Annotated in this window: 52 protein-coding genes and 4 riboswitches (2 of these 56 cut by a window edge); of the genes, 15 read left to right on the plus strand and 37 right to left on the minus strand. The window is 58.7% G+C overall.

The window, feature by feature from the left end:
• The 12 genes from GTO89_RS09815 to GTO89_RS09870 form a co-directional block, all read right to left on the minus strand.
• A protein-coding gene (locus GTO89_RS09815) for a DHA2 family efflux MFS transporter permease subunit (protein ID WP_161261901.1) crosses the window boundary here: on the minus strand, window positions 1–1,448 show its 5' portion. It extends 103 nt beyond the left edge of the window; only the first 1,448 of its 1,551 coding nucleotides appear in the window; its start codon is at window positions 1,446–1,448; its stop codon lies off the left edge, out of view.
• A 6-nt stretch (window positions 1,449–1,454) separates the two neighbouring features.
• Window positions 1,455–2,102, minus strand: a complete 648-nt coding sequence (locus tag GTO89_RS17375; protein WP_161261902.1) for an efflux RND transporter periplasmic adaptor subunit — start codon at window positions 2,100–2,102, stop codon at window positions 1,455–1,457.
• A gap of 4 nt (window positions 2,103–2,106) precedes the next feature.
• Complete coding sequence (locus GTO89_RS09825) at window positions 2,107–2,760, minus strand: HlyD family secretion protein (protein ID WP_161261903.1); 654 nt, start codon at window positions 2,758–2,760, stop codon at window positions 2,107–2,109.
• A complete protein-coding gene (locus tag GTO89_RS09830) occupies window positions 2,757–4,028 on the minus strand; it encodes an efflux RND transporter periplasmic adaptor subunit (protein WP_161261904.1) in 1,272 nt (423 codons plus the stop codon). Before GTO89_RS09830 ends, GTO89_RS09825 begins: the two co-directional genes overlap by 4 nt.
• A 20-nt stretch (window positions 4,029–4,048) precedes the next feature.
• Window positions 4,049–4,642, minus strand: coding sequence for a TetR/AcrR family transcriptional regulator (locus GTO89_RS09835; RefSeq protein WP_161261905.1), 594 nt, complete (start codon window positions 4,640–4,642; stop codon window positions 4,049–4,051).
• A gap of 99 nt (window positions 4,643–4,741) precedes the next feature.
• On the minus strand, window positions 4,742–5,932 hold the full coding sequence (locus GTO89_RS09840) for a DUF362 domain-containing protein (RefSeq protein WP_161261906.1): 1,191 nt from the start codon (window positions 5,930–5,932) through the stop codon (window positions 4,742–4,744).
• Between the two features lie 50 nt (window positions 5,933–5,982).
• A complete protein-coding gene (locus tag GTO89_RS09845) occupies window positions 5,983–6,645 on the minus strand; it encodes a TMEM165/GDT1 family protein (protein WP_161261907.1) in 663 nt (220 codons plus the stop codon).
• Window positions 6,646–6,995: 350 nt separating this feature from the next.
• Entirely contained in the window at window positions 6,996–7,712 is a 717-nt protein-coding gene (gene trmB / locus GTO89_RS09850; RefSeq protein WP_161261908.1) for a tRNA (guanosine(46)-N7)-methyltransferase TrmB, read from the minus strand.
• 101 nt (window positions 7,713–7,813) lie between these two features.
• The gene (locus GTO89_RS09855) at window positions 7,814–8,830 is read right to left on the minus strand and encodes an RluA family pseudouridine synthase (protein ID WP_161261909.1); all 1,017 of its coding nucleotides are present in this window, start codon (window positions 8,828–8,830) and stop codon (window positions 7,814–7,816) included.
• Between the two features lie 329 nt (window positions 8,831–9,159).
• Window positions 9,160–9,348 carry a YjfB family protein gene (locus GTO89_RS09860; protein ID WP_161261910.1) on the minus strand — a complete coding sequence of 63 codons (189 nt, stop codon included), beginning with the start codon at window positions 9,346–9,348 and terminating at the stop codon, window positions 9,160–9,162.
• A gap of 126 nt (window positions 9,349–9,474) precedes the next feature.
• Window positions 9,475–11,145, minus strand: coding sequence for an alpha-glucan family phosphorylase (gene glgP, locus GTO89_RS09865; RefSeq protein WP_161261911.1), 1,671 nt, complete (start codon window positions 11,143–11,145; stop codon window positions 9,475–9,477).
• A 180-nt stretch (window positions 11,146–11,325) separates the two neighbouring features.
• Window positions 11,326–11,502, minus strand: coding sequence for a hypothetical protein (locus tag GTO89_RS09870; protein ID WP_161261912.1), 177 nt, complete (start codon window positions 11,500–11,502; stop codon window positions 11,326–11,328).
• A 120-nt stretch (window positions 11,503–11,622) separates the two neighbouring features.
• Between GTO89_RS09870 and GTO89_RS09875 the strand changes: the two genes are divergently transcribed.
• Complete coding sequence (locus GTO89_RS09875; protein WP_161261913.1) at window positions 11,623–12,849, plus strand: HD-GYP domain-containing protein; 1,227 nt, start codon at window positions 11,623–11,625, stop codon at window positions 12,847–12,849.
• A gap of 155 nt (window positions 12,850–13,004) precedes the next feature.
• Here GTO89_RS09875 and speD read toward each other — a convergent pair whose 3' ends face one another.
• Entirely contained in the window at window positions 13,005–13,376 is a 372-nt protein-coding gene (speD, locus tag GTO89_RS09880; protein WP_161261914.1) for an adenosylmethionine decarboxylase, read from the minus strand.
• Window positions 13,377–13,670: 294 nt separating this feature from the next.
• Window positions 13,671–13,853: riboswitch (cobalamin riboswitch) on the plus strand.
• A gap of 239 nt (window positions 13,854–14,092) precedes the next feature.
• Here speD and GTO89_RS09885 point away from each other — a divergent pair.
• The 5 genes from GTO89_RS09885 (at window position 14,093) to GTO89_RS09905 (ending at window position 16,817) form a co-directional block, all read left to right on the plus strand.
• On the plus strand, window positions 14,093–14,767 hold the full coding sequence (locus tag GTO89_RS09885; RefSeq protein ID WP_161261915.1) for an energy-coupling factor ABC transporter permease: 675 nt from the start codon (window positions 14,093–14,095) through the stop codon (window positions 14,765–14,767).
• Window positions 14,764–15,081 carry an energy-coupling factor ABC transporter substrate-binding protein gene (locus tag GTO89_RS09890; RefSeq protein WP_161261916.1) on the plus strand — a complete coding sequence of 106 codons (318 nt, stop codon included), beginning with the start codon at window positions 14,764–14,766 and terminating at the stop codon, window positions 15,079–15,081. Before GTO89_RS09885 ends, GTO89_RS09890 begins: the two co-directional genes overlap by 4 nt.
• 64 nt (window positions 15,082–15,145) lie before the next feature.
• Window positions 15,146–15,856, plus strand: coding sequence for a cobalt ECF transporter T component CbiQ (gene cbiQ, locus GTO89_RS09895; RefSeq protein WP_161261917.1), 711 nt, complete (start codon window positions 15,146–15,148; stop codon window positions 15,854–15,856).
• A gap of 88 nt (window positions 15,857–15,944) precedes the next feature.
• Window positions 15,945–16,562, plus strand: coding sequence for an energy-coupling factor ABC transporter ATP-binding protein (locus tag GTO89_RS09900; protein WP_161261918.1), 618 nt, complete (start codon window positions 15,945–15,947; stop codon window positions 16,560–16,562).
• An 18-nt stretch (window positions 16,563–16,580) separates the two neighbouring features.
• Window positions 16,581–16,817 (plus strand): hypothetical protein, encoded by a 237-nt coding sequence (locus tag GTO89_RS09905; RefSeq protein ID WP_161261919.1) that lies wholly within the window; start codon window positions 16,581–16,583, stop codon window positions 16,815–16,817.
• A gap of 66 nt (window positions 16,818–16,883) precedes the next feature.
• On the opposite strand, the gene thiD is transcribed toward GTO89_RS09905, so the two are convergent.
• The 5 genes from thiD to thiC form a co-directional block, all read right to left on the minus strand.
• Window positions 16,884–17,696, minus strand: coding sequence for a bifunctional hydroxymethylpyrimidine kinase/phosphomethylpyrimidine kinase (gene thiD, locus GTO89_RS09910; RefSeq protein ID WP_161261920.1), 813 nt, complete (start codon window positions 17,694–17,696; stop codon window positions 16,884–16,886).
• Window positions 17,697–17,731: 35 nt separating this feature from the next.
• Entirely contained in the window at window positions 17,732–18,853 is a 1,122-nt protein-coding gene (thiL, locus tag GTO89_RS09915; protein ID WP_161261921.1) for a thiamine-phosphate kinase, read from the minus strand.
• Window positions 18,850–19,524, minus strand: a complete 675-nt coding sequence (gene thiE, locus GTO89_RS09920; RefSeq protein ID WP_161261922.1) for a thiamine phosphate synthase — start codon at window positions 19,522–19,524, stop codon at window positions 18,850–18,852. The genes thiL and thiE overlap by 4 nt, the downstream gene beginning before the upstream one ends.
• Before the next feature lie 22 nt (window positions 19,525–19,546).
• Window positions 19,547–20,398, minus strand: a complete 852-nt coding sequence (gene thiM / locus GTO89_RS09925; protein ID WP_161261923.1) for a hydroxyethylthiazole kinase — start codon at window positions 20,396–20,398, stop codon at window positions 19,547–19,549.
• 105 nt (window positions 20,399–20,503) lie between these two features.
• Window positions 20,504–21,814: a phosphomethylpyrimidine synthase ThiC gene (thiC, locus tag GTO89_RS09930; RefSeq protein WP_161261924.1), complete on the minus strand. Its 1,311-nt coding sequence runs from the start codon at window positions 21,812–21,814 to the stop codon at window positions 20,504–20,506.
• An 84-nt stretch (window positions 21,815–21,898) separates the two neighbouring features.
• Window positions 21,899–22,017, minus strand: a riboswitch (TPP riboswitch).
• A gap of 251 nt (window positions 22,018–22,268) precedes the next feature.
• On the opposite strand from thiC, the gene GTO89_RS09935 reads away from it, so the two are divergent.
• A complete protein-coding gene (locus GTO89_RS09935; protein ID WP_161261925.1) occupies window positions 22,269–23,384 on the plus strand; it encodes an HD-GYP domain-containing protein in 1,116 nt (371 codons plus the stop codon).
• Window positions 23,385–23,511: 127 nt separating this feature from the next.
• Here the strand turns inward: GTO89_RS09935 and GTO89_RS09940 are convergent, their stop codons facing one another.
• Window positions 23,512–25,305: a KamA family radical SAM protein gene (locus tag GTO89_RS09940; protein ID WP_161261926.1), complete on the minus strand. Its 1,794-nt coding sequence runs from the start codon at window positions 25,303–25,305 to the stop codon at window positions 23,512–23,514.
• A gap of 115 nt (window positions 25,306–25,420) precedes the next feature.
• Window positions 25,421–25,558: riboswitch (cyclic di-AMP (ydaO/yuaA leader) on the minus strand.
• A gap of 190 nt (window positions 25,559–25,748) precedes the next feature.
• Window positions 25,749–27,032: a hydroxylamine reductase gene (gene hcp, locus GTO89_RS09945; RefSeq protein WP_161261927.1), complete on the minus strand. Its 1,284-nt coding sequence runs from the start codon at window positions 27,030–27,032 to the stop codon at window positions 25,749–25,751.
• Window positions 27,033–27,345: 313 nt separating this feature from the next.
• On the opposite strand from hcp, the gene GTO89_RS09950 reads away from it, so the two are divergent.
• The gene (locus GTO89_RS09950; protein ID WP_161261928.1) at window positions 27,346–28,806 is read left to right on the plus strand and encodes a long-chain-fatty-acid--CoA ligase; all 1,461 of its coding nucleotides are present in this window, start codon (window positions 27,346–27,348) and stop codon (window positions 28,804–28,806) included.
• A gap of 427 nt (window positions 28,807–29,233) precedes the next feature.
• Here the strand turns inward: GTO89_RS09950 and GTO89_RS09955 are convergent, their stop codons facing one another.
• The 4 genes from GTO89_RS09955 to GTO89_RS09970 form a co-directional block, all read right to left on the minus strand.
• A complete protein-coding gene (locus GTO89_RS09955) occupies window positions 29,234–33,004 on the minus strand; it encodes a chemotaxis protein CheB (protein WP_161261929.1) in 3,771 nt (1,256 codons plus the stop codon).
• Window positions 33,005–33,228: 224 nt separating this feature from the next.
• Window positions 33,229–34,269, minus strand: a complete 1,041-nt coding sequence (locus tag GTO89_RS09960) for an HD-GYP domain-containing protein (protein ID WP_161261930.1) — start codon at window positions 34,267–34,269, stop codon at window positions 33,229–33,231.
• Window positions 34,270–34,429: 160 nt separating this feature from the next.
• Window positions 34,430–35,581 (minus strand): glycerate kinase, encoded by a 1,152-nt coding sequence (locus GTO89_RS09965; RefSeq protein WP_161261931.1) that lies wholly within the window; start codon window positions 35,579–35,581, stop codon window positions 34,430–34,432.
• Between the two features lie 115 nt (window positions 35,582–35,696).
• Window positions 35,697–35,855, minus strand: a complete 159-nt coding sequence (locus tag GTO89_RS09970; protein ID WP_161261932.1) for a hypothetical protein — start codon at window positions 35,853–35,855, stop codon at window positions 35,697–35,699.
• 244 nt (window positions 35,856–36,099) lie between these two features.
• Here GTO89_RS09970 and GTO89_RS09975 point away from each other — a divergent pair, with 244 nt between their 5' ends.
• Together GTO89_RS09975 and GTO89_RS09980 are read left to right on the plus strand one after the other, a co-directional pair.
• The gene (locus tag GTO89_RS09975) at window positions 36,100–36,885 is read left to right on the plus strand and encodes a basic amino acid ABC transporter substrate-binding protein (protein ID WP_161261933.1); all 786 of its coding nucleotides are present in this window, start codon (window positions 36,100–36,102) and stop codon (window positions 36,883–36,885) included.
• Window positions 36,886–37,291: 406 nt separating this feature from the next.
• Window positions 37,292–37,966, plus strand: coding sequence for a hypothetical protein (locus tag GTO89_RS09980; RefSeq protein WP_161261934.1), 675 nt, complete (start codon window positions 37,292–37,294; stop codon window positions 37,964–37,966).
• Between the two features lie 77 nt (window positions 37,967–38,043).
• Here the strand turns inward: GTO89_RS09980 and GTO89_RS09985 are convergent, their stop codons facing one another.
• From GTO89_RS09985 to GTO89_RS10040, 12 genes are all read right to left on the minus strand, one after another.
• Complete coding sequence (locus GTO89_RS09985; RefSeq protein ID WP_161261935.1) at window positions 38,044–41,127, minus strand: S-layer homology domain-containing protein; 3,084 nt, start codon at window positions 41,125–41,127, stop codon at window positions 38,044–38,046.
• Between the two features lie 775 nt (window positions 41,128–41,902).
• Entirely contained in the window at window positions 41,903–43,456 is a 1,554-nt protein-coding gene (locus GTO89_RS09990; protein WP_328793895.1) for a SpoVR family protein, read from the minus strand.
• Between the two features lie 124 nt (window positions 43,457–43,580).
• The gene (locus GTO89_RS09995) at window positions 43,581–43,940 is read right to left on the minus strand and encodes a hypothetical protein (protein ID WP_161261936.1); all 360 of its coding nucleotides are present in this window, start codon (window positions 43,938–43,940) and stop codon (window positions 43,581–43,583) included.
• A gap of 111 nt (window positions 43,941–44,051) precedes the next feature.
• A complete protein-coding gene (locus tag GTO89_RS10000) occupies window positions 44,052–44,960 on the minus strand; it encodes a GGDEF domain-containing response regulator (protein WP_161261937.1) in 909 nt (302 codons plus the stop codon).
• A 308-nt stretch (window positions 44,961–45,268) separates the two neighbouring features.
• Window positions 45,269–46,093 (minus strand): P-loop NTPase, encoded by an 825-nt coding sequence (locus tag GTO89_RS10005; RefSeq protein ID WP_161261938.1) that lies wholly within the window; start codon window positions 46,091–46,093, stop codon window positions 45,269–45,271.
• Window positions 46,094–46,150: 57 nt separating this feature from the next.
• Window positions 46,151–47,173 carry a radical SAM protein gene (locus GTO89_RS10010; RefSeq protein WP_161261939.1) on the minus strand — a complete coding sequence of 341 codons (1,023 nt, stop codon included), beginning with the start codon at window positions 47,171–47,173 and terminating at the stop codon, window positions 46,151–46,153.
• 8 nt (window positions 47,174–47,181) lie between these two features.
• Window positions 47,182–48,123: a TIGR04222 domain-containing membrane protein gene (locus GTO89_RS10015; protein ID WP_161261940.1), complete on the minus strand. Its 942-nt coding sequence runs from the start codon at window positions 48,121–48,123 to the stop codon at window positions 47,182–47,184.
• Window positions 48,124–48,369: 246 nt separating this feature from the next.
• Entirely contained in the window at window positions 48,370–49,032 is a 663-nt protein-coding gene (locus GTO89_RS10020; protein ID WP_161261941.1) for an amino acid ABC transporter permease, read from the minus strand.
• Between the two features lie 15 nt (window positions 49,033–49,047).
• The gene (locus tag GTO89_RS10025) at window positions 49,048–49,701 is read right to left on the minus strand and encodes an amino acid ABC transporter permease (protein ID WP_161261942.1); all 654 of its coding nucleotides are present in this window, start codon (window positions 49,699–49,701) and stop codon (window positions 49,048–49,050) included.
• Window positions 49,702–49,769: 68 nt separating this feature from the next.
• Window positions 49,770–50,618: an ABC transporter substrate-binding protein gene (locus GTO89_RS10030; RefSeq protein ID WP_161261943.1), complete on the minus strand. Its 849-nt coding sequence runs from the start codon at window positions 50,616–50,618 to the stop codon at window positions 49,770–49,772.
• Between the two features lie 59 nt (window positions 50,619–50,677).
• Entirely contained in the window at window positions 50,678–51,412 is a 735-nt protein-coding gene (locus GTO89_RS10035) for an amino acid ABC transporter ATP-binding protein (protein ID WP_161261989.1), read from the minus strand.
• 60 nt (window positions 51,413–51,472) lie between these two features.
• Window positions 51,473–52,732: an HD-GYP domain-containing protein gene (locus GTO89_RS10040; RefSeq protein ID WP_161261944.1), complete on the minus strand. Its 1,260-nt coding sequence runs from the start codon at window positions 52,730–52,732 to the stop codon at window positions 51,473–51,475.
• Window positions 52,733–52,957: 225 nt separating this feature from the next.
• Window positions 52,958–53,117, plus strand: a riboswitch (cyclic di-AMP (ydaO/yuaA leader).
• Window positions 53,118–53,128: 11 nt separating this feature from the next.
• Between GTO89_RS10040 and GTO89_RS10045 the strand changes: the two genes are divergently transcribed.
• Complete coding sequence (locus GTO89_RS10045) at window positions 53,129–53,572, plus strand: CBS domain-containing protein (RefSeq protein WP_161261945.1); 444 nt, start codon at window positions 53,129–53,131, stop codon at window positions 53,570–53,572.
• Window positions 53,573–53,682: 110 nt separating this feature from the next.
• Here GTO89_RS10045 and GTO89_RS10050 read toward each other — a convergent pair whose 3' ends face one another.
• A complete protein-coding gene (locus tag GTO89_RS10050) occupies window positions 53,683–53,937 on the minus strand; it encodes a hypothetical protein (RefSeq protein ID WP_161261946.1) in 255 nt (84 codons plus the stop codon).
• Between the two features lie 283 nt (window positions 53,938–54,220).
• On the opposite strand from GTO89_RS10050, the gene GTO89_RS10055 reads away from it, so the two are divergent.
• The 4 genes in view from GTO89_RS10055 to GTO89_RS10070 are tightly spaced (at most 41 nt apart) and all read left to right on the plus strand, a layout consistent with a single transcriptional unit that may run on beyond the window.
• On the plus strand, window positions 54,221–54,844 hold the full coding sequence (locus GTO89_RS10055; RefSeq protein WP_235920376.1) for a sigma-70 family RNA polymerase sigma factor: 624 nt from the start codon (window positions 54,221–54,223) through the stop codon (window positions 54,842–54,844).
• A 4-nt stretch (window positions 54,845–54,848) separates the two neighbouring features.
• Window positions 54,849–55,979 (plus strand): DUF4367 domain-containing protein, encoded by a 1,131-nt coding sequence (locus GTO89_RS10060; protein ID WP_161261991.1) that lies wholly within the window; start codon window positions 54,849–54,851, stop codon window positions 55,977–55,979.
• A 41-nt stretch (window positions 55,980–56,020) separates the two neighbouring features.
• Entirely contained in the window at window positions 56,021–56,998 is a 978-nt protein-coding gene (locus tag GTO89_RS10065) for an ABC transporter ATP-binding protein (RefSeq protein WP_161261947.1), read from the plus strand.
• Between the two features lie 21 nt (window positions 56,999–57,019).
• A protein-coding gene (locus GTO89_RS10070) for an ABC transporter permease subunit (RefSeq protein WP_328793896.1) crosses the window boundary here: on the plus strand, window positions 57,020–57,671 show its 5' portion. Its footprint extends 203 nt past the window's final position; the window shows 652 of its 855 coding nt (coding positions 1–652); its start codon is at window positions 57,020–57,022; its stop codon lies beyond the right edge, outside the window.

Genomic DNA, 57,671 nt, shown 5'->3' on the forward strand with positions numbered 1-57,671 from the left:
ACATCGGCCATGGCCCAGGTGTTGCTGTGCATTTGAATCTGGCCATACATCTGAGTCAACATCGTCGCCTGGGCAGGCGACGTGTCGCCTGTCGCCGCCATCAGCCCGGTGGCTGACTGCTGCATCGCCGGCCAACTGGGCGAAAAGACGTCAAGCCCCTCCACCATGCGGTGCGTATGGAAGACCTGCCGATTCTCCAACAGAGACGTGGTGAGGGCGATGCCGAAAGAGCCGGCCACCGCCCGAACCAGGTTATTCAAGGTCGAGGCGGCGCCTGATTTCATCACCGGAACGGCGCTGACGCCGGCGGTGTTCACCGGCATAAAGGTCAGCCCAAGCCCAAGCCCCCGGATGATCAGCCAGACGTCAAAGACCGATTGAGGGGTGTCCACTGTCAGCGTATGCATCAGGTAGGTCGCGATCCCGATCAGCGGGATACCCACCATCGCCATGGGGCGGGCGCCGATCTTGTCGTACAGCTTCCCCGCCACCGGCATCATCAGCCCCATGGCCACCGCCTGCGGCATGAGGATGAGGCCCGTCTGCATGGCCGAATACCCGCGTATGTTCTGAAGGTAAATCGGCCAAAGCAGCACGCCGCCGATGAGGATGATGTAGAGGCAACTGGAGATGAGCACGCTGTAGGTGAACTGGGGCACCTTGAACAGGCGCAAATCCAGCATCGGGTTCGGATGATTCAGTTCCACCACGACGAGCAGCGCCCCCATCGCGGTAGCCGTGAGCAGGAGCATGACGATGGTGTAGCTCGACCATCCCCAGTCCTGCCCCTTATCGAGAGCCAACAGGTACAGGAAGGCGCTGCCGGAGGAGAGGAAGAGGCCCCAGAAATCAAAGTGAGTCGACGCTCGCTTTTCCGTCTCCGGCAGGAGCGTTTGGCAGAGGACGAAGCCGAGCACCCCGAGGGGAACGTTGATCATAAAGAGCCAGCGCCAACTGTAGTCCTCGACAATGAACCCGCCCAGGGACGGTCCGATCGAGGGCGCGACGGCGATGGACAGGCCGAACAGTCCCATGGCCATTCCCATCTTCTCTTTCGGCACAAAGCGGAACATGAGGGCCATGCTGGCCGGCTGGATCAGCCCGCCGCCCAGCGCCTGAATGACCCGGAAGACGATCAGGCTTTCGTTGTTCCAGGCGAGGCCACAGAGCAGCGAGCCGGCCGTAAAGGCGGCGAGACAGTAGGCGTAGAGGGCGCGATAGCCATAGTTATCGCCCAGATAGGACATGATCGGGATGACAGCCCCGGACACGAGCATATAGGCCGTCAAGATCCACTGGATCTCCTTCGTGTCGACGCTGAAGAGGACCATCAGTTTCGGCAGGGCTACGTTCAAAATCGATGTGTCGAGGACGGCCATGAAGGTGCCGATAACCACGACCATCGTCACCACCAGCACGCCGGGGTGTCCATTTTCACGGGAAGTCATGGTCCGTCACTCCTTCACCCGGATTTTTACGGAAGCGCCAGTGCCGGGAATCAGGGGCGCGCCGGGGACCTGGATTTTGACATTCAGCAATTGGTCTTCCTTCGGCTGCTGCCGGGCCGGCGTCAGCGAAATGATCGGCCAGGTGATCTGTTCCGTGTTCCGGTTGATGGTCGACACGATCCCGGGAAAGACCTGACCCGCCGCCCCGTCGAGGGTCACATCGACGGTCTGTCCAACCTGGACGCGGCTCGACTCCTCTTCCTTAAACCGCGCTAGCACATAGGCGTCGGCCCGATCGGCCACCGCCATGAGCGGCTGACCGGCGGTGACGGCTTCCCCCTCCCGCGCGTCGAGCCGCAGGACTTGCCCGCTGCTCGGCACGAAGACAGGCGTGCGCTGCACCGGCTGATTGGGCGCCGGACTTCCTTCGACAACTGCGAGGACCTCATCTTTCCCCACCGCGTCATTCTCACGGACTTTCAGGTCGGTGATCCGCCCGCCGATCGGGGCGCGGGCCACATTCAGATCGACGGCGACTTTGGCGTCGTCGGTCTGAACGAAATAGACATGCTCATACCCGTAATAGGCGGAGATCAGCACCGTTGTCACGAGATAGACGCCGATGATGAGGACAATCAGCTTTTTGGCCTTCACCTCATCATCCCCCTGTGGAGATCTTGGCGATGACGTTCATCCCAGGAAGAATGCGCAGTCCCTGGTCGTCAAGAATTTTGATTTTCACGGGAATCCGTTGCGTCACTTTGATGAAGTTGCCCGACACGTTGCTGCTCGGCAGCAGGGAGAAGACGCTATCGGCGGCATAGCCCACCTGTTCGACGACTCCCTTCAGTTCCTGACCGGGAAAGGCGTCCACCGTCAGGGTGACCGGTTCGCCCACTGCCAGCCGGTGGATCTTCGTCTCTTCAATCCGGGCCGAGACATAGAGATGCTGGAAGTCAGCCAGCAAAAAGAGACGCTGCCCCGGCGAGACCAGTTCGCCGTCATTGACGGTTTTTTTCATGACCAGGCCCGTCCCCGGCGACCGCACCAGGGCCGAGTCACGGTTTTGCAGGGTCGTGTTCTTCTCCTCCAGGCGGACCATCGTCTCGCCGGCCTGGACCAGATCGCCCTCTTTGACGCGGATCTCCATGACCCGGCCGGCGATTTCGGGACCTACCTTGATCATATCGGCGTCAATGCGGGCATCATCGGTCGTAACATAACGGATGGAATCAATGTAGCTGTAACCGGCGTAGCCAAGGGCGGAAAGCAGCAGGGCAGCGCCGGCGACTTTGGCGATTGTCTTCTTCATTTTGCCGCTCCCCTTTCGGCGACCACCTGGATGGCGTCGCCGTCTTTCAACTCGTTCTGGCCGACGGTGATGATCTTTTCGCCGCCTTTGAGGCCGCTCACAATCTCCATGCTGCTGCCGTCAGATCGACCGGTCGTGACAGGGCGGCTGGTGACGGTGGAACCGTCGGTCACCATGATGACACGCTCGCTGCCCCGCTTGACGACGGCGTCTTTCGGCACCACAATGGGCGCCTTGTTCTCAGCCGCCGGCAGAGTGATTTCGGCGTACATGCCCGATTTCCAGAGCCCCGACTGGGGGAGGCTCAACTTGACGGGATACTCTTTGCTGGCGCTGTTGGCCATGGGGCTGACCGCGATCACCTTGGCGTCAAAGGCCTCTGACGAGACCTGTTCGATGCGCACTTTCATCGTCTGATCGACAGCGATCTGCTTGATGAATTCCTCGGGAACACTCGCCTCCACGACAGGCTCGCTGCTGACAAGGGTCAGCAAGATGTTGGCCGCCGGCGCCGTGGCCGCCATCTCCCCTTCATGGATCGTCTTCGAGGCGACACGGCCGTTGACAGGCGACGTGATCACCGTCGCTTCCAGGTTCAGGCGAGCCTGGTCGACAAGAGCGCTCATCTGCGCCACCGTGGCGCGCAGGTTCTCCAGTGTCTGCACTGTAGCGCCTTCAAGCATCTGGCTCTGTTGCTGCAACAGCTGGTCATAACCGGTCTGGGCCTGTGTCAAGGACAGTTGCGCCGCCTCCAGTTGATTCTTCGATGCGGCGCCGGCGTCAAAGAGCGACTGGGTCCGCTCCATCGTCTTTTTGGCGATATCGAGGGAGGCGGCGCCAGCGGTGATCCGTTGCTCCATCTGCTGCCGTTCCTGCGGCCGCGCGCCGTTTTCCGTGTCGGCCAAGCGGGCTTTGGCGGCCCGCAGGTTCGCTTCCGCCTGGGCGAGGGCGACGCGGAGTTCACGGTCATCCAGTTGGATCAGCGGCTGGCCCACCTTGACCTCTTGTCCCACATCGACAAGAACCTGGACGACCTTGGCGTTTAACTTGCTCATGATGGCCGATTCGGTATCGCCCATCACCCGTCCGGCGACGACACGGGCTTTGTTCAACCCCTGATCCCCGACAGTCTCCACGACGACCTTATGTACCTTCCCATCGGGAGCTGCTCCGCCGCTGCAACCGGTCAGTGTAATCGCTGTGGCGACAATGCAACCGAAGGCGATTCCTTTCACCATGGTCCTTTTGCGTTGTTGTAGATTCGGCATGTCCGTCCTCCTGTCATTGACTAAGGCTGTTTCCAACTATGTAAAAGCAATCGAATGCTCTTGCGAACGAATTCATCGTCCACAGGCGGCAAATGCTCCATCATTAACCGCTCTTTGTGCAGATAAGCGTTGAAAAAGTGACCGAAAAACATCTGCACGGCGATGCCGGAATCGATCGGCGCCAGTTGCCCCGCCGCGATCTTTCCGTCAAAGTAGCCCCTCATCATGCCGGCGTTTCGCCGCGCGATCTCCGTAAAGAGACCGCTGCATTCCGGGTTGTGGGGGGCCTCGCTGACGAGAATCGAAAACAAACTCCGCCGTTCACGCAGGAAGTCGACAAAGCCCTTGGCCACCTGGAACAACCCTTCTTCGACAGGTTGTTCCGCGATCTCTTGCATCAGTTTTTCCAGCACCGGCGCGAATGTGCGCTCCCGCAAGGCCTCACGAAACAACTCTTCCTTGTTCTCAAAGTGATGATAAATGGAACCGACGGTGACACCGCACCTTTCGGCGATGCGCTTGATCGTGGCGCCGTCATAGCCACGCTGACAGGCGATCTCCATCGCCGCCGCCTTAAACATGCTCCGCCGGTCAGAACCGCAAGACTGTGTCAATCCTCTATCACCTCCTAAATGAACGTTCATTTAGCAAACTACATTTTTTCATGAAACCGGAAACCTGTCAATAAGAAAGAAAATCCGCTGACAATTCAATCAGCGGCGAGAACCGAAGAGCAACCGGCTGAGCCCGGTCTGGCGGACATCGACGGCCCGCTCGGGGCACATCTCCTGGCAGCAGAGGCAGCCGATGCACCTGTCCTTGTCCAGTTGGGGGATTCCCTCCATCTGCAGCGCGTCGGCGGGACAGCTCTGCAAACAGATGCGACAACCGATGCACTTCTCACGGTCGAAGGCCGGCAGCGGCCGCAATGACCGCGATAGGGCACGGGCCAAAAAAGGGGGAAGGTAGTTTTCCACAAAGTTGACCTGCCGGTGCGAAGCCGGGCGAAAAGGCGTCGGCTCGATCGATTCGCCGTCATCCAACAGGACCAAGGGACCGACAAGCCCTCGCGCTCGGGCGACACGGTCCATCTCAATCTCCTTGATGGCGATCAGCGAAAGGGCGTAGTGATCGAGGGTGAAGGGACAGCGGGAGGCGAGCAGATAGCCGAAGGGCTTCGGATCTCCCGCAGTCGGCCCGTCGCCCTCCATGCCGATGACACCGTCCATGATCGTCAACGCCGGTCGCAAGGCCAGGTTGAGTTCCACCAGCAATTCACCGAAGGGTTTTCGCTCCTGCACCCGGAAGTGGTATTCGGCCTTGCGCATCCCCGGGATGGCGCCGTAGAGATTTTTGACGGCTCCCGTGTAGCCCGTTTGGGCATGGGTCTTGATCTTGGGCAGGTTGATAATCGCATCGGCCTCCCGGAGCGCTTGCAGGATCGACACCCTGCGCAAGGGACTGCGATCGGTCAGGGCGACCTCCACTTCCCTCGTATCAACGCTGATCTCGATCCCCAACCGCTCCGCCACGGCGACCATGCCCGTCCTTTTGTAGACCATCGCCAGTCCGGCGGCGTTTCCCGAGGGGCCGCCGGGGCTGTCGATGATAAAGGGTGTCGCCCCCGCGGCGATGACCGCTTTCGCCACCGCTTCCACCAGCGCCGGGTGGGTCGTCACGGCGGCAGCCGGGTCTTTGCCCATGACCAGGTTCGGTTTCAGGGCCACCCGCATGCCGGCGCAGATTCGAGTTCCCCATGATTCTTGGCCGATCGAGTCGCCCGGGCCGTCTGTGCCGCCGAGACCGCCCAACCGGTCCAAGAGTCGCCCGACGGCAGCGTCTATCTTCTCTTGCTCATAGCTCCGACAGGCAGTGATCGCCACTGGTTTCGCTGTTTCCGTCAATTTCCGTCACCTCAAAACGCATCCAATCGTCTCATTCCGTATCCATCGATTTAGACAGAGGAGGATGGACGGTTCCTTCCCCCCCGAGTCAGCACATACAAGGCAATCGCCGTGATCGCCGTAACTCCTGCCAACACACCGTAGAGCATCATCCGATCCTGTACGGTGGCGATGATGCCGGCATAGCCGAAAAAGATGAAGATCGCCGCCGAGGCGTATTTGACGACCTGCTCGGGGATCTTCTTGCCCAGCACCACCCCGATGAGAATCCCGATCCCGTTGGAGATCATCATCCCCGTGGTCGTGCCCATCCAGACCGGGATGAGATTGTGGTATTTCGCCGCCAGAGCGACGCTGGCCAACTGGGTCTTGTCCCCCATCTCGGCCATAAAAAAGGCGATCATGACCGTCATAAAGGGGCCGAAGTAAACCTTCTTGTCCTCCCCTTCCAATTCATCGCCGCGAACCGTCCACAGGCCAAAAAAGACAAAAGAGATGGCCGCCGCCAGTTGAATGGTCTCCATGGGCACGAAGGCGGTCAGATAATCGCCCAGCGCCACCGCCAGGAAATGATTGAGCAGTGTGGCGACGAGGACGCCGGCCATCACCGTCGTCGCCTTGTAGCGAGTGGCAAAGGCCATGCCGAGCAGTTGTGTTTTGTCCCCCATCTCCGCCAATACCACCAAGATCGCCGATGCCCAAAATGCTTCCACGATGTTTCCTCCCTCAATAATTCGATGATGCCTCACCATTTCCTTGAACATACCTCGGTGATGCCTCGGTCAGAATCGCCTTCCCCCTGAAGCGAGCGCCCACACAAAAGAACGGCCGGAACAAAACAGAAAGACCTTGGACACGTCAAAAAAACGTGTCCAAGGTCTCGTTAAGCCGCAATCGTCAAGCCGGTAGGCTTGTCCGGGCCGGCAAGGCCAGGCGCTGACGCCAGTTTGTTGACCTTGCCCGTGAAACTACTCCCCTCAGGCAGCTATATGGTAATCCATAATCCTGTGCCTGTCAATCCTGAGCTCCCTCTTCTCCTGCCTCCTGTGCCTCAGCAGCGACGTCACTCATCCGAGCCTGGCATTACCCTGACCGGCTCAGGCAGCAACCGGGCCTCACAGCGATAGATCGGCATCCCCTGGCGGCTGAAGCGACACTCATACTCTGTCATCACTCGCGCCGATAACTCCATCGACGCCAGCGCCGGATCCTTGTGCAGGTCGAAAGTGACCTGTTCGAGGGCAAACCCCTTCGCCGCCATCTCCTCCAGGGAAAAGCGAAACAGTTCTTCATTGTCCGTTTTGAAGCGGATCAGTCCGCCCGTTTTCAGGTAGCGCCGGTACCGATCCAGGAAGCGCTGGTGGGTCAAGCGCCGCTTGGCATGGCGCTCCTTCGGCCAGGGATCGGAGAAATTGAGGTAAAGGCCGTCCACTTCCCCATCGCCAAAGATATCGACGGTCTGCTCCACATTGATCCACAAAAAAGCCAGATTGGGCGCTTCCCACGTTTTGGCCAGTTCCAGCGCGTCGAGGAGGACCTCCTCGCGCAGTTCTGCGCCGATCCAGAAACGGTCGGGACACTCGCGAGCCATCTCATTGATAAACCGTCCCCTGCCCGTCCCGAGTTCCAGATGGATCTCCACCGGCGACGGCGATTCACAACCGAGCCGACCGGCGATATAGCTCTGCCACCGGCCCTGCCACGCCGTCGGTTCCGTCACCAGCCAGGGGGTGTACTCCAAAATCTTCTCCCGTGTGCCCGGGATTCGTCGTAACCGCATAACAACCTCGTCACTTTTCGCCAACAGTATCTGTTTGGCTCATACTATTTTTATCTCGTTTATGCTTCGACTTAACTTGCCTCGATTCAGCTTTTCCGGCCTTACTCGGTCTCAGGCGCTTTGGCGATTGTTCCGTTGTTTCCGCCATGGGATTCCTCGTTTCCAACAATCAGGCAGGCCATGTCTTCCGGGAGATCGGAGGTGACCTTCACCGCCTCGCCGCTGCGGGGCTGCCGCAGGGTCACCCAGGCCGAGTGCAGGGCCTGGCGCCCGATGCGGGGGGAATCTCCGCCATACAGCCGGTCTCCCAGCAGCGGCGTGCCCCGGTGGCTGAAGTGCACCCGGATCTGGTGGGTCCGCCCAGTCTCCAAGACGACCTCCGCCAGCGCCAAAGGCGGCTCCAAAGACGGCTCCAACTCGGCTGTCCCACCGGCTCTCCCTTCCGTCTCCCGACAAGGCGGCTCAAAAACCTCGACCACACGGTAACGGGTGATTGCCCTTTCCCCATCATCGCGAACCATCCGCCGCATATGGTGTTCCGGGTCTCGGCCGATCGGCTCGTCAATGATTCCCACGGGATCAGCCGGCAACCCGCGCAAAAGGGCCAGGTAGCCCCGCTGCAACGTGCCGTCGCGGAGTTGCCGGTCCAGCGTCTGGTGGGCGTAGGCGTTTTTGGCAAAGACGCAGATGCCCGTCGTATCCTTATCCAGCCGGTGCAGTGGCCGGACCCTCGCCTTGATTCCCTTTTCGGCGAAGTAATGGGCCACACCGTGGGCGAGGGTCGGCCGGAAGCGAGCCCGTTGTTCCGGCGGGTGCACCTCGATCCCCGGCGGTTTATCCAGAATGAGCAGATCGGCGTCTTCGTAGAGCACCTTCAGGTCCATGGCAACCGGCGCGAGGTTGCCCTCCTCCTCCTGGTGAACACAGACCTCGAGCAGATCGCCCTCCTTGACCCGCCGGTCGAGATGGGCCCGCTTTCCATTGAGGCGAAACCCGTCGGTGCGGGTAAGGACCTGCAGGCGCCGGCGGGAAAAACCGAGGCAGAATTGCAAGACGCTGCCAATCCGCCGCCCCTCTTCTTCCGCCTTGATGCGATGAGCCAACCATTCCTTTGACACAGCCACGATCCTTTCCAAAAGCAGGGACTACTTGTGTCCCTACGATGACTCTTTGTGATGACTCTTCCTATTTGGCCCAATCGAGCTCATTTTACGCTTGCATCTTCTTGCTCTTTTGATGAGAGCGGTTAGGTTGCGTCAACGACGCCGACGCCAGCTGATTCTCAAAAAGTGTATCATAATCTCACCGGCAGGGAAACTCCGTCGCGGGCAGACCGGGAAAGACAAGGAGAGCGTGAAAAAGCGCCCTTCGTCCACACTGGGACAAAGGGCGCTCGAAAGAAAACGGTGAGAGGAATTGGTGAGAGGAATGGCGGACACAACGAGGCTTAGGCCCTCACGTCGATCCGTTGGCCGAGATGGGGGTTGACGCTCTGCTCCATCATCCGCGTTTGAGCGGAACCCTGTTGCTGGGCCACATCCATCGCTTTCTTTAGGACCAGCATGTTGACAATGTCCCCGTTCGATGCCGCATTGACCAGCGAAGGCGCAGGCGAAGTCAGTTGAGATATGTTCATACCGTTCACCTCCGGGGCATTTTCGGTAACGCTTCAAGCGATGTCTGCATCGAGCAATCTGTTCCATCCCAGTATGCCAGTTTGTCCTTGAAAACGCATGAGACCAAGGTCGGATTCAAAAAGGGATCACACCGACTGGTTCAGCATCTGCCGCTTGTTTGTCGTCACCGGCGTGTACATGAGGTCATAGTATTCGCGGCACATGCGGTGGGATGAGAACTGCCAGCGCGACATGTCGATGCTGAGCATCATCATCTCCACCCAGTGCTTGCGGTTGTTGTTGTACATGGGCAGCACTTCCTGCAGCAACACCCGGTAGAGGGAGTTCATATCCCACTCATCCTGCTCCTGCTGGGACAGGTTCTCACCGGGATGGAAGTCGAGGAGCCAGCCGTTGATGCCATGCTGCACCCCTTCACCGACCCATCCGTCTTCGACGCTCAGGTTTAACACGCCGTTCATGGCCGCCTTCATCCCCGATGTCCCCGAGGCCTCCTGAGGCCGGCGCGGGTTGTTCAACCAGATATCGCAACCTCGCACCAACAAAGTGGCAATGTCCATGTTGTAGTTGTCGATGAAGACCACGTTGTCAGGGTAGCGCTTCTGGAATTCCACCAGGCGGGCGATGATCTCCTTGCCCATCATATCGGCCGGGTGCGCCTTGGCCGAGAAGATGATCTGGATCTTGCCTGTCGCCAGATAGGGATCGATGATCTCCGGATTGCTGAAGATCAGATCGCCCCGCTTGTAGGAAGCGGCGCGGCGGGCAAAACCGATCAGGAGGGTATCCTCCCGCAGGTTGCCCAAACCCTTATCCTTGACATATTCGATCAACTTGCGCTTGTTATCCATGTGAATCGACCACAGGTCGCCCCGCGTCTCAAAGGCCTGTTTGATCCGCGGATCCTGCCAAGTGCCCGGATGCACGCCGTTGGTGATGGAGAAGATCAACGGAATCGACTCCAGGTGGCCCCACATGCGGTGGACCGTCCGGCCATGCAGCTTCGATACGCCGTTGGCCATATAGGAGAGGCGCAGCCCGGCCACCGTCATGCTGAAGGGGTCGCCGCCAAGGTCGCGCATCTGGTTGTAGTTGAGACCGTTGTAAGCGCCCATTCGCCCGAGCGTATCGTGGTCGTGAACCTCATTGCCAGCAGCCACAGGCGTATGAGTGGTAAAGACGATCTCCTGGCGCGTCGTGTGCCAGGCGCGCTCAAAGGATTGACCCTGATTCATCTTCTCCCGGATCAGTTCCAGACCGGCGAAAACGGCATGGCCTTCATTAAAGTGATACACATCGATCAGCAGACCGAGGGCGCGTAAGGCCCGGACCCCGCCGATGCCGAGGATCATCTCGGCGGCGATGCGCTCCTGCCGCCCCCCGCCGTAGAGGCGCTGGGTCATCCAACCGTGGGGGCTGCCGGGAAAACCGGCGTCCAGCAGGTAGAGGGGCACATTCCCTTGATTGTCCAACAGCCAGACCTTGCAGACCACATCATGTTCCCAGATCCGCACCGATACGGTCACACCCGTATCCTTCAGTTCAGGAAACTCGTAGTCGCGATACACATCATAGGGCTGGCCGTTGCCGTCGATGTGTTGCTCCGTATACCCCTGGCGCCAGAGGATACCGACGGCCACCATCGGACGTCCCAGTTCGCGGGCCGCCTTGATGTAATCGCCTGCCAGAATGCCCAGACCGCCCGAATAGATCGGTATGGAAGCGTTCAGTCCGTATTCCATGCAAAAATAGGCGACATGAGGGAGTTCCGTACCGGCGGAATAGAAGACGTTCAATTCCATTCACCTCTTCTCGCGCATTAGCCCACAATTCTATGATAACGGAACGGGCGTCCAGTGGCTAGATTTTTCTGGATGGTTTTTCAATATGTTAAAAAAAGAGAGCCGACCATGCTGCCGACCCCGTTTGTTGTCTCTATGGGTTTTCCTGTGTGACGATGGGATCACCTCTGTGGATTAGGCCACATTATCCTGCAGTTCGCGAACGCCGTCATGTTCGCAGTAGGGACAGGTGCGGGTTCGTTCCACTTCGCCGAGCATATCGACAGACAGTTCCGCCTGAACATGGGCGGGAACGATCACGTTGCGCACAGTGCCACATTCGGTGCATTCCGCCGTAAACCGTTTGATCACAATATCACCTCCTTTGCCGTCACGAAAAATAAGGGGCAATACGACTTTATCTTATGGTAAGATAAATAAGAGATTCATGAAGATCCCATAAAAAATCGGTAAACAATTGGAGGCATCCGGATGGCATCCTATACCCCCGTCGATCTTTCCCGGCTGCTCGGCGCCCTTTCCATGGCCCTGGATTTCACCACCAACGGCCTCTCGCGCCACCACCGCCGGGTCGCTTACATAGCAGTCACACTGGGACGGGCGATGGCGCTTCCGGTCAAACTACTGAAAACCCTCTACTGTGCCGCCAGCATTCACGATATCGGCGCCGTCACCTTCGCTCAAAAGAGCGACCTCACCCGCTTTGAGATCCATTCGCCCAAAAGCCATTGCCAGATCGGAAAGCGGATGCTGGCGAGTTCGCCCCAATTACAAGACATCGCCATCATCATTGAACACCACCATGACCGGTGGGATGAGCCTGGCCGGGACGATTCAACGGTCGATCCCGAACTTCTGCTGCTCGGCGACCTGATCCACCTGGCTGATCGCATCGAAATCCTGCTGACGCCGGCCCATATCCTCTCCCAGCGGCGCGTCATCATGGACGCCATCGGCCCCCTGTTCGGAAGCGTCTTTCGTCCCGAACTCGCCGACGCGATCACCGCATTGGCCGGACGGGAAAGCTTCTGGCTCGACCTGGACTCCCCCTTCATCGATGAACTGACCCGGCAGGCCGTAGGCGCCGACGAGCACATCATCCAACTCCCCTATTGCGAGTTGAAAGGACTTGCCTCCATCTTCGCCCGCATCATCGACAGCAAGAGCCGCTTCACCCTGCGCCACTCCCGCCTCGTATCGGCCTCAGCCACACACCTGAGTGAACTGGCCGGATTTTCCTCGGCCGATGCGGCCCGCATGGAGGTGGCCGCTCTCCTCCACGATATCGGCAAACTGAGCATCCCCGAGGAAATCCTCGAAAAGCCGACCCAACTGACGCCGGAGGAGTACCTGGTCATCAAACAACACACCTATTACAGCTATCACATCCTGAACCAGGTTCCCGGCTTTTCTGAGATCGCCCAGTGGGGCGCCTACCACCATGAACGCCTCGACGGCCGGGGCTACCCCTTTCACATCCCCGGCGACCAGCTCAGCACCGGCAGCCGGATCGTGGCCGTCGCCGATATCTTCTCGGCGCTCGTGGAAGACCGCCCGTACCGGGAGGGACTTCGTCGTGAAAAAGTCGAGTCCATCCTGAGACAGATGGTTAAAGAAAACGCCATCGACGGCGATCTGGCTGACTTGCTCTGCCAGCAGTATGAAGCATTTGAAGAGTTAAAGCACTCGATCGGGTAGGGTCAGGTAGCCTGTGCATCGCCCGAAACACCTCTTCAGCGCGCTCACAGGATACATCCTCCGCGATTTATCATTTGAAAAAGGTTGTTATTTCCAGATCATCGGAAGGACATTAGAAAAAGCCTGGTGGAAACCAGGCTTTTTTTGATGCGCCGTTATCTCAGGACCTCAATGGGTCCGTCGCCGCGTTTGAGCAGCTTTACCGACGTCTTCTTGGGAACCAACACCTTGATCATGTGGTTGATCGCCACTTCCGGATCCACCGTCTCCCCGCAGGTGTAGCAGTCAAGGGCGGCAAACCCCTTTTCGGGATAGGTGTGAATGGAGATGTGGCTCTCAGACAAAAGGACCAGGACCGTCGCGCCTTGCGGATCAAACTGTTGTTTCTGCGACGACAAAACCGTCGCCCCAGCCGCCTTGGCGGCTTCAATCATCTGTTCCTCCAGGAACCGGGCGTCGTTCAATTTTTCAAAATCAACGCCCCAGGTGTCAATGGCGACATGTCGTCCGAAAGTGGAGTAATCCATCATTTCGGCCCCCTTCCCAGCAAATTGGATGCCGGGACCTACGTGATTCATCCGGGGGTGGGTCTAGACCCGCCCGAACAAGGGCGTCGGTCTGATGCTGCAATCCAAACCCGATTTGGATGAATCCTGGTTCCCACAATGAGTATACTTATAGCATAGACGGCAGGGCAGATCAATACTTTTTTTCAGAAGGATTTTATTGTCTAAAACCGGCAACACCCTTGCCCCGTAAGCCCTGACGTGATAGGATTGCATATAGATAGTGCCTTCCATAGCTATCTGAAAAATCGAACACAGGTTGACCTTGTTGCAGGCGCCGCCAAGCGGCTGAAAAGGGAATGAGGTGCGATGCCTCAGCAGCCCCCGCTACTGTAAGGGAAGACGACCCGCCACATCATCCACTGGACGTCAGTCTGGGAAGGAGGCGGGTACGGATGACGCCCGAGCCAGGAGACCTGCCCGCAGCAAACAAAAGACCCACTTCGGGAGGAAGGGAGGGCTTTATTTTGTTGCCCATGGGGACATCCCCACCCGCGCAGATACTCGTTCATCGCGATTCCGGCGATGACTAGACACGAAGGACTTCGCAAGCATAGGATTGTGGTTTTTATCACAACTCCCGTCCGCCAGGTTGAAAAAACAAGGCCTGAAAAAAGTCTGGCCTTACTTAGATAGGAAACGTAAAAAGACCCCTACGCAAAAAGGAGTGTCTGCGAATGCATATCATGGAGGGCTACCTGCCCCTGAGCCACGCCGCCGCCTGGACAGCCGCCTCGGCCCCCTTTGTCGTCCATGGCCTGCGCGCCATCCAAAAGACCGTTCGAACCAATCCGGAAGCAAAAATGCTCCTCGGCGTCGCCGGGGCCTTCTCTTTTGTCTTGTCGGCGCTGAAGTTGCCCTCTGTCACCGGCAGCTCTTCCCACCCGACGGGAACCGGTCTGGGCGCCGTCCTCTTCGGACCCACCGTCATGACTGTCCTCGGCGCCATCGTGTTGCTCTTTCAGGCTCTCCTGCTCGCCCACGGCGGGATCACCACCCTCGGCGCCAACGTGTTTTCCATGGGCATCGTGGGACCTTTCGCCGCCTACGGCGTCTACCGCTTAGGGCAGCGGATGAACCTTTCCTCTAATATCTCCATCTTTGCCGCCGCGGCCATCGGCGACCTGGCCACCTATGTGACGACGACGGTGCAACTCGCCCTAGCTTTCCCGGACACCGCCACCGGCGTTGTTGGTTCCATCGTCAAATTCGGCTCCGTCTTCCTGGTCACCCAGATCCCTCTGGCGCTCGCCGAAGGGCTGCTGACGGTCGTCATCTTTAACGCCCTCTCGAAATACTCCGCCGCCGAACTGTCGGCGCTGAACATCTTCTCGAAAGAGGTGAAAGCATGAACGGGCTCCGGAACAAACTTGTCTTGACGACAGCGCTCCTGTTTCTGACAGGCGTTCCCCTGATCATGCACTTCACCGGCGGTTTCTCCGGCGCCGATGACCAGGCCGGTGAAATGGTTCAATCTATCGCCCCCGATTACAAACCCTGGTTCGAATCCATCTGGGAGCCTGGCGAAGAGGCGGAACCGCTGCTCTTCGGTCTCCAGGCCGCCGCAGGCGCCAGCTTCATCGCCTACTACTTCTCCCGCCGCCGCAACAGTGAGCGGGTCAGCATGAACAGCAACGTGGGCCGCAAACCTCTTGGCGATGCCTAGTTGCCGGCGATCTAACGACGCGCTGACAAACGATGTAGAAAGATGATAAAACGGGGTCAAACGTATGCTCTTCACGATCGATCAGTGGGCCTGGGCCAACCGGCTGCGGGACAAATCGCCGACCTGGAAAGGAATCGCCGCGCTCCTGGGGCTGCTGGCTAGCCTGCTCTCGCCCACCCCCTGGCTGTCCGGCTCGATCACGCTTCTCTCTGGCGCGCTGATCGTCTTCGGCGCCCGCATCCCCCTGTCCGTCTTCCTCAGACTGATGTCGGTGCCCGGCCTCTTCCTGCTCACCGGCTGCGTTACCGTGGCCCTGTCGCCTTCCCCCCTTGACCCCGTGGCGCAGGTGACCATCGGCCCCTACTCCCCTGGCATATCAGCTGCTGGTCTGCAACAGGCCGGCATCCTCTTCTTTCGTTCCCTCGGCGCCACCGCCAGCCTCTATTTTCTCGTGCTCACCACGCCCATGGTCGATGTGATTGAACTGGTGTCGCGCCTGCGGGCGCCCAAGATCGTGACAGAACTGATGCTGCTCATCTATCGCTTTATTTTCGTGCTCATGGAGACGACGCAAGCCATCCTGCTGGCCCAGGAATCGCGTCTCGGCTACGCCACCCAAGCCAACAGCCTTCGCTCCCTCGGCATCTTGGCCGCAAACCTTTTCGTCCGTTCCCTTATCCGCTCCCGGGAGCTCTACATCGCCCTGTCAGCCCGGGGGTATGAAGAGGAACTGCGCGTGTTGCCGCGGACCAGGGAGAACTCTTTTTTACGCTAGCCTGTTCAAGGCAGACCTTATCCGCTCCCTATCGGTGGAATGCCCCGTACGAAATCAGAACTCCCTAAAAAAGAGGATGGTTTACATCGTGACAGCCCTGTTGGAAACGGAACACGTGGAATACAGCTACCCCGACGGCAACAGCGGCCTTCGGGGTATTGACCTTTCCCTCACGGCGGGACGCAAGATCGCCATCGTCGGCGCCAACGGCGCCGGAAAATCGACCCTCTTTCTCCATCTCAACGGGGCCTTGAAACCGCGCCGTGGCGTCGTCCGTTTCCAGGGCCGGCCCATCGACTACTCCCGCCCAGGCTTACGCGAATTGCGCAGCCAAGTCGGCCTCGTCTTCCAGGATCCCGACGCCCAGCTCTTCTCCGCTTCCGTCGAACAGGACATCTCCTTCGGCCCCCTCAATATGGGACTTCCCGAAGCAGAAGTGCGCCGTCGCGTCGATGAGGCCATGGCGGCCACCGGTATCACCGAACTGCGCCACCGGCCCGTTCACGCCCTCAGCTACGGCCAGAAAAAACGGGTCTGTATCGCCGGCGTGGCGGCCATGCGCCCCCGCGTCATCATCCTCGACGAACCGTTGGCCTGGCTCGATCCCGCCGGAGCGAAAAGCATCCTGGACCTGCTGGAGCGTTTGAACCAGGAAGGCACGACCATCGTCATGTCCCTGCACCAAATGGACATTGTGGCCCGCTAGTCTGACGAGGTGGTCCTGTTGGATCAGGGGCAGCGGCTCTTCCAGGGAGCGCCCCGGGAACTCTTCGCCCGACGCGATCTGTTGACCCAAGCCGGTCTGGAACTGCCTTGGCCCATGGAGATGCATCAGGCCTTGATCGATCGCGGGATACTCCCCGTTTCGAATGATTCCTCCGGGATAGGCGTGCCGCTGGATCGAGACAGCCTGCTCCGGTCGCTCGAACAGGCCTGGCAAACACGCGACTGTCCAAAATAGCCCGGACAACCTGTCACGAAAATGACCCGGAACAAGGGATCTCCCATTGTTCCGGGTCATGCTTTTTTAGTCTCTTTGCGCGTTCTTTTGGCACACGACGCCCCGGCCTTGCCCGACGAAAAGGGGAGCGCCGATCCGTTGGCGCAGCCATTCGACGGCCTTCGTAGCCGCTTCCGGCACAGAAAAACCGTGGGCGAGGCCGGCAGCCAGCGCCGATGCCAGGGTGCAGCCGGTGCCATGCAGATCGGCGCCCGGCGTCCGTTTTCCCCAGATCCAGTGTCGCTCCTCCCGGCTGATCAACAGATCGACGATCCGGTCATCCGCCAGTTCAGGCAGGTGACCGCCCTTAAGCAACACCCATGTCGGCCCATACTGAAGCAGCCCTTCCGCCGCCGCCGCCATGTCCTCTATGCCGCGAATGGGCATGCCCGAAAGTGCCTCCGCTTCCGGCACGTTCGGGGTCAGCACGGTGGTGATGGGCAGCAGATCGTCCCGGAAAGCCTCCAGCCCGCCACCGACCAACAGATTGACACCGGTGCCGGAACTGAGAACCGGATCGACGACCAGGGCGGGCGCGGCGCCTTCCCGGACATAGTCGCCCCACAGGCGCCCGAGCCCGCTGATCACGGCGGGCTGCTGCAGCATGCCTGTCTTGACCACGGCCGGTCGGAGATCCCACAGGACATCGCGGATCTGTTCGAGCACCCATTGGGCAGGCAACGGGAAAAGACCCAGCACGCCGGCGCTCGTCTGGCGCGTCAGCGCCGTGACGGCAGCGCCGCCGTAGACGCCAAACTGCGCCAAGACCTTGAGATCCGCCTGAATACCGGCGCCACCGCTCGGATCGGAGCCGGCGATCGTCAACACCTTGGGCAACATGATGCTCGCTCCTGTTCACTAGCCCGGTATACAGGCTATCGAAAATGATTGTACCCTTTCGCCGCCAACGGAACGACGTTCCTGTCCGTTTCGGGAGGATAGACGGCCATGATCCCCTCGGCCTGTTCGGTCAGTCGACCGATCACCGTCACATCGGTTCCCGCGTCTTGGCGCACTTGCGCGATCAGTCCGGGAACCTGCTCCGGCGGCGCAGTAAAGATCAACTCGTAATCCTCGCCGCCGGTGAGCGCCCATGCCAACAGGTCTTGCCCGGTCGCTTCGGCCAGTCGCCGCGTCGCCGGGTGGATCGGCAACGCCGCCACATCGATTCGCGCGCCACAGACCGAGTTCCGGCAAAGGTGGTGGACCTCGCTGCTCACGCCGTCGCTCACATCCATCATCGCCGTCACCCCGCCATGCTCGACGAGGGCCATCGCTTCTGCCACCCGAGGCGTCGGATCAAGGTGCCTCGACAGCAGGAGCTTCCGGTCGGCTTCACTGACCGCCGCCATACCGGTTCCCGCTTTCTCCCTTCCCGCAGAAAGCAGCAGATGCAGCCCCGCCGCCGAGTCGCCGACAGAACCGGTCACGAGTATCAAGTCCCCCGGCGCTCCTCCCCCTCGACCGATGGGCCCTTTAACCGCCAATCCGAGCAGGGTGACGTTGAGCACCCACTTGTCGGAGCGAACCGTATCGCCACCAGCCAAGACGACGCCGTAACGAGCAGCCACCTCTCCCATGCCGGCGTAGACCTCTTCCACGTCCTCCACAGCCGCGCCGGCGGGAACGCCGATGGAGAGAAAGGCCCACGCCGGAATCCCCCCCATGGCGGCGATATCGCTGATGTTGACGGTCAGGGCCTTACGGCCGAGCAGACGCCGCCGCTCCGGCGACCAGAGGAAGTGGACGCCCTCGACAAGCATGTCTGTCGTGACCAAAAGGGACTTCCCCGCGAGCCCGTCGATCACGGCCGCGTCGTCGCCGATCCCCCAGCGCAATCGGGGGGATGCTATTGCCGACGTGAGACACCCAAGCCCCCCGCCCCGGCTGTCATCCGGCGAACCGGCAGCGGCAGACTGCCAGGCCCGGGCCAACCGTTCGATCAAGCCAAACTCGCCAACCGACGCCAGAGGGGTGCCCTCTTTTTGCCTGTTCACTGGCTCGCCTCCGTGCTCCCCGTCCGGGCCACTTCCGCGGCAATCCCTCGTGCCGCCTGTTCCGGATCGCCGGCGCTCATGATCGCCGAAACAACAGCCACACCGCGACCGCCTGCCGCCACCACCGCAGCGGCGTTGCCAGCATGAAGGCCGCCAATGCCGACAACAGGGATGGAGATTGCCCGGCAAATCGCAGCCAATCCCTCCAGGCCGATCCCCGGCGCCTCTGCTTTCGTCGGCGTCGTAAACACGGCGCTGGCGCCGACGTAGTCCGCTCCGGCCTGTTCGGCGGCGATGGCTTCTTCCACCGATGACGCTGAAATGCCGATGCAGACATCAGCCCCGAGGATTCGCCGGGCCATCGCCAAGGGCATGTCCTCCTGCCCGAGGTGGACCGCCGGGGCGTTGACCGCCATCGCCACATCGATCCGATCATTGACGACGAAAAGAGCGCCGTAACGGCGGCACAGATCATGGATCGCCTGCGCCTCTTCGACCATTTGCCCCGTTCCGGCCGCCTTTTCCCGGTACTGAACGATGTTCACCCCGCCACGCAGCGCCGCCTCGACCGTATGGAAAAAGGACCGGCCGCCACAGGCGCGCCGGTCTGTCACCAGATAAATCCACGGGACATCCCTATGAAAAACCGACCCTCCGGCTTGTTCCGGCACGGGCTCGTCCCTCCATCTCTTTCTATTCAACCATGCCAATGGCTTCAACCCGAGCCAGTTGCGCCGCCCGCTCCCCAGCGAGCCGGTATACAGCGTCAAAAAAGGCCGTTTTGAAGGTCATCGGCCCCCGTGGCGCCGGCCAGGTCGGCCCGGCCTCCTCGAGAGACGACCGTCCGGCAGCGATCTCTCCGGCTGCGCCGTAGAAGGCCAGTGCGGCCGTCGCCGCTACAAGGGGATCTTTTTCGACGGCGCAGAAGCAACCTGTCACCGATGAAGCCATGCAGCCGGTTCCCGTCAGGCGGGCCATCCAGGCGTCGCCGTTTTCGATCTTCATCGTCTGTCGTCCATCCGAAACGTAATCGACGACACCGGTCACCGCGGCCACGACGCCGAAGCGCCGAGCTAACGCCCGAGCGGCGGCGCAGGCATCGCCGCTCACCGCATCGACGCCCTTCACTTCCCCATCCAATCCGGCCAATACCGCCGCTTCCGCCGCATTGGCTCGGATGACGGATACCTTAACCGCTTCCAGGATGCGCCGGCACGATTCGGTGCGCAGCCCTGTCGCGCCGGCCCCCACCGGGTCGAGGATGACCGGCACACTGGCCTGATTGGCTGCCTTGCCGGCGATCATCATCGATTCAATCCAGGGGAGGGTCAATGTGCCCACGTTGAGGACGAGCGCGCCGGCAATGGCGGCCATCTCGGCCACCTCTTCCGGCGCATGGGCCATCACCGGCGAAGCCCCCGTCGCCAACACCATATTCGCGCAGTCATTCATCGTCACGTAGTTCGTCAAGTGGTGGATGAGCGGGCGTCTCTCCCGCATGATCGCCAGTTTTTCGGCGAGGCAACTCCCAACCCAGTCCCTCATCGCGATTCCTCCTCTGGAACGATTCCCCCATGGCGACAGGACACCCTGAAGAAGCGCTCTCCCCCCTGCAGTGTGACCCTTTTTCACTGACCCCTGCAGGAACGGTTAGCAGGAGCCTGCCGGTCTGCCCAGATAATCGCTGACGATGCGCATGGCGCAGTAGGGACCACACATGGAACAGCCGGTCTTATCACGCGTATGGGGATGTTTGTCAAAGGCCGTCGGATCCATCGACAAGCGGCGCTGTTCGCCCCAGTCAAGATCCTTGCGGGCCTTGCCCATGGCTTTGTCCCAATCCATGGCGCCCTTGATCCCCTTCGCCAGGTCAGCGGCATGACCGGCGATGCGGGAGGCGATGACGCCCTGGCGGACATCCTGCTCAGTCGGGAGACTCAGGTGTTCCGCCGGGGTCACATAGCAGAGGAAGTCGGCGCCGGCCGCCGCAGCGATGGCCCCGCCGATGGCCGAGGTGATGTGATCATACCCCGGCGCCACGTCGGTGACCAGGGGGCCGAGCACATAGAAGGGCGCCTCTTCACAGAGCCGTTTCTGCAGTTTAATGTTCATCTCCACCTGATCCATGGGCACGTGACCGGGGCCCTCGACGATCACCTGCACACCGGCGGCGCGGCAGCGCTGGACCAGTTCGCCGAGAACCATCAGTTCCTGCACCTGGCCCCGGTCCGTGGCGTCGGCGATGCAGCCGGGCCGCAGCGCGTCGCCAAGGCTCAGGGTGATGTCATACTCCTTGGCGATCTCCAGGATGCGATCAAACTGGGAGTAGAAGGGGTTTTGACGCTGGTGATGAATCATCCAGCCCGTCAAGAAGGAGCCCCCGCGGGAGACGATATCAGTGATGCGCGGGTGCTTGCGCAGCCGTTCCAACGCCTCCATCGTCAGCCCGCAATGAATGGTCATGAAATCGACGCCATCTTCAGCCTGCTTTTGAACAGCCCGCAGGATATCCTCTTCTGTCATGTTGATGATGGCGCCCTTCAATTCCTGGGCCTCCACTGTCGCCTGGTAGATGGGCACCGTGCCGAAGGCGATGGGGCAATCAGCGATCAGCGCACGGCGCACGCCATCGATATCGGGGCCGGTGCTCAGGTCCATGACGGCGTCGGCGCCGCACTCGATGCTGATGTCGAGCTTGCGTTTTTCAAATTCGATGCCCGACGTTCCCTTTGACGTGCCGATATTGGCGTTAACCTTCGTTCGCAGGCCCCGGCCCACGCCGCAATAGGAAGCGCGAGGACGGCGATTGTTGGCCGGAATGACGATCCGCCCGGCGGCGATCTCCGCCATCAAGGCTTCCGGCTGCCACCCTTCCGACTCGGCCACCTGGACCATCTCCGGTGTAACTTCCCCTCGCAGAGCCTTTTCCATCTGAGTCCCATAGATTCTGCCTAACTGCATGACGATACTCCTCCTCATTTGATTCTGCCCTGCACGGATAAAGAAATCCCTTCCCGAATGCAGGAAGGGAATACGCGCGCCAAAAACTCGCGTTATCCGCTTTCCTCCGCTGGCATTCCTCCAGATCAGGTGCAAAGGGTCGACACCGCTGTCGCCGGCGCCCTCTCAGCCCGGGCATCGTCCGGGCTCCCCTAGCGGTAAACCTTATGAAGTTACCGATTGCCTGCTGCTGGTTCTATTCGACAAGAATAGAAATATCCCTTCTCCAATAAACGGGCAGGATTTTTGTCTCTTGAAGGCGAATTATTTATAACTGATTTATGGCCCAATCGCTTCAATTTTCTTGCCTCTTTTTCTCGGCTTTTTCAGGTCTTTATCCGAGCCTTTCTCTAGGCTTGCATGGAGGCCTGTCGTCCGTTGCGCACCAATGCCACTAGCAAAGGGGGCGGCCCGGTTGAGAAAAGTATCCATCGAATCCGTTGAGCCGGGCATGATCCTGGCGCGCAGCATCTACAGCGCTGACGGAAGGACCCTGCTTGGCGCCGGCATCACTCTTTCCACCCCCTTCATCCGGCGGCTGAAAGAGTTGGGTGTACCGGCAGTCCTGATCAAGGATCAGGTGATCGGTGATCTAACCGTCCCCGACGTGCTCAGCGAGCAGGTGCGGCTCGCCGCCGTGCAGACGATCCGTCACTCCTTCGCTCGCGTCCAATTGCACGCCGATAAAGGCTTAGAGCCGATGGCTGTCAAGACAGCCACCTCTGACATCATTGACGAGGTGCTGCGCAACCGTCATGTCATGTACCACGTGGCTGACATTCGCACCTTTGACGATTACACCTTCGGCCATTCTGTCAACGTCTGTGTGCTGTCCGTATTGACGGGCATCGCCATGGGATATAACGAACTCGAACTGTACGACCTGGCTTGCGGCGCTATCCTCCATGACATCGGCAAAATGCTGATCCCCTTGGAGGTCCTGAACAAACCCGGACGGCTGACGCCGGAGGAATACGCTGAAATCCGCCGCCACTGCGACTACGGCTTTGAGATCATCCGTCACCAATGCGAGTTCTCCCTGGCGGCCGCCCATGTGGCCTACCAACATCAGGAACGCTTCGATGGCTCGGGATACCCCCGCCAGCTCAAAGGGGAAGAGATCCACGAATACGCCCGCATCGTCGCCATCGCCGATATGTACGACGCCCTAGTGGCCGATCGAGTCTACCGCAAGGGCTACCTCCCCTACCAGGCCCACGAGATCATCCTGGCGGCCAGTTGCCGTGAACTGGACCCGAACATATCTCAGATCTTTTTGCAGAATATCGCCATCTACCCGATCGGAAGCACAGTGCAACTGAACACGGGAGACATCGGCGTCGTCGTCGACGTGAACAAGGCCTTTCAGAGTCGGCCTGTCGTGCGCCTCCTCTACGACGCTGACGGCGCCCCCCTGAAGCGGCCCTACGAGTTGGACCTGACCCGGCATCTGACCGTTTTTGTCGACAAGGTGCTCTTCGAGGAGCATGTGAAGGAATTGACCACCCCTCACTACCAGGAAGCAAAATAGGAAAAATCCTTTTAAGCAAAGAAAGATGGCGTGCAAACGGGCTCCCCCGTTTGCACGCCATTTCCTGTGTCCAAGTGACTTTCAACGCCACCCCTGAACATCCCCGATCAGATGGTTCCAATTCGGATCAATAATAATGCCAAATGCTCCGGTATGCCTGCGGATCCTCGCCCCGCTGTTCCATCTCCTGCAAAAAATCCAGGATAGCCACGTCGGTAAACAAAAACGGTTGGGGATCCGACGGCATATCCCAGGGGTAGAATTCGTAGATCCGCCGGCCCTGGCGGTCGACCATGATCACCTCGTGATCCTGACCGGCGCGCAGGTAGTTTTTCCCGAGGCGAGGGATGTTGAAGACAGCTTCATCAGATCGCGCAAGGCCGGGCAGCAGCCGCGCTTCCTCGGCCTGCTCCTGGAGCAGGCGGGCGATGGGCGCCCGGTAGGCGCGCGTCTCCTCTTTGCCCTTGGTGTTGAAGGTGTAGTAGGGATCGACGCCGACCAGGCGCAACAAACGGCGCAGCGCCGCCATCTCGAAGCGCCGGGCGTTTTCCAGTGTAAAGACAGCCTGATTGTAAAGGGGCAACCCCCGCTGGCGCAAGCGCTGGAAGGCCTCAGCCGCCTCAGGCGTCACCTCATAGGGGTGTTCAACATGGGTCATGACGACCACTTCCCGCCGCCCGGGCAGCCGGTACGATGCCAGCAGGTCGGCAAAGGCGTCGGTGATGCGCATCGGCAGGACGACAGGCGTCCGGGTGCCGATGCGGATGCGCCGGATATGGCGGAAGGCGCTGACGGCGTCGAGCAGCCTCTTGAGCGCGCCATCGGACATGATGCCGGGATCGCCGCCGGTGATCAGCACCTCTTCCACTTCGGGATGCTGGCGGAACCAGGCCAGGGCTTTGTTCATCTTGTCTTCACTGGCCGCCGCCTTCGGCGAGAGGACGTCATCGATCTCCCAGTTGCGCTGGCAATAGACACAGATCTGGGCGCAAGTGTTGAAAGGCTTCAAGATGGCGATCATGGGGTAGCGACGGGTCACCAGCCGTTCCGGCGATGTGTCCCGCTCGCCCATATAATCAAATCTCTTGGCGGCATCCCCTCTCCCCGCCGCCATCGCTTCCACATAGTCCGCCGGCGGAATCACCTGGGCGCGAACGGCATGGTCAAAGCGCCGGTGGGGCTCGCGATCCATCAGCATGACATAATAGGGTGTCACCCCGAAGGCGATCCCTTCGGCGCACGCCTTGTCAATGGCCGCCCGCTCCTCGCCAGAGAGTTCGACCAGTTCCTGCATCTGACCGGCGTCACGGATCACATGGCGGCATTGCCAGCGCCAGTCGTTCCATTCTTCCCGCGTAGCCCCAAAATGGTCCAAAATCCGCTGGCGGTTGGCTTTCCGCTGTTGGATCACCCCATCGATCAGACCGTGAGCAAACCCTTCGACCTGCTCCTGCACGGCTTGGCCCAATTGGCTCAGGCGCATATCCCGTCCCGGCGCTGCAGACGGGTGTGACTCATACAGCCCTGTCTTTTCTTTCATCGCCAGGAAGAGATGGCGCATCTCCTCCACAAAGGCCGCAGAGGTGGAGACCGGTTCCCCATGGGCCAATTGGTACAACACCTTGAGGGCGCTCTCCTGGGTCAGCTCCTCGTTCCGGCGAGCGAAGATGTTTTTCAGCACCTGAATCGCCTTCCGGCTGAGCGCCCGCTCCGATGGCGCAGTCAGCGCCCGTGAATGCAGGCTTTTTCGTTCAAAGTCGATCAGGTAGTTGAAAGCGCGTTCCCTGGCTTCTTCGAGGGTGCGGCTGTGGCAGAGCAGTTCAAAGAGGATCGGGTTCTCCTCCCAAAATCGCTCCAGCGCCCGCTGCACATCCGCTCCGTCAACGACTTGAGCAGGCCGCAAAACAGCCGAACCATCCATAAGTCATCCTCCTCTTTGTTGTCATTGACAGGGAAGCAAAAAGCCCGCGGCCTGGAAAGCCGGGGGCTTGAACGCGCATTCAACTAAAGCCTGACAAATGGCAGACTTTTGCGCCCCAACGCACCATCGACGCTGACGAAGTTAGCTGACGGATTCGGGTGGAATGATTCACCCTACCGGCGCAACAGCCGGATTCACCCCAATAATTGGTTCCCCCGCTTCCTGAAGGACAGGAATTAAGCGTTCCCGTGGGCATATGTGCTTGTAACGTATACAGTATATCAGCGTTCCCAACAAAAGTACACCATAATTCCCCAAAAAAACGAAAAACGGCCCTCTTTAGCGAGAGCCGTTTTATCAACGTTATCGGAAATTCGAACCCATGATCAAACCGCTTTTTATTGCTTTTCTGGTAATTCTACTCACCGTGTCAGCAAGCCGGCTTACTCGCCGAGCATTTTCTTCAGGTCTTCTTCCACATTGCCGATCAGGTTCAGGCCGAAGTTTTTCACCAGCACATCGACCACATTGGCCGTCAGGAATTCCGGCGCCCGGCCGCCCAGGTAGATGTTCTTCACGCCGAGGCTGAAGAGGCCGAGGAGGATGGCGCAAGCTTTTTGCTCAAACCAGCTGAGCACGATCGACAGGGGCAGGTCGTTGACGCCGCATCCAAAAGCCTCTGCCAGCGCCAGGGCGATCTTGACAGCCGAACCGGAGTTGTTGCACTGGCCCAGGTCAATGTAGCGGGGGATGCCGTCGATGTCGCCGAAGTCGATGTCATTGAAGCGGAACTTGCCGCAGGAGGTGGTGAGAATGACGCAGTCCTTCGGCACAGCCAGAGCGAGTTCACGGTAGTACTCCTGCTCCTTGATCGGCGCGTCACAGCCGGCGATGACAAAGAAACGGCGAATCTTGCCGGCCTTGACGGCTTCGATGATCTGCGGGGCCAGGGCCAGCACGTTCACATGGTGGAAGCCGGTGGTCATCGTCTTGTCCGATTCCCAGTTGGCATCAGGCAGAGAGAGCGCTTTTTCGATCAGCGCCGAGAAGTCATCGTTGACGATCTTGGGGACGCCTTCGAGGCCGGCGCAGCCGTAGGTCCACATGCGGTCGCTGTAGGAGCCGCGAATCGGCATGACACAGTTGGTCGTTCCTAAGATGGCGCCGGGGAAGGATTCAAAGAGCTTGCGCTGGTCGTGCCAGGCCTTGCCCACATTGCCCTTCAGGTGCGCGTATTTTTTCAGTTCCGGATAGCCGTGAGCCGGCAGCATCTCCGAGTGGGTGTAGATGTTGACGCCCTTGCCCTCAGTTTGCTTGAGCAGTTCCAACAGGGCGTGCAGGTTGTGGCCAGTGACGAGGATGCACTTGCCCTCCACCTTGTCCGAGGAGACGGCGACGGGAACGGGGATGCCGAACTTGTCTGTATGGGCGCGGTCGAGCAGGTCCATCACCTTGACGGTGGCGGTGCCCACCTTCATCGCCATGGCCACATGCTCGCCGAGATTGAAGTTAGAATTGGTCAGCGTCGAATAAAGGGCTTCCTGGGTGATGGCGTCCACCTCAGGGTCGCTGTAGCCCAGTTCCCGGGCGTGGGTCGCGTAGGCGGCGACACCTTTCAAGCCAAAGATGATCGTATCTTGGAGGCTGGCGATATCCTCGTTTTTTCCGCAGACGCCGACTTTCGTGCAACCGCCTTTTACGGTTTGCGAGCACTGGTAACAGAACATGAAGCAAATCCCCTTTCGTTTTTATAACTTACTAACTTACTTATATAATAACGGTCCTTAGACGCAGAATCTGTGATATTTGTCACAGTCGAGCAGAAAAATATCTTGCCGGACATTGCGGCCCCTCTGGCCCAATGCTACAGTTATGATTACATACTTGGCGCTGGACAGGCTCATCGGCTTCACCCGCACGGCAACGGCGGAGGAGGGCGACAGGGGGCAGCGCATCAACACCAATGAACCCCGAAGCAAACAATTGCACCCGCAAGCGCCTTTACGGGAAAGATAGGATGTAACAAAGGAGGATTTCACGTTGCTCGTTCATGAACTGATCCGGAAGGGCCGTCCCGAAAAAGGAGCGCTCTTTGCAAAAAGCGGCAGTTACAGCTATGCTGCCCTTCAGGAGACGGTCGATCGTTACCGCCGCTGTCTCCACGCCCGTGGCATCGGTCCCGGCGATCGAGTCGGCCTCTTTTGTCACAATTCGGCAGAGTTCATCTTCGCCTACATGGCCATCGCCAGCCTCGGCGCGGTCATCATCCCCCTCAACATCATGTTCCGCCCCCGGGAGATCGCCTACATCCTCAGCGACGCCGACTCTCGCCATGTCGTCACCGACCGCCCCCTGGAACTGGCAAGCGCCGAGTTGAATGACAGCGACTTGCCCCTTCAGCACCTCCTGCCGGAGATAGGCGAGGCGGCTTCCGCTTATCGCGACCACCCCCTTCCCGACGTCCACCTCACCCCGGAAGACCCCTGTGTCATCCTCTACACCTCTGGGACGACGGGACGACCCAAGGGCGCCGTCCTCTCCCACCGCAACCTGGTCAGCAACGCTCGTTCCTACACGGAGACGATCAAGGCCGTCGAGTCGGACAACTACCTCTGCGTGTTGCCCCTGTTTCACAGCTTTGCCTGGACCTGCTGCGTCACCACGGCGCTGCTCAATGGCGCTTCGATTACCATCATGGAATCGTTCCAGCCCAAGGAAGCCCTTGCCTTGATCCGTGATTGCGGCGTCAACGTCGTCACCGGCGTGCCCGCCATGTTTGGAATCTACAACTCCCTCGCCGACCCCCGGGACCTGGCCAATGTTCGCCTCTTCGTTTCCGGCGGCGCTTCCCTGCCCGTCGAAACGCTCACCCGTTTCAACGAAAAAACGGGCCAGTCCATCGTCGAAGGATACGGTCTTTCCGAAGCGTCGCCGGTCGTCACCTTCAACCCCATCGGCGCGACAAAGCCCGGTTCCATCGGCCTCCCCCTCCCTGCCGTCTCGGTCATGATCGTCGACGCCACAGGCCAGGATCTGCCTCCCGGCGAGGTGGGCGAACTGATCTGTCAGGGGCCAAACGTCATGTCGGGCTACCTCGGACTGCCCCAGGAGACGGCGGCAGTCCTCCGCGACGGTTGGCTCTACACAGGTGATCTGGCCTACCGGGATGACGAGGGATACATCTTCATCGTCGATCGAAAAAAAGACCTGATCATCGTCGGCGGCCTCAACGTCTATCCCCGGGAGGTGGAAGAGGTCCTCTATGCTCACCCGTCCGTGAAAGAGGCCGCCGTGATCGGCATGCCCGACAAGACGCGTGGTGAAGCGGTCCGCGCCTTTGTCGTCATCCGGGACGGCGCAGAACTGAACCGGAAGGAACTGATGACCTACCTGCGCGCCAACCTGGCCTCATATAAACTGCCCCGGGAGATCGTCGAGTTGGAGGCTTTGCCGAGGAACGCCACCGGCAAGGTGCTGAAGAAGGAACTGAAAACGCGGTAAGACCCCTCTGCCGCCGATGGAACGTAACAGCCCCGATGGAAGCGCTTATCGAGCGCCGCCGTCGGGGCTGCCTGTTTACGATGGTCGGCGCAAAAAACACAAGCAAAAACAGCCAGCCTTGCCAATATCGTATCGAGCCTGCAGGTAAAAACAGCAATATGCCGACGATCCCAATAAACCCAACCAGGTTATAGTAAACTCGTTTTTTCAGCCCTTCCAGGTCTTTCTGAAAAGCGCTTTTTTCCACATCATGCCTCCGAAAACCATTCTGGTGAATTTATGATTCCTTTTTCATTTGATTTCATTCAAGGTCCGCCCCAGCAAAGGGGGTGGTTGTATAAAAATAATTCACCCCTTACGGTATTGTTGAATGCTACCATAAGGGGTCGCAACTGTCCGTTTATTCAGGCTCCGGTTAAAATACCCTTCACGCCGTCCGGTTCCCCGAAGGTTTCTCCAGCACCCGCCACAGGCAGGCGTACAGTTCGTTTAAGGCCACCGGTTTCGCCGCCAGTTCATCGGCATAGGTTCGCCACTCTCCGGTGAGGTTCACTTGAAAGATATCGCTGGTCACGAGCACCACCGGCGGACAGTTGGCCATCGTCTTGGCGACGCCGCCGATCATATCGGCGGCATGGCCGTCGTGAAACTCCGCCTCTGTCAAAACCAGGTCTGGCGGTTCAGCGCCTGCCAGAGCGATGGCCTCCTCCATCCCCCGCGCCACCACCGGAGCGCCGCCCAAGACGGTGACGACACGGCTCAAGAGCAGGATCGAGGTGGGATCCTCGTCAACGATCAACACCCGGCGATGGGCCATATGGGTTTTCAACCGCTCCATGTTGACAGGCCCTTGGCCGTTGGCTTCAGCCGGCATCTCCAGGTAACGGACCGGCGCATCCACCGTCACTGTCGTGCCCACGCCTTCTCGCGATTCCACGTCGATCTCACCTTGCAACGTATGGACCAACTGCTGGGTGATGGCCATCCCAAGGCCGGAACCAGTGATCTTGGTGACGCCCTTGGCCCGGTAGAAGGGGTCGAAGATGTGGGCCACCGTCTCCATGTTCATCCCGATGCCTCTATCGGCGATCCACAGGCGCAAGCGCTCCCCTTCCCGACTGATGCGAAAGACCACTTGGCCCCCCGCCTGAGAGTACTTGACGGCGTTGTCGAGCAGGTTGAGCAGGATCTGGCAGAGCTTGCCGAAGTCGCTTTCCACCAGCAGCCGCGGAGAGACCTGGTTGTCGACGATATAGTCGACCCGGGCGCGGCGCGCTTTATAGGCGATGACGGCGCTCACCTGGTCGGCCAATTGGGGGATGGAGAACACCTTATTCTCGACGGCCTTTTTCCCCAACTCGATGGAGGAGAGCTCGAGCACCTGAGTCAGCAAGTTGTTCAGGTTGTCGGCCGCTTTGCGAGTCATATCGAAGTAGGTGGCGATCTCCTCCTGGAGCGCCTCCCGCTCCGGGAGCCTTTCCCCCTCCGGAAGCTCTTTCCCCACCTGACGCGCTTTCCCTTCCTGGGCCGGTTGGCTCGTTGTCTCCACGCCCAGTTGGGTCACGCCGAGGATGACGTTCAAGGAACCGCGCAGGTCATGGGAAAGCTCGGCGATGAAGCGCGTCTTCATGTGGTTGGCCCGTTCGGCGTCTGATTTGGCCAGGGCCAGTTCCTCCGCCATGTTGCGCTCCGTATCCAGGGCCGCCTGCAACTGCCGGTGCAGTTCATGCTGCTCGGTGATGTCATAGGCGACGATCAAGAGGCCAACGATCTGCTGCTCCTCGTTGTGGAGGGGCACATAATCAACGTTGAAGGACTTGTTCCGCCAGGCGATGACAGCCCGGCTGACCGTCTCATTTTCACCCTCGACGAGCCGCTCCAGGTGGGTTTTCAGTTCCCCGAAAAAGGGCGGCACCTGCAAGCCGAAGAGGTTCCGGTTGACGGCCTTGTAACTGGGGATGTCGAAGAGCTTCGTCGCCGCCGGGTTCCACTCCAGCACCCGGCCTTCCAGGTCGATGGCGATGACGGCCACATTGATGCTCGTCAGCACGCTGTTTTTCAGGGCCGACACGGCCAGCAACTCCAGCGTGCGAACCTCCAGTTCCTCATTGATCGTCTCCAGTTCCTCGTTGGCCGCCTCCAGTTCCTCGTTCGTCGTCTCCAGTTCCTCATTGGCCGATTCCAATTCTTCGTTAGTCGTCTCCAACTCCTCGTTGGCCGCCTGCAGCTCCTCGTTGGTCGTCTCCAACTCTTCGTTGGTCGACTGCAGTTCTTCCGCAATCGAGAGCGCGTCGGAGAGTTCCTTTTCCATGCTGTCCATCTCCCGTTCCGTCGGGAGCACTGGACCGCTGGTCCGCCGGATCACGGGCGTGAAGATCAGGATCAGGATCGGCTTGCGATCCTCGTCAGCGTCGAGGAGAAAGGACAGCGCATAGAGGCGGGGCAACTCCCGCCAGGTGACGCTGATATCCCGGGAAGGCGGAACCAGGCCGCTTTGAAAACACTCCTGCATCTCCGCCTGCATCTTGTCGTCAATCAGTTCGAAGAGCAGCGCTTCCCGCTCCGGCTCTGCCTTTTCCGCTTCGGCCAGGCAACCGGTGAGCAGCTCATCGGCCCGGCGGTTCCACAGAACGATCTTCAGTTGTTCATTGAGCGCCAGGACCGGCGCCGACAGGTTTTCCAGGACGCTGTCGGCCACATAGCGGCGGTTGAGCCGGTTGTCGCCATCCGTCAGCTGCATCCAACCGTTGCGCGGGCGCACATAAGGAACGCGACGCGTGGGAACGGAGCGGGCCCGGTAGATCTTCCAGCGCCGATCGACAAAATCGAAGAGTTCTGGCACCACCGAGGTGGTCTCTGATTTGCCCAAGAAGAGAAAGCCCCCAGGGTTTAAGGCGTACTGAAACATGGTCAGGACTTTTTTCTGCAATTCTTTCTCAAAGTAGATCAGCAGGTTGCGGCAGATCAGCAGATCCACCTTGGCGATGGGCGCCGAGTGGACGATGTCCTGCACGCCGAAGATGACGCAGGAACGAATATGTTTTTTTACCTTATAAAAATCGCCGCAGGCGATCATGTATTTTTCGCGGTAACTTTCCGGCAGGCTCCGCACCTTGGATTCATTATAAAGACCGCGACGCGCCTCCAGGATGGCCGCTTCATCGAGGTCGGTGGCGTAAATCTTCAGTTCGGCTTTTTTCTGGGCCTCTTCCAGCATGTCAATGACCATGAAGGCCACCGAGTACGCCTCTTCCCCTGTCGAACAGCCGACTGACCAGACGCGCAGGGTGTCGCCGTCCTTCAATCGGGCGATCAGGGGTTCCAGGCAATTGACCCGCAGCGATTCATAGGCGGCCTCATCACGCAAAAACTGGGTCACATTGATCAGCAGATCGTCGTGCAATTCGTCCAGCTCTTCCGGATATCGCTTCAGGTGTTCGATGTACTCCTGCACGGACGTGTAATGGAGCTGGGTCATGCGCTTGCGCACGCGCCGCTTGAAGGTGGAGCGCCGGTAATGGACGACATCGATATTCAGCCGGTGGCGCAGCATGTCGGCGATTTCCATGTGTTCGTCCAGGGTGAGCTCCCGGCGCACCGTCTCCGGTTCCTTGAGGATCTGGGAGACGATCTTCGGGATTTCGTTGAGCGGAAGCACAAAGTCGATGGCCCCGGTGTTGATGGCGTTCTGGGGCATGGCGTTGTAGTGGCTGTTGGACGAGTCCTGGGCGATGGTGAAGCCGCCGTGCTCCTTGATGCTGATGATCCCATTGCTGCCGTCTGAACCGGTGCCAGACAGGACAACGCCGATCACCCGCGACCCAAAAGCTTCGGCGGCCGACTCAAAGAGCACATCGATCGAGGGGCGCGCGAACTTCACCTTTTCCGATTCAGCGTCGAGATGAATCCGGTTTCCGTGCAGGACCAGGTGGTGGTTGGGCGTAGCCACGTAGATCGTCCCGCCGCAGATGACCTCGTCCTGGACGGCCTCCTTCACATCCATGAGGGAGGTGCGCTTCAAGATGGCCGTCAGGTGGGAGGGGTAGCGCGGCGACAGGTGTTGAACGATGAACACGGCGAGGTTCTGATCGGGGCTCAGCCGGTTGAGGACCTCTTGAATGGCCCGCAACCCGCCGGCTGAAGCGCCGATCGCGAGCACCCACAAGGCCTGTTCTGGTTCCCGGTTTTTCTCTTCCATCCGGAGTCGGCCTCCTCATTCCCGGGGGTTGGCATCCGGTGAAATATCCACATCCTGCTATGACATGCGCGTTGTCGGCGCAGAAATCCACTTTGAGACTTATCAATCGTTATAGTAATTTCAATCGCTTTGATCATTCCATTCTTTTCCCTCAGGGCCGTTTCCTGCTCTTTCACAAAAAAAGCGCCGCTTTTTACGGCGGCGCTGTACTGGATGGCGATTTTTCAGGCGACGATGACCAGATTGGTTTGCGCCTCATCCATCAGATCGATGATCTCGACGACGCGATTGTCTTCCATCACACAGACGACGGGTCGCAGGGGCCAACCGGCGTTTTGCTTGACCACGAGACCTTTCTTTCCATTGCATAACTCTATCAGGCTGCCATTGGGGTAGATGGCGACGGTGCCGCAAAAGTGACGCACCATGGCAGGGTCAAAATAAGCGCCCGACTGGGACCAGATGTATTCATAGGCTTTGTGCCCCGGGAGGGGCTGCCGATAGGGACGGCGCGATGTCAAGGCGTCATAGACATCGGCCACGGCTGCGATGCGGCCGAACAAATGGATGTCCCCGCCCTTGACGCCTCGGGGATAACCGGTGCCATCGTATTTCTCCTGATGCTGAAAGGCCACATGGGCCGACAACAGGCTGGAATTCTTGCGCAGGAGATCGTAACCGAAGCGGGTGTGCTGCTGCATGATGGCGTATTCCTCTGCCGTCAGTTTCCCTGGTTTTTTTGTGATCTCCGCGGGGATTCTTGTCTTCCCGATGTCATGCAAGAGCGCGCCCATCCCCAAAAGAGCCAGTTCTTCGCGTCTTAATCCGGCATGCATGCCGATGATGATCGAGAGCACGCAAACGGACACACAGTGGGAGTAGGTATATTCATCGTAGTCATGAAGGGCGCTCAGATCGAGGAGGGTTCCCCGATTGCGGACCAATTCTTCGACGATCATCTCGACACTTTTTTTGGCGCTGGACAGATCCCTGTCAACCCGCGGCGACGCCAACATCTTCACCAGGTGTCGCGTGTTCTTCATGACTTCTACGAAGACCGGCTCGGAAAGGGCGTTCTCGTAGTCGATCAGATCGCCAAAGGGACTCTCGATATAGATGGATTGAATGGCCAGATCCTTCAGCCGTTGAAGATACCCGCTGGTCAGTTGTACCCCCCTGGCCAACAGGATGCTGCCCCGGCCGTCATAGACCGGTTTGGCCAACACGGCGCCCGGTTCGACCAGGCTGACGGATATTCGCATCATGCCCTTGGTGCCTCCCTGATGCTGTCGTTTTGCCCCGGGGGTTCGGGCCGAACGGCGGCCTCACCCGTTTCTCGTCAACGCGAATATGAACATCCCATATTATTATAAGCCAGTTGACGGCGGTTGGGAATATGGGGGAAAGAAATTTTTGTATAGATAATTAGGAGGTTTTGTATAACCCGGCGCCAAGAGCGACAAGTCGGAAAACAGCTTTGGCCGTGGCAAAGAGAAAGGGTTCGGCCAGTTGCATCGCTTTCGGCACATCGACGGGGAGGCGGGTGCAGGCGACGAGGGCGGAAAAGTTGGCCTCCAACTCTTCATGGTCCTCGATGCCGCCGGAGATGACGATCACCGGTTTGCCATAGACTTCGGCGATCTTCGCCACCCCGGCGGGAACCTTGCCGTAGGCCGTCTGCCGGTCTGTCTTGCCTTCTCCTGTCACGACCAGATCGGCGGCGGCCACCTTCGCCTCCAGTCCGGTAATCTCGCTGACCAGGGTAAAACCGCGCTCCAGCCGGGCGTCGAGAAAGGCCATGAGCCCCGCTCCCAGGCCGCCGGCGGCGCCGGCGCCCGCCCGTTCGGCCACTTGCCGGCCCAGGTCTCTTTCGACCACCGCCGCCAGATGGCGCAAATTGGCGTCCAACTGAGCGACCATCTCCGGCGTCGCCCCTTTCTGGGGGCCAAAGACAGCTGAGGCGCCCGTGGGGCCGCAAAGGGGGTTGGTGACATCACAGGCGGCGACCAGGGTTACCGCTCCGCTTGCGATGGCGGGATCCAGCCCGCTGCAATCGACCCGGCGCAACTGGGCCAACCCAGCGCCGCCGCGGGGGATGACCTTCCCTTCCCCATCGAGCAGCCCCACGCCCAGCGCCTCCGCCATGCCGGCGCCGCCGTCGTTGGTGGCCGAACCGCCGATGCCGATGAAGACGGTCCGGCAACCGGCGTCGATGGCGGCGGCGATCAGCTCGCCTGTGCCGTAGGTCGTCGTAATCCGGGGATCGCGCTTGTCCCGGGGAACGAGATGGAGTCCCGAGGCGGCCGCCATCTCGATGACGGCGCTTTTCCCATCTTGGAGAATGCCGTAATGGGCCTTCACGGCATCTCCCAGCGGTCCTGTCACCTCGCGCTCGACAAATCGTCCGCCAGCGCCTTTGACCATGGCTTCCACAAACCCCTCGCCGCCATCGGCCTGGGGAACGAGATCGAGCACCGGCGAGGTCCAGACCTGGCGGGCCGCTCGCCCGATGATCTCGGCCACCTCCAGCGCCGACAAGGATTCCTTATAAGAGTCCGGTGCGACAACAATCCGCATGGGCCAACCCCTCACTTCATCGTTTGCTGCATGGTAGAGCCGTCCGGTGATCTGACCGGACGGCTCCGCGCGGGTGTTTTTCTTTCGTTGAGTCCATTGGGGCGTCTCTACGTCTTTAGTGTGCCTTCCGTTGATCTTTCTGGATGGCCTCCACCAGCAGTTGGGAAAAATCCTTCGTTTTTTCCTTCGGATGGAGAACCTCCTTGGCCCGTTCCCTCTCTCGTTGAGGAAAGTACTGTGGAGGGAAAACGGGGACGATACGAATGCCATCCATGGCCATCTCTCCCTTCGGGTGTCCTTACCCAAGTCCCTCACCGTTACTATCGTCTTCCGGCAGAGGCGAGTTTAGCCTTTCTGACGTAAAAACTGTCAATATTTTTTCGTGCTTTTCGTGGTCGGCGACAGGGTCTATCCAATCCCTGCATGGCGTTGGCGACAATTTGATCTTGTGCTTTTATGCTCCAGTTTGTATAATATGCCCGTATGTCAAACCCAACTCGAAACGGAGGACCAATCAAATGACCAAATGGATGCGCATCAGCTGCGCCGCATTGCTCACCGCCGGTTTGCTCGTCAGCCTCACCGGTTGCGGTGGCAGCACCCCCGCCACGACGACACCGGCCAAGAAAAAAATCGTCGTCGGCACAGAAGCCACCTACCGCCCCTTTGAGTGGAAGGATGAGAAAGGCGAAATCACCGGCTTTGACGTCGACCTGGCCCGGGAGATCGGCAAGGAACTGGGCGTTGAGGTGGAGATCAAAAATACGCCCTTTGACAACCTGATCGCCGAGTTGCAAAACCAGAGCATCGACATGGTCGCCTCGGCCATGACGATCACGGAAAAACGCAAAGAGAACATCGATTTCTCCCAGCCCTACTACGATTCCGTCCAAGCGATTATCGTCAAAGAAGGTTCGCCCATCAAGACCCTGGCTGACCTGAAGGACAAGAACGTGGGCGTGCAAAACGGCACCACCGGGATGGGGGTCGCTGAAAAACTGATGGGCGACCGCAGCACCAAGATCAAGCGTTTTGAGACCTGCCCGGATGCGCTCAACACCCTGCGCATCGACGGTCTTGACGCCGTCATCGCCGACAAGCCGGTGGCGCAGAACTACCTCGTCAACAACACCGACGCAAAACTTCTCGTCCTTGAAGACCCCACCCTGGAAAAAGAACAGTTCGGCCTGGCCATCCGCAAGGGCGACGGCGAACTGTTGAAGAAGATCAACGACGCCCTGGACAAGCTCGAGAAGAGCGGCAAGATCAAAGAATTGAACATCAAATACTTCGGGTCGAAGTAGGCCGACCATTCCCCGGAACCGGCGCAGCGAGTTTTCGCTGCGCTGTTTTCGTTTATCAGGAATATTGCTACATGATCATGTAGAGCGTCGTTCCCTTCCATGTATGTTTTTTTATAACACCGTCCCTTGGTGGCTCTCTCTTTTACTTTTTACTGCTCCAAAGGGATAGGCAAAGAACAGATCGCCATCATATCGACAATTATTTTCATCCGCTTCCGTCGAGAAACCGGTCGATTCCTTTGTTCCCTGCGGAATTAGTCGGTTTTACTGAGATCGTGCTTCCATTCATTTTTATCTTCACGATAAAATTTCATAAAAAGCATCGAAATTAATGTTTTAAAATAGTTAAAATTGATATATAATATACGTAAACTAGAGAGAACAACTGTAAAGGATGGGAACGTACATGCGTCAAATTAATGAGTTTTCTCCCCATGATAAGGCGTTGTTGCAACTCGACGCGGACTATCAGCGCTATCGCCAGTCTGTCGAATTTGCCTTTCAATTGGCCCAAGACCTGGTCAACCGCGCCATCGAGCCGGTGATGAACGAACTGAACGCCGTTCATCAATCACTGGAAGAACTGAAGACGACCATCAAAGAAGAAAGTGAACGCCAAGCCCTGGCCGCCGAAGCCGCTGCAGAGTCTGCCGAAGCGGCCGAAGCGACGATCGAACTGGTCGACGAAGCGCCCCGCCGCGGCCGCCGCCGCAAAGCGGCCGAACCGGTCGCGGTGAAACCGCCCCGCATCCGCTGGGGCAGCAGCGAAGACGAGATCAAAGCGACGATCTTCGAACAACTCCGCCTGCTCGAAGAACGGGGCAAGGAGATCACCGTCACCAACATCAAGGAAGAGGTTCCCAGCATGATGCGCTTCCTCTACGGCAAGGACGCCATGTTCCAGGGGATCAACGCCCTGATCGAAGAGTACCACCGGAGAAAGAGCGAAGGCGAGTTCTCTGTCGAAACAGCTCCGGTAGCGGACATGGAAACCGACGACGCCGTTGTTGCCGAAGGCGATGCCATGCCCGAGATGGTTGAAACGGAAGAACTGGCTGCGGAACAAGGCGCAGCGGAATAAGCCACAGACAAGTACATGAAATCAGTGAGGCGGCGCCCAAACCAGTGGTATGGGCGCCGCCTCTTTCATTTCCTCGGTTAGATCAGATTCGATTTTTTGAGCAGTCGGGCTACGATGGCGGACACTTCCGCTCGGGAAATGCTGTCCTTGGGCGCCACCAGGTTGCCACTTCTGCCGGAGACAATGCCGGTCTTTACGCACGTCGCGATATTATTTTTCGCGAAGGCGGCGATCTCGCCTGCATCGCCGTAGCCTTTCAGCATATCTTCCACTTCCCCGGCCGAGAGTTCCACTTTCATTCCGGTGACGGTCATCGCTTTCGCGATCATGGTCATCGCTTGTTCACGGGTCACCTTATCCATCGGGCCGAATTTGCCGTCTCCATAGCCGGAGATGAGTTGATATTCGACGGCTGTCTTGATTTTGTCGCTGTACCAATCGGATGCGTTGACATCGGTAAAGGGATTATCGCCCACACCGGCCTTTAATCCCAGCGCGTTGACGATGATCGTCGTAAACTCAGCGCGGGTGATGTCCCTGTCCGGTTCAAAGTTGTTGTCGCCCACACCGCTAATGATCATTCTTGATCCCATGTCATTCACGGCGTCTTTTGCCCAGTGGTTGGCCACATCGCGGAAGGCGACGGGATGGGAAATCAGGGAATAGGCGCTGTTGGTTACGCTGCGGATGACGGCATAGGGTTTGCCGTCGATCACCGTCAGTTTGGTCGGCACGTGCCGCACCGTTCCATCCGGTTCCGTCACGACCCCGGTCGTGACTTTGCTCGGGTCTACGCCCTGCGGGATCGCAATGGTTCTTTCGACATAGGCATTGAATTTCGAGACGGAAACGGTTTTGTTGTTATAGGTGCAGGTTACGGAAAACTCCACCGGCGGCGCAACGACGATGAAATTCCCTTTTTTCGCCGCATCCTCCACGACCTGAGCAACTTCCTGGGTCGGTTTCGCGATCTCCACATGGATCTTCAGGTCTTTCAGTTCCACCTCTTGACCGATCTGGGCTCGCACATCATCGATTTTTATCTGTAGCGCCGGCAGTCGATAGCTCGCTTGATCGGCTTTTATCTCCAAGGTCGCCTGCTTCTGTTCCATCGCCTTGACGATGTCGCCAGTCAGTTCCCCAATCACGGCGTCCGATTTTGCGTTGGCGGTGATGGTGACCGTCGCATTTTTCCCTTCCGCATCCAGCCTCTGTGTCATTTTCTGAGGATCCACCGATATCGTGGTGATCGTCCGGTTGCCTAGGGTGGATGTGTTCGCCGTTCCCGTATTTTGCGCTGTTCCGTTGACGAAGACGACAGCTCCGGTCGCAGGCGTTGTCGACGGTGCGCTGGCGCCGCCTCCGCCGCTGGAGGACCGGTGCGGCGTTGCCGTCACCTCATTCGAAAAAGCGCTGTCTCCACCGGCGTTGGTCGCCTTGACAGCAAAGGTATACAGAGTGTCGTTGATGAGGCAGGTTGCGTCATACTTGTACACAGAATCGGTTACGGTATACACCGCGTTGGCAACAGCATCGCCGTTCACATAGACCTTGTAGCCCGTCGCGCCGATGATGCTGTTCCAGACGATCGACGCATAACTGTCCCCCGAAGCAGACAACTGCAACACAGGCGCTCCAGGCGCCGCGACTTGGGGCGTCGCGCTGAGTTGATTGGAAAAGGCGCTGTCACCCCCGTCGTTGGTGGCTTTGACGGCGAAGGTATAGGGCACGCCATTGGTGAGGTTCGTGGCGACGTACTGGTAAACCGAATCGACGACAGAATAGACGGCACCGGCAACAGAATCGCCATTCATGAACACCTTATATCCGGCTGCATCCTGAACGGGACTCCAGGTGATACCGACGAGCCCGTCTCCCGGTGTGGCCGATAAAAGGGTGGGCGCAGACGGCACCGTTACCGTTGAAATATTGAGGGTGATGGGGACGCTTCCCGAAAGTCCGACTTCGTTCGTAGCCGCCATGGTGATGTTCCGGACCGGAGCGGGCGTATTGGAATCGTTATGGTACGTGACCATCTGGGCGACTTTTTGCACCACTTCATAGTTGATGTTGCCGCTGAACAGACGGACACTGGTTATGTACAAGCTCGCGCCCAGACCATGCCCGCCCGAGTTGTCATAGGAACCGCAGACAAAACGGAACTGATAGGTGCCATCAGACGCAAGGGTTCCCGTCGATGTGGTCCAACTCTGGCGAAGGCCGCGACCATACATCAATTCCGTCGTCTCAGTGACATGTCCGTTTCCGTCCAGCTTCTCAATGAATCCATAGACTTCGTAGTCATCGCCGCCGTTCTCGGCTTTCCAATCAAAGGCGATCGTGTCGCCGGCTTTTGCAGAGAAGGGAGCGCTGATCGCCTCGGGTCCGAAAACGGAATCATAGGGGGTGCCACCATTATCCTGAACCGTTCCGGAAAACCACATGCGCAATACTTTTTTTCCGATCGTGCTATCGTACATGACTTGCTTGTTGTAGGTTCCGGGATAGGCCATGGGCATTTCGATTCCTTCGTACCCCTGGGAACCTGCTGTATTATAATTGCGGTCTGTCGTAAATGAATAGGAATTATTTTGCCCGGTGATCACGTATGGACCTGAGCCTGACTTGCTGACCGGATGCCCTTGCGTTTTGCTGGCCAAGGGGCCTAAGGTCACTTGGTTCAGGTTGACCGTCCACCCGGGGATCACATTCCCGGTAACATTGGAGAGAAAATCACCATTTTCCAAGGGCGTGGAAAAATCGATCTGCAGCGGCTTTCCATTCTGTCCGTTGTTCACGCTGTTGATCGAGCCCACCTGAACTGCCTGCGCGCCATCGCCTAAAAAGACGGCGCCGGCCACAATGGACACATCGCCGTTTCCGGTAGCAGGCGACAAGGATTCCGGTACCGATAAGGTTTCGTCGGAAGTGGCGCTGGCAATCGTGTATACCAATGAACCGTTTGAAAAGGACCCGGAATTGCTGATCGCTGCATTTTCACTGACTTTGATGGCTGCTTGTCTCGCCGCATAGGCGATGGGCGACGTTACGCCGGTAATGCTGATGGATCCATCTGAAGCTGCGACTGGCAGCGGAAGGATCATGGCGCACAACATAAGCAAGGTCAGGATCACAGAAATCATCTTTTTCCTGTATTGCATTCGATTCACCTTTCTTTACTGCGTCGACTTGTGCTGCAGTTGCCGATTCACTTTTTCGACTTTCTCTTATGTCGTATGAAGATTACTAAAGCACAAATAAAAGCAACATATGTTTCTTTACGGCAAAGCCAAGCGTGATTATACCATTTGTTGTTTAGGTTATTTTTCACATATTACATCAATAATTCCCACATCCCCCTCTCAAAGACGCCGATTGTCTTTTCTTTGGTTTTACATCCTTTTTGCGTACTGGACTAGGCTATCAAAATAGGATCACAAACCGAGTAAAATTACCAGAACGATTGATAAACTACTTATGTGTTTCTTCCCCTTTTTTCCCTCCTCATCATTTCATCATTTGTTCTACATGAATATATTGCCAAACTATCTACTCATTCTACTTCAGGCCAATAGAATCCTCTAATTCTTTTACCAATTTTACTTGCATTATATTGTATATCCTTTTTTATTCTTCAACTGAGAATAAATGTTTAATAAGGTGAACGGATACTTATTAATTGTTACAGCTTATCCAATGTCAAGTAGGATACACCCCCGCGTACACGAGGAGCCTACTAGGAAAACCTAATAATTACGCGATTCTCTCGAAAAAATCCCCTTTCAGGTATCGGGGCGCCCCACCAAGCCTGTACTTTTTTGTTTTTCCCCAAAATCTATTCGATAAACGAATATGCCCCTCCATTTTTCACAAACAAAAACCATCGAGCGATACCTCGTCGATGGTAACCACAATGACTCTTTTCATCAACTACATCTACAGATACTTCCGCTGCACCTTCTCCCCGTTATAACTAAACTGAATCTTCTTCCCATCCACCACCGTTTCGATATACGCCGTCCGCCCCCACAGCGTAAACAAATGGGGCAGCGTCTTCTCCAGGTAGGGAATGTCCAGTTCGACCCCTTCGTAGGCGTGCCGGACCAGCAGTTCGCCGGCGCGGTTGTAGTCGCCATCTTCCACAAACAACGTGGGCAGGCCGCCGTTGGTCATGCGGTTGACCATCTCGTCGCGGATGACTTCCCAGTTCTTTTCGATGATCTGCCACTGATTGCCCACCCGTTTGTACAGGTACAGATCGGCCGAGTCGACCAGTTCCTTCGTCAGGTAGTTGCGGATGAAGGACTGATCGGTGTCCACTTCCCGCACCTCGAAGATCATGTCCCGGCCATAGCGCTGCTCGATGTCTTCAAAGATCTTCAGCCCCAAGAAGTACGGGTTGATGGAACTGCGCGACGGCTGTGTGACCTGGGCGTGCATCTTGGCGAACTCCCAGGCGTCATCCTCCTCCATGTCCATCTCCCGCATGATCCGCATGTGCCAGTAGGTCGCCCAGCCCTCGTTCATGATCTTCGTGCGCATCTGGGGCCAAAAATAGAGCATCTCCTCACGGAGGATGGTCAAAATGTCCCGCTGCCAGTCATCGAGGAAGCGACCATACTCCATGATGAACAGGAGCAGATCCTTTTCCGGTCGCGCGGGGATCTTCCGCTCCTCCTCGCTGCGTCGCTCCTCTTCGCTCGTCTTTTTTCCTGTCGCAGGCGAAGCTGGCGATGCCATCGCCCCCTTGCTCGCCGGAGCGACTTTGCCGGCGCTGCCAGAACTGCCGCTTGCGCCGCTAGTGGCGCTGCCGGCGTTGCTGCCAACCCCTCCTCCGGCGCCGCTCATCCCGCTGCTACCCGCCGTTCCGCTTCCCAAGCCGCCCCCTCCGGCGAGCCGTTGATCCAGTGCAAAGAGATCCTCAAAGGGACTGTCCGGCTGCACCTTCGGTTCTTTGGGCAGGGCATCCTTGATCGTGTGGATGTGGGGATCGATGTGCTCTTGAACCGCCATGGCGGCGTCGAGGAAGGTCTCCACCTTTTCGCGGCCATAGCGGATCTCATACTCACGGATGCGTTCCGCCGACGAGGCCATCGATTCGACCATCAGGCGGGACGTTCCCCCAAAGGCGGCGTTGTTTTTGAAAAAATCGCAGTGGGCCAGCACATGGGCGGCGACAAGTTCGTTCTGAATCGGCGTGTTGCCCTCCAGCAAAAAGGCGTAGCAGGGCGACGAGTTGATCACCAGTTCGTAAATGCGTGACAGGTTGTAGTCATAAGACATCTTCAGGCGATGAAAGCTCTTGCCGAACGACCAGTGGCTGAAGCGCGTCGGCATCCCATAGGCGCCGAATGTATAGAGCACATCGGCCGGCACCACCTCAAAACGCATATCGTAAAAGTCGAGGCCAAAATTCTTGGCGATCGCAATCAACTGGGGAATCGACCGGTTCAGGCGGTCCAATTCCGCTGTGATCTGCCCCTGTTCCACCGGCAGTCCTCCCTTCCCTACTATCTTCTCAACAGTCTATGGGGGGAGGCCGCTTTTTTTTCCAGCAAAAAAATAAACCGCCACAGACATCTGCAGCGGCTGGATCGTTCGGCGACTCCTCGAGTCAATGGAGGATCGGCGGCCCGCCTCCAGCGCCGGTTTGCCGGAAATGCTCCACGCCGCGGGCGATGGCGGCGTCGACGATCTCGCTGAGGCGAATCTGGCTGTCTTCAAAGGGAAACCGGCCCAGCGCCTGGCTAAAAATATCCTGCCAGGTCTCCGTGAATATCTCGGCCATCACCTCGGGCGTGATCGCGTCGACGGAGTTGACGAAAGACTGGTGGCGCAGGTAGAAGATGCGCGTCCAACCGGCCAGGTAGTCGGCCATTTCCGTGCTCTCCGCCAGGGGCAAGGCGCCGGGAAGCAGGGGATGTCCCTGCACCTCACGGGGAATGGTGGGATGGGTGTACGGTTGCGATTTCACGGGATCACCTCATGCACAAGCGATCGGCTCACCCTAGCTGTTCCCCGGAATCGCGTCGCTATACCTCCACCGGAGAGGGCTCGGCAACTGAACCCTCTCTTCGCCGAGGGTTCATCCCAACCACTCCACGCGGTTGCGTCCGCATTTCTTCGCCTCATAGAGGGCCTTATCGGCCCGGTCGATCAGCGTCTGGGAGGTCTCGTTGATTCGGCTGCATTGGGAGATGCCGAAGCTCGAGGTGACGCTGAGCGTCTTGCCGTCAGCGACGAAAAAGGGCTCATTGGCCACCGTCTCACGCATTTTTTCAGCCAGGGCAAAGGCGCCCTTCAGATCCGTCTCAGCGGCGATGATGGCGAACTCCTCGCCTCCGAAGCGGCAAACCGTGTCGGTGGCCCGCACGTTCAACTTGAGGCGCCCGGCCATGGTGATCAGGACCTTGTCGCCGACGAGGTGGCCGTAGTTGTCGTTGATCCGCTTAAAATGGTCGATGTCCAGCATGATCAAGGTCAGGATGCTGCCATAGCGGTCCACCCGGGCCAACTCTTCGGCCATCTTTTGGTCAAAGTAGCGCCGGTTGTACAAGCCGGTGAGCGGATCGCGCAATGATCCGGCCCGGAGGATCCCTTCACGCCGCTTCAAGCTGTCGATGGACGTCTTGTGGCGCAGGGCCACCTCCACCCGCAAGACCAGTTCCTCATGATCGATCGGTTTTTGAATGTAGTCGGATCCCCCCGCCTTCAGGCACTCCAGCCGGTCATGTTTGGCATCGCTGGAGGAGGCGAAGATGACGGGGATGTCGTAGTCTTCCACGGCTTCCTTGAGCCGGCGGACCATGTCCAGTCCGGACATCCGCGGCAACACGATATCGGAAATGATCACATCGGGCTGAAAGGTCTTCACCATGGTCAGGGCGTCAATTCCATCGCGGGCGATCCCCACCTGGTACCCGCGGCGGGACAGCAGATCGAGCAGTATGCGACCTTCCAGGGACGAATCGTTGACGATCATAACTCTTGACACGCGGCTCACCTCTCGAGGGTATGTCACAATGAAAACATTCTCGTTGTCTGTTGAAATCCCTGCTATTTTTCCTGTCTAGTTCCAAAACCCCATCCGCCTAAAACCACGTCACGAACAGCGCAACGAAATGAAAGGGGTCTGCATACATCGCAGACCCCTCTTCGCCGGCCAGGCAGGCCGACCTTATGGTGAGGACCAGCCAACCGATCCGCCGTCCTCCTTAGCCCCTCTCACCTGTATCGGAGAGTGACTATGCAGCTTCTTGGCTGCTCCTCTTGGCTATATAATACACCCGGGAAAACCCGATGTCAACACCCTTTGCACGAACTTTCCCAAATGTTTATCGCCATCTCAAAGACAAGGGGGTGGTGGTACTCTTCCAGCCTGCCCGCCCGGGCAAAGTCGATCAGTGTGGACGACCAGGGAAAGCAGGCGATGACACCGTCCCCTTCCGCCCAAGGGGCGTCGCCGTCTGAAAGGGCGATCAGGGTTTCACAGTGGGGGCATTCGATCTCCCCCCCGTTTTCCACCACCCCGACGATGGTCGCCCCTTTTTCCTGTAACCAGGCCGCCGTCCGCCGGACCACATGCCGGTCCAGGTCGCGGAGCGATGTGACCAGCACCGCGCCGGTGAATCGGTTTCTCAACGGCGCCGGTCGGTTCGTCGCGCCGGCACTGGCGGTAGCGGTAACGGGGCGCTGGCGATAGGGATGGCCGGAGGATGCTGCAAAGGCGTCCATCACCGCCTCTTGGGCCTCGCCTATACCGGACGGTGTGTCGATGAGCAGCACGTCCCGCTCCCCTAACGCCGGGCAGTGGATCCATTCATCGATGATCGCGCGCCGGCGCTCCGGTGAAGCGGCAAGCAAAGACATCCCCTCATCTGGAAGCAGTCCCGCCGACAATACGGCGATGCCCCGCCGCGTCACAGCGGGGATCCAACGTCCTTCCTCCAAGCGCAACGGTTCTTTCAGTCCGAAGAGCGCCGGAATCGCCGGGCCGACCAAATCGGCGTCGACCACCCCGACCGACAGCCCGGCCTTGGCCAACCCGGCGGCCAGGAGCGCCGTCACCGTCGATTTGCCTGTCCCGCCCTTCCCGCTCATCACAGCGATGACAACCTCACAAGCCATGGCGATCTTTCCTCTCTTCATTCCCTATCCGGTTCATCGGCGATTTTCCTCCCTATATCATGCCATCCAGCAGCCTGGATCGCGCGCAAAGGGATCGCCTTTTGTGGCATAGGCCAGGCAGCGCAACCCGCCATCACAGGCGCGCCGGAACAGACATCCTCCACAGTCCGGCGCCCCCTGGGTCGGAGCGCGCAGCTTTTCGAGCAAGGGAGCGCGCAGGTATATCTCCGTCAACGCCGCCTGCCGGAGGTTCCCGGCCATCAGCGGCAGGCGGCGGCAGGGCGTCACACCGCCGTCTGGCAGGAGGCAGAGCAGGCTCTTCCCGGCCGTGCAGCGATAGGGTTTCCCGCCGCCGCTCAAAAACTGCAAGGCCCGATCCATGGCGACAACCGTCCGATTCCGTTGAAACCAGGAACGCTCCGCCTTCCGGCGCGCGCCGGCCATGATCTCAAAAAAAGCGCGCGTCTCTTCCGGCGTCAACGACGCCTCCGCCAAGCCCTCGCCACGACCGAAGGGGATCAGGCGGTCGGCCCAAACCTTGTCCACCTTCAGCCGGCGGCCCAGTTCGGCCACTTCCGGAAAATCGCGGTAGTTTCCCCGATGGGCCGTAAAGGAGATAAAGGCGCGCACACCATGGCGGACGAGCGATTCCAGCGCCGCCACCGCCTGGTCATAGGTCCCGGCGCCCCGAATGGTTTCATGCCGCTCCCGGCTGCCCTCCAGGCTCACCTGCACAAAAAGCGGTTCAAGGCGACGCAAGGCTCGCGCCATAGCGTTGTCGACGCAGCTGCCGTTCGTCAGGATGGCAAAACGAAAGTGCGCCTTTTCGGCAGCCAGCAGGGCGAGGAGATCCATAAAGGCGGGATGAATGAAGGGTTCCCCGCCGGTCACCGTGATTTGACCGCCCACAGGCCGCCCCTGCCGGCGGGACAGTTCCGTCAAGAGCGCTTTGAACTGGGCGATCACGCCGGGCCATTCATGAGGGGACAACTCGTCCTCACCGGCAGGCGCGCTGTCCGCCTGGTAGCAGTGGGCGCAGCGCCAATTGCACCGCTCCGTGATGTGCCACTGCAGCAGCATGAATCCCGTCACCCGCCGCCACAACCGCCGCAGCCCCCACCGCCACCGCAGCCGCCGCCTCCTCCTCCGCAACCGCCGCCGCTGCCGGAATCGCTGCTTCCTCCGCCACAGCCGCCTGCCGAGCCGTTGACAGGGGAGCCATTTCTTCCGCTGTAGGGAGCGAACATCTCAAAATAGGGGTCATATCCCATTCCGGCCGTCACGAAACCGGCGCCGAAGAGGGCCACATACAATGCCGGGTTTACATCAACAGGGTTGCTTCCCTGGCTGAATTCGCGGCGCACCCATTGAAAACGCGCGTTGGCATCCTTCAAGTAGGCCACACCCAGGCCGCTCAACCGGCGCGAGGGCCGCAAGAGAATGATCGCTGCCACCGGCAAGACAATCATCTCGATCGCCAGCAGCGCGACCGGTTTATCCATGTGAAGGCCGAGCACCATTTTGACCACCCCGATGATGACGATCGCCGCCACGGTCATTAGGGTGATTTTGGCGGCGCGGCCCCGTTCCTCGGCAGTGCGCAGCAACCCCGCCTGCTCCAAGGTGGAACGGACGGGCGCCAGCCATTTTTCCATCTGCGATCGAAAGGAAGCGTTCCGATAAACCTCCCGCGGCGTTCCATAGCGGGCAAAGCCGTCCAGCACCTCCCGCTCGATCGGGGTTGCCCCGGCATCTGGCATCGTTTCAACGAGCCGCTGCCGCCGGTCTTCCGGCACAAAGGTGATCCGGCCCCGGTTGTGCAGGTCAAAGACTGTCGCCTCCACAACCGCTTTCCAACCGCCGCGCAGGTAGGCCATGGCAACAGGGTCCAATTCCGCTCCTTGGGGCAGTGGACGCCGGGCGGCCCCGTCTGCCCGGATCGACAGCACGGCGACGACAATCATCAAGCCCGCCAGGAAGGGGTAGAGGATAAGAAAAACCGGACCCGGGATCAAAGCCAACCAATCCATGGGAGTCCTCCTTTTTATCGTCCATCGCCCATTCCGGTGTACTTTGCCACTGTCAGTTCTATCCCATTTCCCTTCCATTGTATCAGACAGAACAATCCCATTGACAGGGGGAAAAGGGAAAAGCGACTCCTGCCTGGCTGGACCGAGTCAAGTGTGACCGGAACCACCAGGCGGAAAAGCAGAAAGGCCCCCTGTCCACAGGCTGGACAGAGAGCCGCTACTCTGTATTCATCGGGACGCCGCCTTTCAACCGATCGCCATCCTCTTTTCCATGTACATGCCAAACCGGGACAGGCTAAAGTTGACGATGAAGTAGATGCAGGCGACAACGAAGAAGACTTGAACCGGGTTGTTGTATTCGACGAAGATCAGTTTGCCATGCTCTGTCAACTCCGTGAGCCCGATGATCGACGCATAAGAGGTATCCTTCGTCAAGGTGATGAACTGGCTGATCAAGGGCGGGATCATCTTGCGCAGCGCTTGCGGCAGGATGATGTAGACCATCGTCTCCAGGTAGGTGAACCCCTGGGCGCGGGCCGCCTCCCACTGGCCTTTGGGCACCGATTGGATGCCGCCGCGGATGATCTCGGCGACCAGGGCTGATGTAAAGATGGTGAAGGCCACGACAGCCGCCCAAAACTTAGGCAAACTGAGGCCGATTTTTGGCAAGGCAAAATAGGTGAAAAAGATCAGCAGGATCAGCGGCAGGTTGCGCAGCGACTCCACATACAAGAAGGCCGGATAGCGCAAAAACCGATACTGGGAGATGCGCAGGGCGCAGATGACGATCCCGAAAAAGAGGCTGAGAGCGATGCTGATCAGGGCCAATTCGATGGTCCATTGCAAGCCTAGCAGCAAAAACTTCACGTTTTTCGGTTCAAAGAGTACGGTCCATTTCGACCCGTCCAAGGCTCCTCCTCCTCTCTACGAACTCCGGCGCAGCCGCTGTTCGAGCAGATTGGCGACCGTACTGAGCGGCACGGTGATGACCAGGTAGAGCAGCGCCGCGAAGATGAAGACCTCGAAGATGATAAAGGTCTCGCTGGCGATGCGATAGGTCTCGTACATCAGGTCGGCCACGACGATCGTGCTCAAGATGGCCGAGTTCTTGACCATGTTGACGACCTGGTTCGCCAGCGGCGGAAGCACGATCTTCACCGCCTGGGGCAGGACGACATAGCCCATCGCTTGCAGGTAGCTCATCCCCGATGAGCGGGCCGCTTCCATCTGCCCTTTCGGCACCGCCTGGATGCCGGCACGGAAGACCTCGCCGATATAGGCGCCCGTATACAGGGCCAGTCCGATGGTGCCGCAGGTGAAGCCCGACAGCTTGACACCCAGCGCCGGCGTGCCGAAATAGATGAAAAAGACCTGAATGATCAGCGGCGTGTTCTGAAAGAACTCCACATAGGTCACACCGATGGCGTTGAACACTTTGGTCGATGAAACCCGCAGAATGGCGATGACGACGCCGATGGCCATGGAAAGCAGCAAGGAATAGAGGGTAACTTCCATGGTCACCTTCAGACCGGAAAGAAACTGCGGCCCGTAGGATAACACGTCATTCCACTGGTCCATGCCGGCTTACCCTCCTTTCATAACAAAGGGGAGTGAAGCGCGCTCCACTCCCCGCAAGCTCTGATTCCTTACTTGGGCGGATCCTGTTTGAACCATTTCTTATAGAGCTCGTCATACTTGCCGTTGGCTTTCATCTCTTTCATGAAGTCGTTCACATATTTGACCCACTCGGGATGGCCTTTCTGGAAGCCAAAGCCGTAGGGTTCTTCCGTGAAGAGACCGCCAACCAGCACATAGTCGGGCTCATCGGTGGCAAAGCCCATCAGGATCGAGTTGTCCGTCGTCATGGCTTCGGCCCGTCCCAGCTTCAAGGCCTGGAAGGCTTCCGTGTATGTGGCATACTCGTCAACCTTGGCGTCAGGCGCTTTTTCCCGTATGTTCTTGGCGCTTGTGGAACCGCGAACAGTCGAGACAGACTTGCCTTTCAGGTCGGTCACACTCTTGATGGGGCTGTCCTTTTTCACCAGCAGGGACTGACCGGCCATGAAGTAGACATCAGAGAAATCGACCTGCTTCTTCCGTTCCTCTGTGATCGTCGTCGTGCCGGCGACGATGTCGATCTGGCCGTTTTGCAGCATGGGGATGCGGGTGGCCGACTCCACCTTCTCCAGCTTGACCTTGCTCTCGTCGCCGAAGAGTTTTTTGGCCAGCTCTTTCATGATGTCGACTTCAAAGCCTTCGGGCTTGTCCGCGCCGGCCTTCAACTGGCCGAAAAGGGGCACGTCGTTTTTGACACCGGCGATCAGATAGCCGCGGTTTTTGATGGTTTGAATGTAGTCGCCAGAAGCTTGGGTCTGGGTCTCGGCCGGTTTCTTTTCGCCGCCGGCCGGCGCACCGCCGCCGCAGCCGACGGCCAACGCGCCCAAGAGTGCCGCCGTGCAGCAAAGGGCGATTCCTTTGGTCCACTTTTTGAACATGAACATCCTCCTTTAATTTCATTTTTATGCTTCCGGCAGGCCCTGTGGGCGCGCCGAAATCAGCGCGTCGACGTGAGGATCTTGCTCAGGAACAGCTTGGTCCGGTCTTCACGGGGGTTGATGAAGAAATGCTCCGGCGTGCCCTCTTCCACGATGGAGCCGTTGTCCATGAAGATGACCCGATCAGCCACCTCACGGGCAAAGCCCATCTCATGGGTGACGACAACCATGGTCATCCCCTCTTTGGCCAGGGTCTTCATCACATCGAGGACCTCGTTGATCATCTCCGGGTCGAGGGCAGACGTGGGCTCGTCGAAGAGCATGATCTTCGGTTTCATGGCCAGACCTCGGGCGATGGCCACCCGTTGCTGCTGACCGCCTGACAGTTGGGTGGGATAGGCCTGGGCTTTTTCCGGGATGCCCACCTTGTTCAGGTAGAACATGGCCGTCTGGTCGGCGTCCTCTTTGGCGACCTTGCGCACCTTGATCGGCGCCAGGGTGATGTTTTCCAGAACCGTCTTATGGGGGTAGAGGTTGAAGTGCTGGAAGACCATGCCGATCTCCTGGCGGAGGAGGTTGATGTTCGTCTTGGGGTCGTCGGTGCGAAAGCCGTCGACGGTCAGGCGACCCTCGGTGATCGTCTCCAACTTGTTGATGCAGCGAAGCAGTGTGCTTTTGCCGGAGCCGCTGGGACCGATAACGACGACAACTTCCCCTTCACGGATATGTAAATCGATATCGCGAAGCACATGCAGCTTCCCAAACCACTTGTTCACTTTTTCAAATCGGATCAGTCCGATCGCCTCCCCGTCGTGAAAAAAGTCCGCATAATGCTCTAATTATAACATTATCTTTTAGATTTTGCCGAACAAAACTTGTTGAATAAAAACGTCAGTTTTTTCCTTCAAATGAATCAGGTAGGGGCTGACCAGTTTGCGCCCGTCCGCCGTCTCTGTCACCAACACCGTCGGCTGGAGGGGCGAATCCTCGTAAAACTGCACCACATAGCCTTCCTCGCCGGTGGAGAGTCGCACCCGCGTATTCAGCATCAGATCGCGCAACCGATCGATAAAGACAAAGACGATGTGCTTGTCGAGATGGTCCCGGGCGCTGGAACTGATGATGCTGACGGCGTTGATGTGATCGAGCCGTCCCCGGTAGGACCTGTTCGTCGTCAAGGCCGAGTAGACATCGGCAACAGCGACGATGCGGGCAAAGAGGTGGATCTGGGCGTAGCGAAGACCATTGGGATAGCCCTTGCCGTTGCACCACTCCTGGTGCTGGAGGATGCAGGCCATCTGCTCTTCGGGCAGGCGGACGCCGCTCTCCTGAAAGACCTTCATCCCCGCCTCCGGGTGGGTCCGGATCAAGGCGAATTCCTCGTCGGTCAGCTTGCCCCGTTTGTTCAGGATCTCGTCGGGGATATAGATTTTGCCGATATCGTGGAGGATGGCGCCGACGGCCAGGCTCTCCAACTCCGCCTTCGAGAGGCCCAGGCTCATCCCGATCATCGTGCTGAGGAGACAGACGTCGACGGAATGATGGAGGGTGTAATCGTCCGTATCCCACAACCGCGACAGGCGCAGGCCGATCTTCTCATCGCGAGCGATGGAGGAGACGATCTCCGCGGTGGTGTCGCGGATGGCCCCTTCGTTGAAACCATGGCCCTCACGCATATCGAGAAAGACATCGCGCACCGTTTCGATGGAATGTTGGAAGAGGACCTGTTCCTGTCCCACTTTTTTCAGGGACTCATACTGCATCTCCAGGCCGGCGCCGGTGACAGCCTTCGGCTTTTGACCGGTGAGGATACCGATCTCTTCCCATTTGAGGATCTGCCGGTAGATGGCGTCTGTGAGCAAGGTTCCTTTCGGGATCAATAACCGGCCATCGACAGTAAACACATCGGCGGCCAGCATATCACCGACTGCATATTGTTCAGAGACTTTTCCCGTTTGCGCTGAAAACACCCGCGCCCGCCCCCATTTCGCCATATTTCGGCCAGACGAAGCGCCCAGCGGTTCCCGTCCCGCCCAAAGCAGCAGGTGGGACGGCTCGCCGCCAACACAGTCCTTTTGGTAGTATATGTCTGGCATTCCATTCAAGGATTTCAATTTCAAAGCCCATTTTCTTCCGATGAAGTTCGACGACGGCACTTGGTTTTCCTCCGAAGCAAAAAACAAATCCTTTACATAAACGCTAGAAATCACAAGCGAAATGCCCCTTCTGCCCGTTAACGAACGCTTTCGCCAAAATCGGGGGTTTTACAAAAGTGGCGCAAGCAGTGTATGATCCCTATGTGAGAAAGGTCCAATACAAATCCAGGAAATAGTCGTAATTTTCACAACTCGCTGAGTTCCCAGGCAGGGAAGCGGGGGAACCAACCATGGCGGTGAAATCGCCATTGCCGGGGTGAGTCCCGGGCCTGTGTGGTCCGGGTAGGGCAACTCCGCAGCCCGAACCCGTCAGCTAACCTCGTAGGCGTCGCTGGAGAAAGGAAGAATCCGCACGTGAACATCGCTTTTTTTCTGATCCCGAAAAAAGACGTGATCCATCTCCCTATTCACGCCACCATGCGGCAAGCGGTCGAAAAGATGGAATACCACCGCTACACCGCCGTCCCCCTCATCGACGGTCAGGGCCGCTATGTGGGCACCCTTACCGAGGGGGATCTGCTTTGGAAAATGAAGAATACGCCGAGCTTGGGCTTTGACAACATCCACAAGGTCTCCCTCAACGAAGTGCCGCGGCGCATGACCATCAAACCGGTCCACATCTACGCCGAGATGGAAGAACTGATCTCCCTGGCCAGCGAACAAAATTTCGTCCCTGTCCTCGATGACCGCGGCGTCTTCATCGGCATCGTCCGCCGCCGGGAGATCATCGAATACTGCGCCGGCCTGCTGCAAGCGGGACGGCCGGTTGCCCGGGCCGCCGTTGCTAACGGGGGTTGAGCGAGGCCCCAGTCATAGAAAACATAAACCGACGCAGAGAAAAGCCGTCTCAAGCTAAGCTTTAGCTGAGGCGGCTTCTTCTTCGATATCCACAACATAGAACTGGATCCCTATCCTCCGCGAAGCGTCTTCAGCCGGAACCGTGCCAGGAAACGTTGGAAGACATCCGGTTCGGCCCGGATGGTTACCGCGATCTCCGGCAGGCGAAAGGCGCCAATGGAGACCTTCCGCTCTGCGCCCAGGTCGACGCGCCACCCCTCACCCTCGAAACACCCTGGTGACTGCTCCACCCCACCCAATTCCACAAGGCATTGGCCGAGCTCCCGTTTCGTGATCGACCGCATCCGCAACTCCTTTTCCAACATACGATATCCCCCGTTCTCATTCTTGATTGAATTCCATGCCTTTCCGGCTTGTCCGATTGGACTGTTTCTTGTTATTGTAATCTCTGACGCAAACACCTGCCACATTTGTACACCCATGCCCTTTGTTCAGCCTTCACCCTATAACCTTCGCCCTGACCTTCATCATTAAAATGAACCTTCCCATCAACAAACCCCGCTTAAGCGGTTCGTCTGAAAAAACCTTCTTACCCTAAAATTTCCCCCTGTAACCTGTCACCTTTTCGCTCCCGGCGCCGTCTTTATCATGGAAACCCAAAAGGGACCGTTGCGCAACGGCTATAAGGGGGAGACTACCATCAACGGCCATCTTATCGCCATTTCTACGCCGATATATGGTGAAAATATGGAACAACGCTTTCAACAACTGTATCGGGAAATGGCGCCCAAGCTGGGTCGCCAGGCCAACTTCCTTTTGGGGGACCCTGCCGCTGCGGAGGATCTGGTCCAGGAGGCCTTCTTGCGGTTGCACCGCACCGGCCTGGACGGCGTGGAACATCCCGCCGCATGGCTGAGCAAGGTGATCAACAACCTCTGCTACAGCCACCTGCGCAGCGAAGGCAGCCGCAGGCAGCGTGAGGAAAAGGTCTTTCTCCAGAGTTCTGCCGAATTGTCGGCTACAGCGGCCTTGTCGGCAGAACAGATCGTCCTGGAACGAGAGGAAGCGCGCCTCACCCGCCTGGCCCTGGACCGACTGCAATGCCGCGATCGCCTCGTTCTGTTGCTCAAGTTCTCCGGATTCAGTTACGATGAGATCGCCGCGGCGACCGAGATAGGGCGCAGTTCCGTGGGAACGGTGCTCCTCCGCGCTCGCGAACGATTCAGAAAAGCCTTTGAACAACTCGCCACCAGCCACTCAATCGGGGGGTGAATCGATGAACTGCCGTGATCAGGGAACCTGGCAGGCTTTTCTGGATAACGAAGTGACTCCTGCCGAAAAGGCAGCCATGCAACGTCATCTGGACACCTGCGCTCCTTGCGCCGCCACGTTGGCTGAACTGACCGAACTGGAAGAATGGTCAACAGAGTCCTTAGCCGCCTACCAACGAGCGATGGAGACGGCGGCTCCCCTCCCGCCGGCGACCGGTCTCCCGCCCTTCGCTCCTGCCAACCGCCGCCCCACTCTGCCAATAGACAAACAAGGAGGAACCTCGCTGATGACACATTGGAAAAAATGGGCAAGCGCTGCGGCAGCCGCCGCCATGCTGGCCGGCGCCCTGACCGTGGCCCCCGTGCAACAGGCTGTTGCCGATTTTCTCTCCCTCTTCCGGGTGCAAAAATTGCAGATCGTCCAGGTCACACCGGAACAACTTGACACGATGGCCCAGGCCGTCAAATCCAAGGTCGGCCAGGTGGATCTGCAGCAGTTCGGCAAAGTCGAGGTGCTGCAAAAACCGGAAGAACAAAAAGCCTTCCCCGACCAGGCAGTGAAACTGCTGCCCTTCGCCTTCAAACAGCCATCCTTCCTGCCTGACGGCTATGGCCGTCCCCGTCAGGTATCCGTCTCGACGGAGGGTCGTTCCGAATTCCGTCTCGATGTGGCCCAGGTCAACAACCTGCTCAAAGGCATGGGGGCCACAACGCTTCTGCCTGACAGCTTGCAGGGCAAGGCGTTCGGATTGCGCATCCCCGCCGGCGCGCGGAGCGCCTTCACCAACGACGAGAGCAACAGCCGCATCAGCCTGGTCCAGTTCTCTACTCCTGAACTGACCGTTCCTGATGGCGTCAATCCCCGTGACCTGCGGGCAGCCCTGCTTGATTTTCCGCTTCTGCCCCAGGATGTGCGGACCCAGTTGGCCGGCATCGAAGACTGGCAGAACACCATGGTGGTCCCCGACGTCAACGGCACTGTGGAAAAAGTCAACGTCAACGGCGCCGAAGGCGTTTACAACGCCGGTAAACACGGCGGTGGCAACCTGCTCTGGGTGGAGCAAGGCGTCATGTATCAGGTGAACGGCCCTGTTGACAAGGAGACCCTCCTGAAGGTGGCCCGTTCGCTGAAGTAAACGCTGACCGCCTTTTGTCTACATGTAGATGAGGTGAATCTGTGCCTGCCATCGAAACGATTGAATTAACCAAAACCTATCAAGGCCACGGGGGCTGCCGGGAGATTTCCCTGGCAGTCCCCCACGGCTGCATCTTCGGCCTTCTCGGTCCCAACGGCGCCGGGAAAAGCACCCTTGTCAAGATGCTCGTGGGCCTTCTCCAGCCAACCTCCGGCGAAGCGCGCCTGCTGGGGCGTCCCCTCGAAGATGTCTCTGTCCGCAAAAGGATCGGTTTTTTGCCGGAAGGCTTCCGTTATCACGACTGGCTCAGCGGTGAAGACCTGCTTCGTTTTCACGCCTCCCTCTACGGCCTCTCCTCTCGGGAGGCCTCCGAGCGGATCCCCGTCGTCCTGGAAATGGTCGGCCTGGGAGAGCAGGGGCGCAAACGGGTCGGCGCTTACAGTAAGGGGATGCAGCAGCGCATCGGGCTCGCCTGCGCCCTCCTGTCTGACCCGGAACTGGTCTTTCTTGATGAGCCTACCTCCGCCCTCGACCCCATCGGGCGCAAGGAGGTCCGCGACCTCCTCGTTCAACTGCGCGCTCGGGGCAAGACAGTCTTCCTGAACAGCCACCTCTTGAGCGAACTGGAGACGGTCTGTGACCGCATCGCCATCATCAAACAAGGCCGGCTGCTCTTTCAAGGCGACTGGCGCGAACTGGCCGGTCCGTTACGGCAGGCGCGGGTCGTCGTGAGCATGGGCATTGGGGTAGGCGTCGACACCGCTGTCACCCTTGGGGCGCCTGCTGCCCTGACGCAAGAACTGACCCTTTCCGGCATCACCCTGACGAAGGCGACGCCGCTGCCTGCTGAAGCGGACAAGCCACCCCGCGCGGAGTGGCTCTTGACCTGGAGTGAAAACCCGCCTGATATTCCCCGCCTGGTGGAAACCCTCGTCCGGTTCGGCATTCCCGTCCATGAGGTAGCCCCTCTGGCCGGTTCCCTGGAAGAACTCTTTCTCGAAACCATCGCCAACGGTTAGGAGGGATCCGACCTGTTTTCCATCGCCCGCCTCACCTTTCAAGAGGCGTCCAAAAAGCGGATCTTCCTGCTCACCCTCCTGCTATCGGCCGTCTTTCTCGGCCTTTACGGCGCCGCTTTGCACCTGTTCGCCAAAGAGTTCGTCAAAATCCAATCCGCACCCGGCGGTGTGCAACTGATCGCGCGCCAGGTCATCGGCCAGCAACTTCTCGGCGCCGGCCTCTATTTCTCCTCTTTCCTGCTGGCCTTATTGGCCCTGCTGGCCAGCGTCGGCTCCATCGCCTCGGAGATTGAAAACGGCTTGCTCCAGGCCATTGTGTCCAAGCCGATCCACCGGCGCGAGATCGTCCTCGGCAAGTTCCTGGGCTATGGCATCCTCTTGACGGTCTACGCCCTGCTCCTCTACGGCGGGATCATGCTCTTAAACGGTCACTACAACCATCCCGCCCTCACCACGCTGACGTCCGGCAACCTGATCGCCGGAGCAGCCGTCTTTCTGCTTCAACCGCTGCTGTTGCTGGCGGTGGCCCTGCTGTTCAGCACCCTCTTTCGAACCCTTACGGCCGGGATCGTCTCGGTTCTCCTGTACGCCCTGTCTGTCGTCGGCGGTTTCATCGAACAGATCGGCGGTCTGATCGACCGCAGCGACCTCGTCAACACGGGCATCGCCGTCA

Source organism: Heliomicrobium gestii, from assembly GCF_009877435.1.
In the GTDB taxonomy this organism is placed as follows: Bacteria; Bacillota; Desulfitobacteriia; order Heliobacteriales; family Heliobacteriaceae; genus Heliomicrobium; species Heliomicrobium gestii.

What these genes read in the sequence shown, in the direction of transcription:
- GTO89_RS09825 (WP_161261903.1), bottom strand. Translation starts at nt 2,760, where the DNA reads ATGAAGAAGACAATCGCCAAAGTCGCCGGCGCTGCCCTGCTGCTTTCC.
- GTO89_RS09830 (WP_161261904.1), bottom strand. Translation starts at nt 4,028, where the DNA reads ATGCCGAATCTACAACAACGCAAAAGGACCATGGTGAAAGGAATCGCC.
- trmB (WP_161261908.1), bottom strand. Translation starts at nt 7,712, where the DNA reads ATGCGGTTACGACGAATCCCGGGCACACGGGAGAAGATTTTGGAGTAC.
- GTO89_RS09860 (WP_161261910.1), bottom strand. Translation starts at nt 9,348, where the DNA reads ATGAACATATCTCAACTGACTTCGCCTGCGCCTTCGCTGGTCAATGCG.
- GTO89_RS09875 (WP_161261913.1), top strand. Translation starts at nt 11,623, where the DNA reads ATGGCATCCTATACCCCCGTCGATCTTTCCCGGCTGCTCGGCGCCCTT.
- speD (WP_161261914.1), bottom strand. Translation starts at nt 13,376, where the DNA reads ATGGATTACTCCACTTTCGGACGACATGTCGCCATTGACACCTGGGGC.
- GTO89_RS09885 (WP_161261915.1), top strand. Translation starts at nt 14,093, where the DNA reads ATGCATATCATGGAGGGCTACCTGCCCCTGAGCCACGCCGCCGCCTGG.
- GTO89_RS09890 (WP_161261916.1), top strand. Translation starts at nt 14,764, where the DNA reads ATGAACGGGCTCCGGAACAAACTTGTCTTGACGACAGCGCTCCTGTTT.
- cbiQ (WP_161261917.1), top strand. Translation starts at nt 15,146, where the DNA reads ATGCTCTTCACGATCGATCAGTGGGCCTGGGCCAACCGGCTGCGGGAC.
- thiD (WP_161261920.1), bottom strand. Translation starts at nt 17,696, where the DNA reads ATGTTGCCCAAGGTGTTGACGATCGCCGGCTCCGATCCGAGCGGTGGC.
- thiM (WP_161261923.1), bottom strand. Translation starts at nt 20,398, where the DNA reads ATGAGGGACTGGGTTGGGAGTTGCCTCGCCGAAAAACTGGCGATCATG.
- thiC (WP_161261924.1), bottom strand. Translation starts at nt 21,814, where the DNA reads ATGCAGTTAGGCAGAATCTATGGGACTCAGATGGAAAAGGCTCTGCGA.
- GTO89_RS09940 (WP_161261926.1), bottom strand. Translation starts at nt 25,305, where the DNA reads ATGGATGGTTCGGCTGTTTTGCGGCCTGCTCAAGTCGTTGACGGAGCG.
- hcp (WP_161261927.1), bottom strand. Translation starts at nt 27,032, where the DNA reads ATGTTCTGTTACCAGTGCTCGCAAACCGTAAAAGGCGGTTGCACGAAA.
- GTO89_RS09955 (WP_161261929.1), bottom strand. Translation starts at nt 33,004, where the DNA reads ATGGAAGAGAAAAACCGGGAACCAGAACAGGCCTTGTGGGTGCTCGCG.
- GTO89_RS09960 (WP_161261930.1), bottom strand. Translation starts at nt 34,269, where the DNA reads ATGATGCGAATATCCGTCAGCCTGGTCGAACCGGGCGCCGTGTTGGCC.
- GTO89_RS09965 (WP_161261931.1), bottom strand. Translation starts at nt 35,581, where the DNA reads ATGCGGATTGTTGTCGCACCGGACTCTTATAAGGAATCCTTGTCGGCG.
- GTO89_RS09970 (WP_161261932.1), bottom strand. Translation starts at nt 35,855, where the DNA reads ATGGATGGCATTCGTATCGTCCCCGTTTTCCCTCCACAGTACTTTCCT.
- GTO89_RS09975 (WP_161261933.1), top strand. Translation starts at nt 36,100, where the DNA reads ATGACCAAATGGATGCGCATCAGCTGCGCCGCATTGCTCACCGCCGGT.
- GTO89_RS09980 (WP_161261934.1), top strand. Translation starts at nt 37,292, where the DNA reads ATGCGTCAAATTAATGAGTTTTCTCCCCATGATAAGGCGTTGTTGCAA.
- GTO89_RS09985 (WP_161261935.1), bottom strand. Translation starts at nt 41,127, where the DNA reads ATGCAATACAGGAAAAAGATGATTTCTGTGATCCTGACCTTGCTTATG.
- GTO89_RS10005 (WP_161261938.1), bottom strand. Translation starts at nt 46,093, where the DNA reads ATGGCTTGTGAGGTTGTCATCGCTGTGATGAGCGGGAAGGGCGGGACA.
- GTO89_RS10010 (WP_161261939.1), bottom strand. Translation starts at nt 47,173, where the DNA reads ATGCTGCTGCAGTGGCACATCACGGAGCGGTGCAATTGGCGCTGCGCC.
- GTO89_RS10015 (WP_161261940.1), bottom strand. Translation starts at nt 48,123, where the DNA reads ATGGATTGGTTGGCTTTGATCCCGGGTCCGGTTTTTCTTATCCTCTAC.
- GTO89_RS10025 (WP_161261942.1), bottom strand. Translation starts at nt 49,701, where the DNA reads ATGGACCAGTGGAATGACGTGTTATCCTACGGGCCGCAGTTTCTTTCC.
- GTO89_RS10030 (WP_161261943.1), bottom strand. Translation starts at nt 50,618, where the DNA reads ATGTTCAAAAAGTGGACCAAAGGAATCGCCCTTTGCTGCACGGCGGCA.
- GTO89_RS10050 (WP_161261946.1), bottom strand. Translation starts at nt 53,937, where the DNA reads ATGTTGGAAAAGGAGTTGCGGATGCGGTCGATCACGAAACGGGAGCTC.
- GTO89_RS10055 (WP_235920376.1), top strand. Translation starts at nt 54,221, where the DNA reads ATGGAAACCCAAAAGGGACCGTTGCGCAACGGCTATAAGGGGGAGACT.
- GTO89_RS10060 (WP_161261991.1), top strand. Translation starts at nt 54,849, where the DNA reads ATGAACTGCCGTGATCAGGGAACCTGGCAGGCTTTTCTGGATAACGAA.